The organism is Alkalispirochaeta americana, from assembly GCF_900156105.1.
Lineage (GTDB): Bacteria > Spirochaetota > Spirochaetia > DSM-27196 > Alkalispirochaetaceae > Alkalispirochaeta > Alkalispirochaeta americana.
Map to the genome: position 1 here is coordinate 57488 of NZ_FTMS01000007.1, position 57671 is coordinate 115158.

Annotated in this window: 45 protein-coding genes and 1 pseudogene (2 of these 46 running past the window's edge); 26 read left to right on the forward strand and 20 right to left on the reverse strand. The window is 60.2% G+C overall.

What is annotated here, in order from left to right:
* From BW950_RS06515 to BW950_RS06530, 4 genes are all read right to left on the reverse strand, one after another.
* Nucleotides 1–2446: the 5' portion of an alpha-amylase family glycosyl hydrolase gene (locus BW950_RS06515; protein WP_076488570.1), read on the reverse strand. Its footprint begins 1277 nt before the window's first position; 2446 of the gene's 3723 nt are visible here — the first part of the coding sequence; the start codon lies at nucleotides 2444–2446; the stop codon falls past the left edge of the window.
* Nucleotides 2447–2615: 169 nt separating this feature from the next.
* A complete protein-coding gene (locus tag BW950_RS06520) occupies nucleotides 2616–4613 on the reverse strand; it encodes a 4-alpha-glucanotransferase (protein WP_076488490.1) in 1998 nt (665 codons plus the stop codon).
* A 75-nt stretch (nucleotides 4614–4688) separates the two neighbouring features.
* Complete coding sequence (locus tag BW950_RS06525) at nucleotides 4689–5261, reverse strand: bifunctional nuclease family protein (RefSeq protein WP_076488491.1); 573 nt, start codon at nucleotides 5259–5261, stop codon at nucleotides 4689–4691.
* A gap of 187 nt (nucleotides 5262–5448) precedes the next feature.
* Complete coding sequence (locus tag BW950_RS06530) at nucleotides 5449–7137, reverse strand: NAD+ synthase (protein WP_076488492.1); 1689 nt, start codon at nucleotides 7135–7137, stop codon at nucleotides 5449–5451.
* Between the two features lie 41 nt (nucleotides 7138–7178).
* On the opposite strand from BW950_RS06530, the gene BW950_RS06535 reads away from it, so the two are divergent.
* Both BW950_RS06535 and BW950_RS06540 read left to right on the forward strand, forming a co-directional pair.
* The gene (locus tag BW950_RS06535; RefSeq protein WP_076488493.1) at nucleotides 7179–7838 is read left to right on the forward strand and encodes a hypothetical protein; all 660 of its coding nucleotides are present in this window, start codon (nucleotides 7179–7181) and stop codon (nucleotides 7836–7838) included.
* 4 nt (nucleotides 7839–7842) lie between these two features.
* Nucleotides 7843–9060, forward strand: a complete 1218-nt coding sequence (locus BW950_RS06540; RefSeq protein ID WP_076488494.1) for a cation:dicarboxylate symporter family transporter — start codon at nucleotides 7843–7845, stop codon at nucleotides 9058–9060.
* Here BW950_RS06540 and BW950_RS06545 read toward each other — a convergent pair.
* The 3 genes from BW950_RS06545 to BW950_RS06555 all read right to left on the reverse strand — a co-directional run bounded on the left by BW950_RS06545 (nucleotide 9039) and on the right by BW950_RS06555 (nucleotide 12113).
* Nucleotides 9039–9776: a hypothetical protein gene (locus tag BW950_RS06545; protein ID WP_076488495.1), complete on the reverse strand. Its 738-nt coding sequence runs from the start codon at nucleotides 9774–9776 to the stop codon at nucleotides 9039–9041. The genes BW950_RS06540 and BW950_RS06545 overlap by 22 nt on opposite strands.
* A gap of 100 nt (nucleotides 9777–9876) precedes the next feature.
* Nucleotides 9877–11334, reverse strand: coding sequence for a proline--tRNA ligase (gene proS / locus BW950_RS06550; RefSeq protein ID WP_076488496.1), 1458 nt, complete (start codon nucleotides 11332–11334; stop codon nucleotides 9877–9879).
* An 86-nt stretch (nucleotides 11335–11420) separates the two neighbouring features.
* On the reverse strand, nucleotides 11421–12113 hold the full coding sequence (locus BW950_RS06555) for a DUF2259 domain-containing protein (RefSeq protein WP_076488571.1): 693 nt from the start codon (nucleotides 12111–12113) through the stop codon (nucleotides 11421–11423).
* A 122-nt stretch (nucleotides 12114–12235) separates the two neighbouring features.
* Between BW950_RS06555 and BW950_RS06560 the strand changes: the two genes are divergently transcribed.
* Complete coding sequence (locus BW950_RS06560; protein ID WP_076488497.1) at nucleotides 12236–13021, forward strand: hypothetical protein; 786 nt, start codon at nucleotides 12236–12238, stop codon at nucleotides 13019–13021.
* Nucleotides 13022–13055: 34 nt separating this feature from the next.
* Here BW950_RS06560 and BW950_RS06565 read toward each other — a convergent pair whose 3' ends face one another.
* Nucleotides 13056–13673 (reverse strand): diacylglycerol/polyprenol kinase family protein, encoded by a 618-nt coding sequence (locus BW950_RS06565; protein ID WP_076488498.1) that lies wholly within the window; start codon nucleotides 13671–13673, stop codon nucleotides 13056–13058.
* A 98-nt stretch (nucleotides 13674–13771) separates the two neighbouring features.
* Between BW950_RS06565 and BW950_RS06570 the strand changes: the two genes are divergently transcribed.
* The gene (locus tag BW950_RS06570; protein ID WP_076488499.1) at nucleotides 13772–15211 is read left to right on the forward strand and encodes a glycoside hydrolase family 3 protein; all 1440 of its coding nucleotides are present in this window, start codon (nucleotides 13772–13774) and stop codon (nucleotides 15209–15211) included.
* Here BW950_RS06570 and BW950_RS06575 read toward each other — a convergent pair.
* Nucleotides 15193–16380: an ROK family transcriptional regulator gene (locus BW950_RS06575; protein ID WP_076488500.1), complete on the reverse strand. Its 1188-nt coding sequence runs from the start codon at nucleotides 16378–16380 to the stop codon at nucleotides 15193–15195. The two genes, BW950_RS06570 and BW950_RS06575, sit on opposite strands and share 19 nt — an antisense overlap.
* A 271-nt stretch (nucleotides 16381–16651) precedes the next feature.
* Between BW950_RS06575 and BW950_RS06580 the strand changes: the two genes are divergently transcribed.
* From BW950_RS06580 to BW950_RS06595, 4 genes are all read left to right on the forward strand, one after another.
* The gene (locus tag BW950_RS06580; protein WP_076488501.1) at nucleotides 16652–17992 is read left to right on the forward strand and encodes an ABC transporter substrate-binding protein; all 1341 of its coding nucleotides are present in this window, start codon (nucleotides 16652–16654) and stop codon (nucleotides 17990–17992) included.
* 93 nt (nucleotides 17993–18085) lie between these two features.
* The gene (locus BW950_RS06585; protein WP_200796797.1) at nucleotides 18086–19165 is read left to right on the forward strand and encodes a carbohydrate ABC transporter permease; all 1080 of its coding nucleotides are present in this window, start codon (nucleotides 18086–18088) and stop codon (nucleotides 19163–19165) included.
* Nucleotides 19166–19174: 9 nt separating this feature from the next.
* A complete protein-coding gene (locus tag BW950_RS06590; protein WP_234969041.1) occupies nucleotides 19175–20062 on the forward strand; it encodes a carbohydrate ABC transporter permease in 888 nt (295 codons plus the stop codon).
* Nucleotides 20063–20085: 23 nt separating this feature from the next.
* Entirely contained in the window at nucleotides 20086–22491 is a 2406-nt protein-coding gene (locus BW950_RS06595) for a glycoside hydrolase family 65 protein (protein ID WP_234969042.1), read from the forward strand.
* A gap of 15 nt (nucleotides 22492–22506) precedes the next feature.
* On the opposite strand, the gene BW950_RS06600 is transcribed toward BW950_RS06595, so the two are convergent.
* Nucleotides 22507–23799 (reverse strand): GAF and HD-GYP domain-containing protein, encoded by a 1293-nt coding sequence (locus BW950_RS06600; RefSeq protein WP_499697520.1) that lies wholly within the window; start codon nucleotides 23797–23799, stop codon nucleotides 22507–22509.
* Nucleotides 23800–23836: 37 nt separating this feature from the next.
* On the opposite strand from BW950_RS06600, the gene yidD reads away from it, so the two are divergent.
* Nucleotides 23837–24094, forward strand: coding sequence for a membrane protein insertion efficiency factor YidD (gene yidD / locus BW950_RS06605; protein WP_234969047.1), 258 nt, complete (start codon nucleotides 23837–23839; stop codon nucleotides 24092–24094).
* A gap of 73 nt (nucleotides 24095–24167) precedes the next feature.
* Here yidD and rpmB read toward each other — a convergent pair whose 3' ends face one another.
* On the reverse strand, nucleotides 24168–24407 hold the full coding sequence (gene rpmB / locus BW950_RS06610) for a 50S ribosomal protein L28 (RefSeq protein ID WP_026244931.1): 240 nt from the start codon (nucleotides 24405–24407) through the stop codon (nucleotides 24168–24170).
* A gap of 13 nt (nucleotides 24408–24420) precedes the next feature.
* A complete protein-coding gene (rpmG, locus tag BW950_RS06615) occupies nucleotides 24421–24594 on the reverse strand; it encodes a 50S ribosomal protein L33 (RefSeq protein WP_076488505.1) in 174 nt (57 codons plus the stop codon).
* Between the two features lie 110 nt (nucleotides 24595–24704).
* Between rpmG and lnt the strand changes: the two genes are divergently transcribed.
* The gene (gene lnt / locus BW950_RS06620) at nucleotides 24705–26822 is read left to right on the forward strand and encodes an apolipoprotein N-acyltransferase (RefSeq protein WP_159438748.1); all 2118 of its coding nucleotides are present in this window, start codon (nucleotides 24705–24707) and stop codon (nucleotides 26820–26822) included.
* Here lnt and lgt read toward each other — a convergent pair.
* The 3 genes from lgt to BW950_RS06635 all read right to left on the reverse strand — a co-directional run bounded on the left by lgt (nucleotide 26809) and on the right by BW950_RS06635 (nucleotide 32111).
* The gene (gene lgt / locus BW950_RS06625) at nucleotides 26809–27846 is read right to left on the reverse strand and encodes a prolipoprotein diacylglyceryl transferase (protein WP_076488507.1); all 1038 of its coding nucleotides are present in this window, start codon (nucleotides 27844–27846) and stop codon (nucleotides 26809–26811) included. The genes lnt and lgt overlap by 14 nt on opposite strands.
* Before the next feature lie 4 nt (nucleotides 27847–27850).
* Complete coding sequence (locus BW950_RS06630; RefSeq protein ID WP_076488508.1) at nucleotides 27851–30880, reverse strand: flagellar assembly protein A; 3030 nt, start codon at nucleotides 30878–30880, stop codon at nucleotides 27851–27853.
* 85 nt (nucleotides 30881–30965) lie between these two features.
* Nucleotides 30966–32111: a P-loop NTPase gene (locus tag BW950_RS06635; RefSeq protein WP_076488509.1), complete on the reverse strand. Its 1146-nt coding sequence runs from the start codon at nucleotides 32109–32111 to the stop codon at nucleotides 30966–30968.
* Between the two features lie 254 nt (nucleotides 32112–32365).
* Here BW950_RS06635 and BW950_RS06640 point away from each other — a divergent pair, with 254 nt between their 5' ends.
* The 3 genes from BW950_RS06640 to BW950_RS06650 are packed head-to-tail and all read left to right on the forward strand — an operon-like array spanning nucleotide 32366 to nucleotide 35274.
* The gene (locus tag BW950_RS06640) at nucleotides 32366–33700 is read left to right on the forward strand and encodes a S41 family peptidase (RefSeq protein WP_234969043.1); all 1335 of its coding nucleotides are present in this window, start codon (nucleotides 32366–32368) and stop codon (nucleotides 33698–33700) included.
* A 57-nt stretch (nucleotides 33701–33757) separates the two neighbouring features.
* A complete protein-coding gene (locus BW950_RS06645; protein WP_076488511.1) occupies nucleotides 33758–34546 on the forward strand; it encodes an RsmE family RNA methyltransferase in 789 nt (262 codons plus the stop codon).
* 26 nt (nucleotides 34547–34572) lie between these two features.
* Nucleotides 34573–35274: a WecB/TagA/CpsF family glycosyltransferase gene (locus tag BW950_RS06650; protein ID WP_076488512.1), complete on the forward strand. Its 702-nt coding sequence runs from the start codon at nucleotides 34573–34575 to the stop codon at nucleotides 35272–35274.
* A gap of 58 nt (nucleotides 35275–35332) precedes the next feature.
* On the opposite strand, the pseudogene BW950_RS15325 reads toward BW950_RS06650, so the two are convergent.
* Nucleotides 35333–35689: pseudogene (locus BW950_RS15325) on the reverse strand (FxsA family protein); the annotation flags it as partial.
* A 195-nt stretch (nucleotides 35690–35884) separates the two neighbouring features.
* Here BW950_RS15325 and BW950_RS06660 point away from each other — a divergent pair.
* The 8 genes from BW950_RS06660 (at nucleotide 35885) to BW950_RS06695 (ending at nucleotide 47310) form a co-directional block, all read left to right on the forward strand.
* Nucleotides 35885–37180, forward strand: a complete 1296-nt coding sequence (locus tag BW950_RS06660; RefSeq protein WP_076488514.1) for a sigma 54-interacting transcriptional regulator — start codon at nucleotides 35885–35887, stop codon at nucleotides 37178–37180.
* Nucleotides 37149–37466, forward strand: a complete 318-nt coding sequence (locus tag BW950_RS06665; protein WP_234969044.1) for a ribbon-helix-helix domain-containing protein — start codon at nucleotides 37149–37151, stop codon at nucleotides 37464–37466. The genes BW950_RS06660 and BW950_RS06665 overlap by 32 nt, the downstream gene beginning before the upstream one ends.
* Nucleotides 37467–37481: 15 nt before the next feature.
* Nucleotides 37482–40265 carry a PEP/pyruvate-binding domain-containing protein gene (locus tag BW950_RS06670; RefSeq protein ID WP_076488516.1) on the forward strand — a complete coding sequence of 928 codons (2784 nt, stop codon included), beginning with the start codon at nucleotides 37482–37484 and terminating at the stop codon, nucleotides 40263–40265.
* A gap of 50 nt (nucleotides 40266–40315) precedes the next feature.
* On the forward strand, nucleotides 40316–41308 hold the full coding sequence (locus tag BW950_RS06675) for a M23 family metallopeptidase (RefSeq protein ID WP_076488517.1): 993 nt from the start codon (nucleotides 40316–40318) through the stop codon (nucleotides 41306–41308).
* A gap of 61 nt (nucleotides 41309–41369) precedes the next feature.
* Nucleotides 41370–42572: a vWA domain-containing protein gene (locus BW950_RS15100; RefSeq protein ID WP_076488518.1), complete on the forward strand. Its 1203-nt coding sequence runs from the start codon at nucleotides 41370–41372 to the stop codon at nucleotides 42570–42572.
* 145 nt (nucleotides 42573–42717) lie between these two features.
* Nucleotides 42718–43692, forward strand: coding sequence for an Rpn family recombination-promoting nuclease/putative transposase (locus BW950_RS06685; protein ID WP_143559155.1), 975 nt, complete (start codon nucleotides 42718–42720; stop codon nucleotides 43690–43692).
* 359 nt (nucleotides 43693–44051) lie between these two features.
* Nucleotides 44052–46253 carry an ATP cone domain-containing protein gene (locus BW950_RS06690; RefSeq protein WP_234969045.1) on the forward strand — a complete coding sequence of 734 codons (2202 nt, stop codon included), beginning with the start codon at nucleotides 44052–44054 and terminating at the stop codon, nucleotides 46251–46253.
* Between the two features lie 205 nt (nucleotides 46254–46458).
* Nucleotides 46459–47310 carry a nickel/cobalt transporter gene (locus BW950_RS06695; protein ID WP_076488521.1) on the forward strand — a complete coding sequence of 284 codons (852 nt, stop codon included), beginning with the start codon at nucleotides 46459–46461 and terminating at the stop codon, nucleotides 47308–47310.
* Here the strand turns inward: BW950_RS06695 and BW950_RS06700 are convergent.
* Nucleotides 47281–48438 (reverse strand): FAD:protein FMN transferase, encoded by a 1158-nt coding sequence (locus BW950_RS06700; RefSeq protein ID WP_076488522.1) that lies wholly within the window; start codon nucleotides 48436–48438, stop codon nucleotides 47281–47283. The two genes, BW950_RS06695 and BW950_RS06700, sit on opposite strands and share 30 nt — an antisense overlap.
* Nucleotides 48439–48613: 175 nt before the next feature.
* Here BW950_RS06700 and BW950_RS06705 point away from each other — a divergent pair, with 175 nt between their 5' ends.
* Nucleotides 48614–49411, forward strand: a complete 798-nt coding sequence (locus tag BW950_RS06705) for an undecaprenyl-diphosphate phosphatase (RefSeq protein ID WP_076488523.1) — start codon at nucleotides 48614–48616, stop codon at nucleotides 49409–49411.
* Between the two features lie 42 nt (nucleotides 49412–49453).
* Here the strand turns inward: BW950_RS06705 and fabF are convergent, their stop codons facing one another.
* A complete protein-coding gene (gene fabF, locus BW950_RS06710; protein ID WP_076488524.1) occupies nucleotides 49454–50710 on the reverse strand; it encodes a beta-ketoacyl-ACP synthase II in 1257 nt (418 codons plus the stop codon).
* A 101-nt stretch (nucleotides 50711–50811) separates the two neighbouring features.
* On the opposite strand from fabF, the gene BW950_RS06715 reads away from it, so the two are divergent.
* From BW950_RS06715 to BW950_RS06730, 4 genes are all read left to right on the forward strand, one after another.
* Nucleotides 50812–51639, forward strand: a complete 828-nt coding sequence (locus BW950_RS06715; protein WP_076488525.1) for a helix-turn-helix domain-containing protein — start codon at nucleotides 50812–50814, stop codon at nucleotides 51637–51639.
* An 85-nt stretch (nucleotides 51640–51724) separates the two neighbouring features.
* Nucleotides 51725–52906 (forward strand): FIST signal transduction protein, encoded by a 1182-nt coding sequence (locus tag BW950_RS06720; RefSeq protein ID WP_076488526.1) that lies wholly within the window; start codon nucleotides 51725–51727, stop codon nucleotides 52904–52906.
* Nucleotides 52903–54390, forward strand: coding sequence for a sensor histidine kinase (locus tag BW950_RS14915; protein ID WP_076488527.1), 1488 nt, complete (start codon nucleotides 52903–52905; stop codon nucleotides 54388–54390). Before BW950_RS06720 ends, BW950_RS14915 begins: the two co-directional genes overlap by 4 nt.
* Nucleotides 54391–54399: 9 nt before the next feature.
* Nucleotides 54400–56220, forward strand: a complete 1821-nt coding sequence (locus BW950_RS06730) for a sensor histidine kinase (protein WP_076488528.1) — start codon at nucleotides 54400–54402, stop codon at nucleotides 56218–56220.
* Between the two features lie 52 nt (nucleotides 56221–56272).
* Here the strand turns inward: BW950_RS06730 and BW950_RS06735 are convergent, their stop codons facing one another.
* The gene (locus BW950_RS06735; RefSeq protein WP_076488529.1) at nucleotides 56273–56635 is read right to left on the reverse strand and encodes an RpnC/YadD family protein; all 363 of its coding nucleotides are present in this window, start codon (nucleotides 56633–56635) and stop codon (nucleotides 56273–56275) included.
* 109 nt (nucleotides 56636–56744) lie between these two features.
* On the reverse strand, nucleotides 56745–57671 hold the 3' portion of the coding sequence (locus BW950_RS06740) for an Rpn family recombination-promoting nuclease/putative transposase (RefSeq protein ID WP_083943813.1). 24 nt of this gene lie beyond the right edge of the window; the window shows 927 of its 951 coding nt (coding positions 25–951); its start codon lies off the right edge, out of view; the stop codon is at nucleotides 56745–56747.

Sequence of the window (57671 nt, forward strand, 5' to 3'; positions counted from 1 at the left end):
GGATGAGCTGCTCCGTCATGCGTGCCCGCGATTCATCGCCGTGGATCACGTAGGGGGCCGAGGTATGGATCCACCCGGAGGCTTCCTGGTAGCTGTTGTTGTACATCACCAGGGTTCGTCCCTCCTGGTTGCCCTGGGAGTGGTTGTCCTGGGATGCCTGGCGGTTGGAATAGACAAAGACATGGGGATTCACGTCGCCGTTGGCGGCGTAGACATCGTAGAGACGAAAATGGGTAGCATCGGCAAAGAGATGGCGCTGGTGCATGAGGGGGAAGATCTCCCGCTGGTGCCGCTCGATGAGACCCTGATTGGGGGTCTCGTCCCAATAGGCCTTGCGGTATTCCATGCCGTATTTCTCGGCGAACCCCTCGATCTGGCCATGGCCGAACATGGGAAGCCCCGGCATGGTCACCATCATGGTGGCAACCCCGAAATATTTGTCTCCCGAGCCGAACTGGGCCACGGCGGTGTCCTCGTCGGGGTTGTTCATGAAGTTTACAAACCGCTTGAGAACCTCCGGATCGTACTCCAGGGTATTCTTGATGGTGGTTCGGTAGTTCTCGTTCTCCTCGTTTTTGAGCATATTCATGAAGGCGCTGTTATAAACCCGGTGCATCCCCAGGTTTCGAACAAAGTAGCCCTCCATCATCCAGAAGGCTTCGGCCAGGAGAAGCGTGTCGGGCACCTCCTGGGCCACCCGGTCTACCACCTCTCGCCAGAATTCCAGGGGAATAGCCTTTTCGAAATCGGCCCGGGAGAGGCCGTGATCGCTTCGGGAGGGGATATCACCACCCTGACCCGGCGCGGGGAACCAGAGGCGCTGAATGTGCTTCTTTGCCAGGGTCATAGCGGCATCGAAACGGATGATGGGGAAGTTTTTTGCCACGGTGATGATTGTCTGAATTACCGCCTCGCGGGCCTCGGAGTTGAGATAGTTCAGCTGGGCCGTGTCGTTCCAGGGCATGCTGGTGCCATCGTTCCCGTGGTAGATATAACGAACCTCGCCGCTGGAGCTGTTTACCCGTTTGAAGACCACCGCTGCGTCGCTGCGGTTGTAGTAGTGGTCTTCCAGGTAGATCTCCACCCCTTCGCGGGTGCTGAGGTTTTCTCCCTGAAAGGTATATCCCGGGAAGGGGCTGTCGGGGAGGGATATGAACCACTCCGGGTGTTCGTGAACCCATCGGGAATCTATTCCCGTGTGGTTGGGAACCATATCGCTGGCGATACGGATTCCCCGCTGCCAGAGGCGACGTCGCAGGGTGTCCAGAGCCTCCCAGCCCCCCAGCTCCCGGGCAATATCGTAGTCGTAGAGCGAATAGGCGCTTGCCTCGGCCTCGGGGTTTCCGCAGAGGTTCTTGATCCGCCTGGAGGCCTGGGAGCGCTGCCACAGTCCGATGAGCCAGAGGCCGGTGAAGCCCTGCCGTGCAAGGAGATCGAGTTCGGCGTCCGGGATCGCATCCAGGGTGGTGATCTCCCGCTGATACTTTTTGGAGAGTTGGTCCAGCCAGACCAGGGTGCTTTTGGCAAGAATCACCGCTCGGGGCATCCACTCCCGGTCAGGGCTGAACCGGGCGTAGTCGGCATCCTCTCCCGGGAAATTGCCCCCGTGGGGGAACTCCAGGACGGAGCTTTCTCCGGGACCAAAGAACCGGGCCTTGTGCTCCTCGGCCAGAACATCCAGGGAGCGCAGTATCCGGTCCAGAAAGGACCCCACCAGGCTGTCCCAGCGACGGCGGATGTAATCGAGCTGGGCGTGAAGATCATCGGGGTGGGCCCGGGCCGGGGCCAGGAGAAGCTCGATCAGGGTCTGATCGTCGGGCCCGAAGGAGGGCTGGGTCTCGAAGAAATCCCCGATGGCCGTCATGGCCCGGTCGTAACAGGTATCCAGAGCCAGGAGCTGCTCGTCAAACAGTTCCAGCAGGGGATAGAAGCCCAGGTTCCGGTTTCCGGTCCAGAGCAGGATCATCTCTTCCAGGGCTATCTCGCGGCCCGAGAGGCCCTCCTGGGTGCGGTCCAGACTTTCCCGGGGGCTTTCCTTGCCCTGATAGCAGGCAACCGTGGGAAAACGCTCCGAGAAGAGCATCAGGAGCCGGTCAACCTCGGCGGTTCCCAGGGTGCTTTCCAGGTGCGCCTCCAGGCGCCGAAGCATATCCTGGCCGTACTGCTGGAGGTAGAGGGAGATCACGTAATGAAAAATCTCGTCGATCAGCCCCATGGCCAGGATATCCCCGGCGCGTACCGCCCGTTCGGGATGAAGGGCGCTTTTGCGCACAGTGTTTATGCGCATGGCAAAGTCCCGGGCCTGACGGGTTTCGGCAAAGAGAACGTGGCCCTGGATGGAGAAGATTCCCTGGGAGAAGTGGTAGGTATCACGGGCGCTGCGGGATATATGAAACTCCCGGAGCGGTCCCGGTACAAACGAATCTGTCCTGTAGATGGTTTTCATTGCTTCACTCTCCCTCTTTGGTTCTCTCTCGTTCTTTATCATGACGCGAATCATCCTGTGAATCATCCTGTGAATCATCCTGTGAAACACAGTGAGAAACACAGTGAGAAACACGCCACTGAATACTACACTGAAACCGTGCAGGCAGCTTGTCAGCCTGCAGGTCGGTTCAGCTTCGGGCTGCAAGATCCCGGAGCACTTCCTGCAACCGGGGATGATCCTGGAGCGCTTCCATGGTCAGGGGCATCCGCCAGGTCCAGTTAAAACTGTTGGCGGTGCCGGGTACGTTGATTCTGTCCTGGCGGGATTCCTTCCGGGGAAGGTCCGGTGTCAGGGCGAACAGATCCTGGAGCTGAAAGACCACGATTCTGCTGCTGCACGCCAGGATGCCCCGGTATACCTCCAGGGCCACCTCGGGGGTGAACTGTTCCGGGCAGGGGCGGTCCTCGCCGGAGGTGATCTCTCTCCAGAGAGCTTCCCGGCCCGACTCGTCTTCCCACCAGCCCCGGAGGGTGGAGGTGTCATGGACGCTGGGGGCGCAGACGCTGGCCTCGGGATACTCTCCCAGGGGAATGAGGGGTTCTCCCGGCTGGTCCCAGTAGTGGCTCCAGCGGGGTATGAGCAGGCTCAGGATCCCCAGTTCTCCCAGAACGCGGGGAACTGCCTCGGGGACGACCCCCAGATCCTCGGCACAGGTGAGCATATCCGTGGTGTTCTGCATGAACTTCAGGAGTGTGCGACCCTGTTCGGCCCAGAGCTCGTTGTTTTCTGCGCCCCGGCGGTCAAGGAGTTCCTCAATACGGGCCCGCTCCTCGGGGGAGAGGGTCTGGTAACGGCTGCAGTCCCGGAAGAACCAGCTTGGTGCAAAGGTTCCGTCGGGCAGCTCCAGGAGGGCCCGGTCCCGATAGCGCTCCAGGAGCCACTCCTGCTGCCCGGCGGGCAGGCCCAGGGCAATGATGTCGGCTTCTCCCCTGATTGCTGGGGAAAACAGGAAGAGATCCTCCTGATCGATCTGTTCGAAGAGAGTGGTGATCAGGCCGGGCAGATCCTCGCCCAATCCCTGATGGAGCTCTTCTCCCCGCAGGTGGGGCTCGCTGAGCCAGCGCAGGCGGCCTGCATCAAGACCAACCTGACCCAAATCATCGCGGGTGAGCCCTTTCTGGGGCCAGAAAAATCCCAGGGTACCCGAGACGTTTCGTTCCGGGATGGACCAGATGCGGAAAAATCCCAGAACGTGATCGATCCGGTAGGCCTGGTAATATTGAGCTGCCTGCCGGAGCCGCTCGCGCCACCAGGCGTAATCCTGGCTCTCCAGATAGTCCCAGTTGTAAATGGGAAATCCCCAGTTCTGGCCCAGGTCGCTGAACATATCCGGGGGAGCTCCGGCGCGGAGGTCGGGACGGAAGACCTCCCTGTTGAACCAGGCGTCCACGCTGTCCTGGTTCATCAGAATGGGGATATCCCCCTTCAGGGCAACTCCCAGGCGAGCCACCTCCCGGGAGGCCTCCCTGAACTGCCGGGCGAGCCGCATCTGGACCCAGGCGTAAAAACGGGTTTCCCTCTTGAGCGATGCCCGCCGCCAGAGCTTGTCCACCAGGGCTTGATCCCCCTGGCGGTGTTCCTCCCAGGTGGTCCAGGCGCGCCCCTGGTGGGCGTCCTTGAGGGCGCGAAACACGCTGTAGGGTTTGACCCAGGGGTTGGCCCGGACAAAAGCGGTGAGGTCTTTTCCCGCCGGGGTGGTGTCCGTTCCTTCCGGTCCCTCGGGGGCTGCTTCGGTAAAAATCTGCCGCAGCAGGGCGGTTTTCTCCGCCAGAACCCGGCCGTGATCGAAGCGTTCCGGGCCGTCCAGCTCCTGGTGCAGTTTTTTCAGCTGGCTCTCCAGGGCGGCCCGGACCTTCGGGGAAAGCTCCTGCAGTTCCGGCAGATCCTGGATGCGGATATAGACGGGGTGCAGGGCGTAGGCGCTGAGGGCGCTATAGGGAGAACTCTCTCCGCCTGTGTCGTTTACCGGCAGAAGCTGGATAAGATTGAGCCCCGTTGCAGAACACCACCGGGCCAGATCGGGAAGATCGGCAAACTCGCCGCAACCGATGCTGGTGGTACTGCGAAGCGCCGCCAGAGGAACCAGGACGCCCGTGATGCGGGCGGTGCCGTGGGGATATTTCACCGAGTAACCTCCATAATGGGTACTCTGATTATAGGGTAGAAAAACTCCGCCTGCAATGACGAGAGCAGGGAGGGATTACAATTCGTTGAGCTGATCGCGGATACGCGCAGCCTCCTCGTAGTTTTCTGTCTCCACGGCCTGCTCCAGAGCTTTCTCCAGCTCTTCCCTGTTGGCCTGGTCGCCGGGGTCTTCCAGGAAGGGCTCGTCCGGTTCCAGTTGAGCCTCGTTCTCGGAGATGAGGTTCACCGCTACGCTGGCCTCGTCCACAATTGTCTCGGCGATGAAGACCGGACAGTGAACACGGGAAGCGATTCCCAGGCTGTCCGAGGGGCGCGCGTCCAGGGTGACCCGTTTCATGCCGTGTTTGAGAAGAAGCCGGGAATAGAAGGTGCGGTCCTTGAGTTCCGTGATTTCCACGCGTTCCACGGAGACGTTGGTTTTCTCCAGGACCGAGAGGAAGAGATCATGGGTCATGGGGCGCGGCACAGGAACCCCGGCGAGACCGAAGAGAATCGACTGAGCCTCCAGCTGGCCGATGAAAATAGGAACGGCCCGATCGCTACCCACGGGCTTGATCAGTACGGCGTTTCCTTTTTCTGTTCGGGCCACTGTCCAGATTTCTGCTTCAATAAGCATAGTTCTTCTCATACGCTCCTTCACGGGTTCTCCGTTCCGCAGACCCGGTAAGACCCGGCATAGAGGAGGCACAGGTCCCGTCGTGCCCTGCAACCCGACGGCCCTGGTCCGGCCTGCGCTGGTTTCTCCTGCTTCTACAGGTAATGATAACGCTGCCCCGCCGGATAATCAATGTTGCCGGCCCTATCCGCAGAGATTCCTAACGGGAGGTTTCGTAGATATGGCGGGCGATGGGAATCCTGCGTCCCGTGCCGAAGGCTCTGGGGCTTACCTTCAGAACCGGCGGGGCCTGGCGCCGTTTGTACTCGCTGCGCGCCACCAGGCCCAGGACGTGCTCCACCGTGGCCGGATCGTGTCCCCGGGAGACAATTTCCTGGAAGGTCCGGTTTTCCAGAAGGTATTCCTCCAGAATGGTGTCCAGCAGGGGGTACGGAGGGAGGCTGTCCTCGTCCTTCTGATCGGGCCGCAATTCGGCCGAAGGCGGTTTCACGATGGTGTTCTCCGGTATGATCTCCCTCTCGCGGTTCATAAACCGGGCCAGGGCGAAGACTTCCGTTTTCAGGACGTCCCCAAGTACCGCCAGAGCACCGGCCATATCGCCGTAGAGAGTGCAGTAGCCCACGGCAAGTTCGCTCTTGTTGCCTGTGGTAAGGGTCAGGGACCCGAACTTGTTGGACCAGGACATCATCAGAAGACCCCTCAACCGGGCCTGGATGTTTTCTTCGGCCAAACCCGGGGCGGTTCCGGCAAACTGGTCTTCCAGGCAGGCCGTCACGGCCTGGTAGAGGGGATCGATGGGGAGGATCTCCCGCTGGATACCCAGGTTATCGGCCAGAGCTTCGGCATCGGTGATGCTCCCCGGGCTTGAATATCGGGAGGGCATAAGAAACCCCGTGACCCGTTCCGGTCCCAGGGCCTTCACGGCCAGAGCTGCCACCACGGCCGAATCGATCCCGCCCGAAAGCCCCAGGTGCACCCGGGAGAAGCCTGTTTTCTCCAGGTAGTCTCGCAGTCCCAGCACGAGAGCCGCCTCGATCTCGCTTATTTCATCGGTCGGTTCATTCGATGGCGGAAGATGGCGCGGGGCTGCCCGCTCTGCTTCCGTCGGACTTTCCGGAAGGGGGGTGAGATCGACCAGGGTCAGATCTTCCCGGAAGCGGGCGCTCTCCTCCAGGACCTCCCCGGATCCACGGGTGGCGAAGGAGCCGCCGTCGAAGATCAGGCTGTCGTTGCCGCCCACGGCGTTCACATAGATCAGGGGAAGTGATGCCTGGCGGCCGATTCGCTCGGCCAGCTCCCGGCGGAACGAGGCTTTTCCCTTGTAAAAGGGGCTGGCCGCCGGGGAGAGCAGTACCGTCGCGCCCTGGTCCAGAAGATCCCGTACAGGGTTGTTTTGGTACCGCACCCCCGGGGCCGGTTCTGTTCCCGCCCAGAGATCTTCGCAGATGGCGATCCCCAGACGCTCTCCCTGAAAGAGCCAGATTCCCGACGATGTGGCTGGTTCAAAATAACGGGCCTCGTCAAAGACATCGTAGGTAGGTAAAAGCCGCTTGGCCTGGCGGAATACCACCTGGCCCTGGTGGATCACTGCAGCCGTGTTCTGGATTGCCCTGCCCGGTGTTTCGTGGTTCCAGTCCACCAGCCCCACCACGGCGGCGATCTCCCGGGGCAGCTCCTTCTGAAGCTGTCGCAGGGAACGGTTGTTCTCTTCCACAAAGGTGGCGTGGTCCAGAAGGTCCATGGGGGGGTACCCGCAGACACAGAGTTCGGGAAAGACGATCACCCGGGCACCCTGACCCAGGGCGGTGGTGGCGGCGTCCAGGATTCGCCTCCGGTTGCCGGAAAAATCTCCGATGGTGCTGTTAATCTGTCCGATAGCAATCTTCATGGCGTTGACCTCACGTGAAGCGGTTACTACTATACCGTACCATGCAAGAGCCAGTCCTGATAACGGGTAAACAGTCGGCCTTTACAGACGATATGATCCAGGAGTTCCTCAATCGACAGCACCAGGTCTTCGCCACCGTCGATTCTGCCGGCGAACACCCCCAGGTTCCCGATTCGGTAGGGTCGGGGCTCTGCTATCTGCCCTGGTCGCGACGGTCGCTTCTCTCGGCACGGTCGGTGGTGCTGGCCCTGGAGGGAGAGACCCGCGAGGCGTCCCGGGCTGTGGTGGTCTGCGCTCCCGAAGGTATTCACACTCCCCTGCATCAGACCGAGTCTGCCCTGATCGAGCAGGGGGTAGATGCTGCGCTGAAGGGGTACCTCTTTATTCTCAAGGAGGTGCTGGGATACTTTTTACGTCGCGGCTCGGGCGATATCACCGTTGTCTGGTACGATGGCGGTGCCGAGGTTCTTCCTCCTTTCGAGGCTGCGCTCTGCGGGGCCGTCCAGGGGCTGGTGCGTTCCCTCTTCGCCTACTACGAGGGGGAATCCGTGACAATTCGTGGCCTCCAGGCCTCGGAGAGCGACAGCAGGGCCGTGGCCCGGTGGGCGGCGGAGCAGATTATAGACAAGGCAGAGAAGTCTGCGGGGCGGTGGCAGAAATACGGCCAGCGCTCGGGACTCCTCTCCTTCAAGAGAGCGTAACGGTATGAATATTTCTTTTCGCTATGCCCTGGGGGCTTCCGCCGGGGTTCTTCTGGGGATGGTTCTGCCCCTGGCCGGGGGAGACACGGCGGCTCTTCTGACGGAGTTGTCGCAGCTGGTTATTCTGGCGGGGCGGTTTCTGCTCTTTCCGCTGGTCTTTTTTGCCATGATCGCTGCTGTGGACGAGCTCCACACCAAGGGTGCTCTGGGAAAAGCGGGGATGCTCAGCGCGGTGGTGCTTTTTCTGTGTACAGTGGTCTCCACCCTTCTGGGAGGGCTGGCCATTCTGGCTTTCTCTCCCCAGCGGATTCCTCCCATGGTCCAGGAGGGGCGTATTACGGCGCCGCCCTCGCTGATCGCCTCCTTCCTGGAGGCGATTCCTGCCAACGCCTTCAGGGTCTTTGTTCTGGACGATGGTGCCCTGGCGGGAATCCTCCTTATGGCCCTTCTGGTGGGGGTCTCGTTCAAACACGACCGGAGCGTGAGCTCTCCCCTTTCCCTGGTGGTCGATTCGGCCAACCGCATTTTCTACCGCATGAACCGCCTTCTGGTGGGTATCCTGGGAGTCCTGGTGCTTTTGCCCGTGGCGGCTCTGACGGTGCTTCTGCGCGACGGGGCTGACCTGGGGCTGTTCAGCCAGTTCTTGCTGGTCCTGATTGTGGCGGTCCTGGTAATGGCGGTTCTGGTATATCCGGCAATTCTCTACCTCTTTGACCGCCGCCGAACCCATCCCCTGCGCTGGCTTTCGGCGATGATCCCTGTGGCGGTGGCCGCCCTGGGGTCGGGTGATTCCTTCTTTTCCCTGGCCACGCTGACGCGGGTGAACAGGGATTCCCTGGAGATCCCCCGCGCGGTGGGGGCCTCGGTTTCTCCCTGGGTTGCTCTCTACGGCCGGGCTGGCACCGCTCTGGTGAGCATGGCCGGGTTTCTCCTGGTGATCCGCTCCTATACCGCCCTGGATATCGGACTGGGCGATCTGATGCTTCTGACCGTTTCCACGGTGCTCTATTCCTTCTTTCTTGCCCGGACGCCGGCAGGGGGCGTCCTGCTGATGCTCTCCTTTCTGGCCTCCCGCTATGGCCGGGGGATGGAGGAGTCCTATCTCATTCTTTTGCCGGTTATGCCCCTGCTGGAACGGATCGGGGCTTTTCTGGATATGATGACCGCCGGTTTTGTGACCCAGATCGCGGCCACTCGGGGTCAGGGAGAACCCAGGCGATGACGAAGGCGCAGGCCAAAGCGTAGCATCGTCTCGTCCAGGAAGGGGGTGTCCTCCCTGTTGTCCACCCAGAGGTTGTAGGCCGGGATATACCATTCCAGACCTGCGCCAACTTCCAGTGTGTCCGTGAGCCTGTAATCGGCGGCTGCCTGGAGATGGGGGTAGAAAAAGCGCCCGGCGATCCAGTATTCGGTCACGGGGCTTGCGTCGGAGCCGTCGATCGCTTCCAGGGGGATCCGGAAGATCAGGGTGATTCCGCCCCCGGCCGAGAGGCGCCAGGCCTCGTGGTCGGGCCAGGGCAGGGTGTAGAGCCAGGGAAGGCTCAGAGCTATCCCCAGGGTGTTGGCGATATCCCCCACGGAAGACCCCGTCTCGATCTGGGTTGGTACGGTTTTGTCGTGATCCCGCAGGGCGGCGTATTCCTGGGTGTACACCCAGAGGTTCGGCTCCAGGCGGTTCTTCTCTCCCAGGGAAAGTTCCAGGCCGATGCCGAAGGTCATGCGCAGGGGGCTGGTATCGCTTCCCTGAACGCTTTCGCCGTCGCTGTCGGTGGTGAAGCCGTTATAGATCCAGGTGGGCATCGCCGAGATATAAAGAGCTGTGATCTCACGGGCCAGAGGGGCCTGGGGGGAGGGAACCATCCCTGCCAGGGCGCAGGCCATAATCATCGCCCGGAGCCGGACCGGGCGGAGCGTTCCGCAGCAGGTGATCGTCTTCACTCCCCAAACTATAGCACAGAATCACCGGGCTTTCGCGATCAACCCGGCTGATCACCGCCCGGATAATCCTCTGGCCCGATAATCATCGGGGCCCGTGCATTTAATAGGACTTGGCAAAGACCGCCATGTGCCGGGCCGGTTTCCCGCTGATAACGCAGGTTTTCCCCCGGGCTTCCTCCTCGTTTCCGAAAGGCAGGACCCGGATCGTTGCTTTTGTCTCTTCCTTTACCAGCGCCTCTGTTGCGGGATCACCGTCCCAGGGAACCAGGGCAAACCCTCCCGGTGCTGCCTGGTCATCGGAACCGGTGCCGTTGAAGAGAGCCTTCATGTCTTCCCAGGTCTCGGGGCGGTGGGTGTTCTCCTCGCGGAAGGCCAGGGCCCGGTCAAAGAGATTCTTCTGGATCTCCTCCAGAAGGGAGCGTATTCGCCCTGCCACGGCTGTGATTGATACGGACTCCTTCTCGCCGGTGTCTCTCCGCACCAGGGTGACCTGGTTGTTTTCCAGGTCCCGGGGGCCCAGCTCAACCCTGATCGGGACGCCCCGCATCTCCCACTCGGCAAACTTCCACCCCGGCGAAGAGTTCTCGTCGGTATCCAGCTCCAGGCGGAACTCCTGGCGGAGCTCCCTGGCCAGGGTCCGGGCCGCCTCCAGGACAGCCTCTTTTGTTTTGTTGCGGAAAATGGGGATCAGCACCACCTCGGTTGGGGCCAGGCGCGGAGGAATGACCAACCCGCTATCGTCGGAGTGAGCCATAATGAGTGCGCCGATCAGACGGGTAGAGACTCCCCAGCTGGTGGCCCAGACGTATTCCAGGGAACCCTCCCGGGTTTGGTACTGCACATCGAAGGCCTTGGCGAAGTTCTGCCCCAGGAAGTGGGATGTCCCGGCCTGGAGCGCCCGTCGGTCCTGCATGAGCGCCTCGATCGCGTAGGTGTCCACCGCTCCGGCAAACTTCTCGCTCTCGGTTTTGACCCCCGTGCGCACGGGCATTGCCATGTATTCCTCGGCAAAACGCTTGTAGACATCGAGCATCTGCAGAGTTTCGTCCCGGGCTTCCTGTTCCGTCTCGTGGGCCGTGTGGCCCTCTTGCCAGAGAAACTCCGTGGAGCGCAAAAAGAGGCGGGTCCGCTTCTCCCAGCGCACCACGTTGGCCCACTGGTTGATCAGCAGCGGCAGGTCCCGGTAGGACTGAATCCACTTTTTGTACATGCTCCAGATGATCGTCTCCGAGGTGGGCCGAATCACCAGAGGTTCTTCCAGCTCTTGCCCGCCGCCGTGGGTTACCACGGCCAGCTCCGGTGCAAAGCCCTCCACGTGTTCCGCTTCCTTTTTCAGGAAGCTTTCGGGAATGAGCAGGGGGAAATAGGCGTTGCTGTGGCCCGTCTCCTTGAACATCCTGTCCAGGGCCTGTTGCATTCGCTCCCACAGGGCGTATCCCCGGGGGCGGATCACCATGGACCCTTTTACGGGGCTGTAGTCTGCAAGCTGTGCCCGCAGGACTATATCTACGTACCAGTCTGAGTAGCTGGTGGACCGTTTTGTTATCTGTTCTGCCATGATATTTCGGCGAGAGTGTATGGGCAAAACCCCCGGGCGTCAAGATTTTCCTTGTATCCCGGGGGAATCTCGGGGGAATGGGGCGGTTAGCGCAGGCGAACGGTCTCCACCATGTAACGGATCCGCCGTCCTCCGGCAATGTCGGTGATTCGCTCCATCACCACCACCAGGGAGGTGTTGTCGGGGGAGACGATCACCCGGCCAATGCGGTAGCGGTTTACCCCCTCGCGGAAGAGAGTGGGGCGTCCTACCTGTTGCTCCAGGGTGGTGCCGTCACTGTAGCGAGCCTGCAGATTCAGATGAAAGGCTGCGCTTCCGTCAGCCCCCCGGCCCCGAGCTTCCTGGACAAGATCCAGGGTATAGCTGGTGCCGGTGCGAAAATCCCGAAATGATACCCGGGGTTGGGGATCGCTTTCGCCATCGATGAAGAGGTAGATGATCCGGCCCTGTGAGAGATGGTCGATCTGATGCTGCCCTATGAGGGGCTGGAAGAGGGGCAACAACGTATAGAGAGCGCCGCTTCCGTCCTGGCCCCCCGAAAGGGTGCGCGAGAAAGTGCGACTCTGTACCCCCTTGGGAAGAAACACATTATCCGGCACATTGACGGCGTAGATTTCGGCAAAAGGGTTTCCTTCGGGGTGAGTGATTCCGTACTGGCCAAAGAGGAAAACCCGGGAATCGGGAGAGAAGCCAAGATTTGCAAAGCGGGCGATATCTCCGGCGCTGGTTGTTGCCACCGCCAGGGTGAGCAGAAGGACAACTGGGCCTAAGCGTTTCATGTTTTTCTCCATGGAATCAGAACTCCTCATCCCTTGTTATCGTCCCGACAGGGGAGAATCATTACCCCGGGGCGGCGGGAGATGCAGTTTTTTGACGGAAAAAACGGTATAGTAGAGGGGAAATGACACGAACGGCACGAATACACACCCTGGCGGCACTGATGGTGCTCGTTTTTCTGGCTGGCGGATTCTTTCTGGTTGCCCTGGTCCGGAATCTGGCAATCTTTCCCCTGGGGGGCGAACTTGAGATTTCCCCGTCCCGGGGGCAGGCCCTTCTTGGAGCTCTGGTAACGTGGGGTATTTTTTGCAGCGCCGCTGCGGCGTATATGCGCACGTTCCGGCGAAGTCCCTCGGTGACAGTGTTCTTTGTGATGCTCTTCTTTCTCTTTTCCTGCCTGGATGTCACCAAAGCGGGGCAAATCATGATCCCCGCCACATCGTGGAGGCATTTTTCGCCGATTCTCTCGCGGGTGACCTCCTTTGGCTGGATTGCAGGAACGCTGGCGCTCTTTACGGGAGCGCTCTGCGCGGGGGGTGGTGCCCTGCAGCGCCATGGCATGTCACTGCTGGCGGTTCTTGCCGTTTCTCTGGGATTAAGCTGGACAATTCCCCTGGACAGTCTGGTTCTTCCCGACAACCTGGTCTATGCCATGGGCCTGCGCCTGTCGGTGGATACGGTGATGCTGGTGGTGCTCTTTCTGGCGGTGGTGAGTTTTTTCCAGGCCGCCCTGGTGGTCCGGGAGCGCCGGCCGCTTTTCACGGCTCTGGCGGCGGCGTTTCTGGCGCTGGGTCGGGGGCTTCTTTTTTACCGGGCCGAGATATCCCTGATTATTGTGGGAGCAGGATTGACCGTTCTGGGCGCAACGGTCTTTGCCGTGGAAAACTACCGGGACTATCTCCTGGAGTAGCCTCGCGAGCCCGATGGCCGCACGGGGCCGGTTGCTACAGGATCAGCGTTGCCGCCAGCCCCACCCCCACAGGAAGGAGGAGGTTATCGGCGTCGCGGGTGGGAAGCGCCTCCAGCAGAGCTGCTGCAACACCCAGGGTCAGGGCAGTGAACACCCGGCCCTGGAGCATCACGGCTACGGTAAGGGCCACCGCTACGGTGCAGGCCAGACTCCCCGCCAGGGTCTTCCCCCCCGTCAGGGGAATTGTGAGGGTCCCCAGGAACTTGCCTGCCACGCTGGCGGCGCTGTCGCCAAAGGCCAGGGCGTAGACGGCAATCGAGGCCGCCGGGTGGGGGTAGAGCATGATCGCCAGCATGGCTCCGATTCCCAGCGTGACCGGGCCCAGGACAAAGTGATCGACCTCCCGGGATCGTGACGAAACCTGGGTGATATGTGTTATGATCGGCACGAATCGGCCGCATTGGCGCAGGGCCTCTGCTGTTGTGTAGAGCAGGATGCCCGTTGCCAGGATGCCCAGCGTTACAGCCGTGCCAAAAAAAGCCGTCATGGAGGGAACTGCGGCTATGAGGATGTGTACTGACTTGCGGATCAACTCCGTCCGGAGCTCATCCGGGAGGGGCTTTTGGTTTTTCACCAGTGCTGTCCGTTCCATTCAAAGGATTATGAGCAAGAACCGTGCCACTGGCCGTGGCCGCTCTTTGAGTTTCTAACTGTCCATATTGCAAAGGATTCCGGATTTTGAAAAGAGGAATGAATCTTTTTTCGCGTAATTGTGTCTTTTTTTGTGTACACCTGTGTACACTCTCCACTATTGTCGCCCTCCTTTCCCTGGGGCTGGTGGCCTGTGCCACGCCGGGGCCGGAAGGCTCTCCCGGTGAGGCCCTCCCGAAAGAACTCCCCCGGGAGTCCCGGGGTGGTCCCCCGGGAGCGGAGGCTGATGACCTGCTTCCCCCCGGGGGGGCAGGGTCTGCCGTGGCCGGCGCCGGATTGCTTCTGGATGATGCCCTCCGGGAACGGGCAGTACAGGATATGCTCTCCCGCATGACTCTGGAAGAACGGGTGGGGCAACTTTTCATGCCGGCCCTGGTGGTCGATTCCCGGGGAGCCCCCCTGGTCGAGCTGGATGAGGCGACACGGGCCATGATCGGCACCGTCCAGCCCGGGGGGGTGATCCTCTTCGGGGCGAATCTTCGGGACCCTGATCAGACCAGACGTCTGGTGGAGGATCTTCAGGAGGCAAGCCCCATCCCCCTCCTGGTGGCGGTTGATCAGGAGGGCGGGATCGTGAGCCGCCTGAACAGCAGCACCCGAATGCCCGCCACGGCGATTCCCTCGGCCTGGAGGATCGGCCTTACAGGAAGCGAGGAGCTGGCCTACGCCATTGCCGGAGCCATGGCTCGGGAACTTCGGAGTCTGGGAATAACCATGAACTTTGCCCCCGTGGCGGATATTCTGACCAACCCCGAAAACCCCGTCATCGGGAGCCGTGCTTTTGGCAGCGACCCCCATCTGGTGGCTCGCATGGTGGCGGCCACGGTGCGGGGACTCCAGGATAACGGTGTAAGCGCCGTGATAAAACACTTCCCCGGCCACGGCGATACCCGGGAGGATACGCATTATCAGTCGGTGATTGTCGATCATGATCTGGAACGCCTCCGTACCCTGGAGTTTATCCCCTTTCGCGAAGGAATCACCGCCGGGGCCGAGGGGGTCATGACAGCCCATATCAGCCTTCCCCGGGTTGTTGGTGACGATACCCCGGCGACGCTCTCCCCGGAAGTGCTCCAGGGAATGCTTCGGAAGGACCTGGGCTACTCCGGCCTGATCGTGACGGACTCGCTTGTCATGAAAGCTCTGGATCGCTTTGCGCCCCCCGACGAGCGCCCCCTGAGGGCCTTCCAGGCGGGGGCCGATCTGCTCCTGTACCCCCTGTCTCCCGAAGGAAGTTTTCGGCGAATCCTCCGTGCTCTGGAGGAGGGCGAGATCCCGGAAGATGCCCTGAATCGGGCGGTTGGGCGAATCCTGCGGGTTAAGTTTGAGCGGGGACTCCTGGGCCCTCCGGGAGATCCCTCGAGGGAATCCCCGGAAGGGAGATTTTCCCGGCCCGTGCGGTTTGTGCCCGAGGCGGTGGAGATGGGAACGCCCGAGCATTTGCAGCTTGTGGAAGAGGTCTACCGCCGGACCAGCTGATTCTGCTGCCCCACCTGGGGCAAGAGGTCGATGCCGACGGCCGCAGTGGCCTCTGTGCCGGTCTCCACCGAAGGGATCCTGATCAGCCGTTCCAGGTACATTCCCGCTGCGCCGTAGGCGACGGCCCGTTCGCCCAGGCGCGAAACCTCCATCTCGAAATCCACCTTCTGGGGGTAGGCCCAGTTCGTCTGGGCGTGGTTCCGTACCGCTTTCTGGATTTGATCAGCCAGAACCTCGATGGGGCCGCCGATCACCACCTTGCGAAGGTTGAGGATGTTCACCAGGAAGGCGATGTGCCGGGCCAGCTCGTCCACGATCATCTCGTTCACCCGGGAATTCTGAAGAAACTGCCGCGCCTGATCATCGGATATGGAGAACTGGTTCACCTGGTCCTCCTTGTAGAGGATGCTTCGGAACTCGCCGGCCGAGAAGGTCTCTCCGTGGTGGACCTGGCCGTTCAGAACCAGCCCCAGCCCCAGGGCCATGATCCGGTGGTTGTCCATGGCGATGGTGTGTTTTCGGTGTTCTCCCAGAACAAAGATAAAGTTCCCCGGCCGGGAGCTGTGACGAAAGGCAAGCTCGCCCCAGCACCCGCAGTTTGCGTCGTTATCCACCAGGACTGGCACCTGGATGCCGAGCCGCTCCCGGGCCTCGCGGACAAAATTGATCTCTTCATACTGTTCAAAGGGCATGGACGCGCAGAGAACGCCCCGGACAGGATCGACAAACCCCGGTAACCCCACGCCGATGCCCAGAATTGGCATGCCCGTGTTTTCCAGACTGGGGCGAAAGCGGTCTACTATTCCGATGAAGGCATCCACCAGGCTGACCGTGCGCAGATCCAGGGGTTCGGTGTGGCTGAAAAAGACCTCACCCTGAAGATTGACCCCCACAACGGTGAAGGCCTCGGTCTGAATCTCCAGGCCCATGACACAACCCCAGTCGGCGCGTATGCGCAGGTGCAGGGGCCGTCTGCCGCCGGTGGGGCCGGCCTCGCCCACGGCCGCGGTTTCCACGATTCCCAGCTCCTCGAGAAAGGAGACGATCTTCGAGACGGTGGACTTGTTTATATCGAGGATTCTGGCGATCTCCACCCGGCTCAACCCGTGGGTGAGATAGATAGTCCGAAGGACGCGGGTGATATTTACCTTACTGACGTATCGTTCCATTGTCGCCGCCGTTTCGTGATTATTTCTGCGCTCTCGGGCCCTGCTCCGAAGGGTTCCGCCCGGAGCCTCCCTCAGGGTCTTGCCACCTGATTTGCGACATCAGTTGGTTTCCGAAACCAACTCTACACGACAATACGGGAGCTGTCAAATTTGCTGCCTTGAAACCCCGGAAAAGGGGCGTTTTTTTCGTTGACAGCGGGAATTCGCCGTGGTACCCTCATGGTTGGTTGCATATCGCAACTAAAAGGACAAGCCGAAAACAGGAGGTGCTATGTTCAAGAAAACAACTGTTTGTTTAATTGCGGGGATATTTCTTTTCTCTGCCGTGACCCTCTTCGCCGGAGGACAGGCCGAAAAGGCTCCCGTCAGCGATGTTGATTACACCGATAACCCCTGGACCGAGGGACAGGATCTCTCGGGAGAGACGGTGCGGATTTTTGGAGCTTTTGTGGACGAGGACGCCCGTCGGTTCAACCGGTCCATGGATATCTTCAAGGAAGCCACGGGGATCAATGTGGTTTACGAGGGATCCGGTGATTTTGAGTCCCTCATCACCGTGCGGGTCGAGGGAGGCAGTCCTCCCGATATGGCCGCCTTTCCCCAGCCCGGTCTTTTGAACGACTTTGTCCAGGGTGGTCAGGTGATAGACCTGAACGAATGGTTCTCCCGGGAGTACCTCTCGCAGCAGTACGACCAGAGCTGGCTGGATATGGCCACCATGGACGGTATCATGTCGGGTTTCTGGCACCGGGCCAACGTCAAGAGCCTGGTCTGGTACCCCAAGAAAGCCTGGGACGCGGCGGGCTACGAGGTTCCCGAAACTTGGGATGAGCTGATTGCCCTCTCGGATCAGATCGTCGCCGACGGCGGTGTCCCCTGGTCCATTGGTATTGAATCAGCCGGTGCCACGGGCTGGCCGGGAACGGACTGGATCGAGGATATCCTGCTCCGCATCGCTCCTGTTGAGGTATACGACAACTGGGTAGAGGGAAAACATCCCTTCAACAGCCCCGAAGTCAAGCGGGCCTTCGATATTATGAGTGATATCTGGTTCAACGAGGACTACGTTCTGGGCGGAACCGACGGTATCGTTCTGACCCCCTTCGGGGATGCGCCGAACGCGTTGTTCACCAATCCTCCCTCGGCGTGGATGCACCGCCAGGCCAGCTTTATCCCTGCTTTCTTCCCTCGCGGGGTAGAGGTTGGAGTGGATGCCGACTTCTTCTACCTGCCTCCGATCGACGAGGAGTTCGGGCGGCCCGTACTTGGTGCAGGCGACATCTACGGTGTCTTTAACGACCGTCCCGAGGTCCGTGCTCTGGCGCGCTACATGACCCAGGGAATCTCCACCAAAGCCTGGGTCGAGGCCGGAGGGTTTGTCTCTCCCCACGCCGATGCAGACCTGAGCTGGTATCCCACCGAGGCAGACCGGCGCTACGCCGAGATCATCGCCAACGCTGATACCTTCCGGTTTGACGGTTCCGACCTGATGCCCGGCCCGGTTGGAGCGGGATCGTTCTGGACCGAGATCACCGATTATGTGAATAACTACCCCAACGTGAATCTCGAACGGACCCTGCAGAACATCGACAACAGCTGGCCCCGCCGATAAGGCAGGGGGCTGTTTCGCCTTTTTCCCGGTAGCGACGCGTCCGCATGGAGCGGGCGCGTCGCCCGGATGGACCACCTTCCACGGGGGGATTGAATGAGTGACAGGGTGAGCGAGCACAGCAGACATACCCGAATTCTGATGGCGGTGCTGGGGGCGGTCGCGTTGGTGGCGATCTTCTCCTGGAGTTTTCTTTTTATGCGGGATAGTTCTGCTCCCCGTCCGGTGATCGCCCTGGTGGCGTTGCTGGTTGGCGTGGGCGGTATCTGGGGGCTTTTTCTCACGGCGGATCATCTGGTGGGGCTCCTGCCTGCAAGGACGCGTGATCTTCTGCGTCCCTATGTTTTCATTACGCCTGCGTTTTTGATTCTTCTGGTATACATCATCTATCCCACGGTGCGGACGATATATATCAGTTTCTTTGATTTTCAGCGGGGGGGAACTCCCATAAACTTTGGATTCCAGAACTACCTGAGGGCCTTTACGGACCCGGCTCTGCGAATCGCCCTGCGGAACAACGCCCTCTGGCTGGTCTTTGTTCCTCTCTTTGCGGTTTCCCTGGGACTGGTCATCGCTGTTCTGGTGGACCGGATCAAGTGGGAGCGTTTTGCCAAGTCCCTCATCTTTTTGCCCATGGCAATTTCCTTTGTTGGTGCTTCGGTTATCTGGCGCTTTATCTATTACCGGGCAAGCTTTGGAACCCAGATCGGCCTTCTGAACGCCCTCAGGGTTGCCTTGGGAGAGGATCCTCTGGGATGGCTTCGCCTTGAGCCGTGGAACAATTTTTTCCTTATCATAATCATGATCTGGCTCCAGACGGGCTTTGCCATGGTTATTCTCTCGTCAGCGGTAAAAGGAGTTCCTTCGAGTTTGCTCGAGGCGGCCCGGATCGATGGTGCGGGGGAGTTTCGTATCTTTTTTCAGGTAATTATTCCCTTTGTGAGCGGTGCAATTCTTACGGTGACAACCACCATCGTTATTCTCGTTCTCAAGGTTTTTGATGTGGTCTATGTCATGACCAGTGGGCGTTTCAACACCGAGGTTGTGGCAAACATGATGTACAACCAGATGTTTGTCCAGGGCGCCTACGGGCGCGGGGCGGCCCTGGCGGTGATCATCTTTATCGCCGTGACGCCGGTGATGATCTACAACATTCGCAGAATGAATCAGGTCTAGGAGGATTCCGTGGAACATACTCTCGTACTACAGAAGCGAAAGAAAACTCCGCAGGAAATCTCCCGGCGGGTGATGCTGAACCTGGCCGTGGCGGTTATCGTTATCATATGGACGATTCCCACCTTCGGGCTGCTGATAAGTTCTTTCAGAGAGCCCGAGGCCATAGACGCTACGGGGTGGTGGATGGCTGTCTTTCAGCCCTTTACCCATGGTCACTGGACGCTGGGAAACTATATCTCGGTTCTCACGGAAGACGCCATGGGCAACGCCTTTCTCAACAGTTTGCTTGTGACCATTCCTGCTACGGTTATCCCCATAACGATAGCGGCCTTTGCCGCCTATGCCCTGGCCTGGATGAAGTTTGCGGGCCGTCGGCTCCTGTTTATCCTGGTGGTGGGACTCATGGTGGTGCCTCTGCAGACCTCGCTGTTGCCGCTCTTCCGCCTCTATAACGATGTGGGGTTGGCGGGAACCTATCTGGGGATCTGGCTCGCCCACACCGGGTTCGGGTTGCCTCTGGCTACCTATCTGCTCTATGGCTACATCTCGCAGATCCCCCGGGACTTGATCGAGGCTGCCGAGGTGGACGGAACCACGCCCATGACAAAGTTTATCTTTCTCGTGTTGCCTGTCTCGGTTCCTGCCGTGGCGTCCTTTGCGATCTTTCAGTTCCTCTGGGTCTGGAACGATCTGCTGGTGGCTCTGATCTTCCTGGGAACAAGCGTGGATGTAGCCGTGGTGACAACCCGTCTCTCGGAGCTGGTGGGGTCCCGGGGGCAAACCTGGTACGTTCTCACGTCGGGGGCGTTTCTTACCATGATCATGCCCTTGATCGTCTTCTTCGGGCTTCAACGGTTTTTTGTGCGGGGCATGATGGCGGGCTCCGTGAAGGGTTAGGTCAGGCTGGTACAGTGAGCATAGTGAGTACAGTGAACACAGAGATGGAAGAGAAGGTAAAGCTCTCGGAAGAGCTCTGGAGTGAGACCTGCTGGGAGATCGGGGAGAGCCGGTTTGACCCCGACCAGGCCATAACAGCGGGCAGCAACTTCATGATTGGCAACGGCTACATGGGCTATCGGGGGACCTTTGCCGACGATCGGGCCGGGCAGTATCCGGCCCTGGTGGTGACCGACACCTACGATAACGCCGACGGAACCTGGAAGGAGCTGGTAACAGCCCCCAACGGACTCTTTACCACTATTTCCTGCCAGGGGAAGGATATTCTGTGGCGGCAGGGAGGGTTCCGGGAGTACGAGCGAAGGCTGGCCATGCGCTGGGGGGAGTGGAGCGCCCGGGCTCAATGGGATACCCCGGGGATTCTGGTGGAGGAGGAGCGCTTCTGCAGCTACGACGACCTTCACCTGCTCACAAGCCGCACCAGGATAACCGCTCTCGGCGAGGTGGCCCTTGAAATCACCACGGGGATCGATGGAACGGTCTGGAGCCTGAACGGCGACCATTTCTCCTCGCTCTCCCTGGAGGAGGGCCCGGACTGTCTGGAAGCGTCCTGTGTAACGGGAGAGCAGGGGTATCACCTGGTGCTCCGGGAAGACGCTCGCCTTCGGTCGGGGCCGGAGGGGGAAATTGAGCCCTGTCGAAGGACCGCCCTCGATGGAACCCTCTGTCGGGTTTTCCAGGTTTCCCTCCGGGAGGGGCAGGAGGTGGTGCTGGAAAAACGGGTGGTCCTCTACTCCTCCAACGATCTGCGGGATACCACAAAAATTACCAGCGACGCTGCCCGGGGGCCTCTGCCCTCTTTGGCGGAGGTGCGCCAGGCCGTTGCTGCGGGCCTTTCCCGGGCGGTGGCCCGTGATTGGAACCTTCTGCGGGAGGCCCACCGAAGGGTCTGGCAGGAGCGTTGGGCTTCCGCCGATATCATGATCGGTGGCGATCCGGTGGCGCAGACCTTGATCCGCTATAACCTCTATCACAACGTGATCGCGGCGCCTGCCCATGCTGATCACCTGCCACTGGGGGCCCGGGGGCTCTCCTGCCAGGCCTACCAGGGGGCTGCTTTCTGGGACCAGGAAGTGTTCAACCTTCCCATGTTTCTCTTTACCGAACCCGAAACGGCCCGACGACTTCTGGTGTACCGCTATCGCACGCTCGACGGAGCGCGAAAGAAAGCACGTGATCTGGGGTATCGGGGAGCGTTCTACGCCTGGGTGAGCGGCGACACCGGCGAGGAGATCTGTCCCTCCTATTTCTTCCGCGACGTTCTCTCGGGGCGTCGGATTCGGAACCACTTCAACGATTGGCAGATTCATGTTTCTCCCGATATCGCCTACACCGTCTGGAAATACGTTGCCGCCACGGGAGATCAGGAGTTCCTTTATCGCTACGGGGCAGAGATCCTCTTTGAGGTGGCTCGCTTTCTCGCCTCGCGGGTTCACTACCGGCCCGGGCTGGAGCGCTACGAGATTATCCGTGTCCTGGGGCCCGACGAGTATCACGAGAACGTGGATAATAATTATTTCACCAACTTTCAGGCGCAGTTTGTCTGTCGCTATGCGGTGGAGACCTACGATACCCTGGCGGAAGAACATCCCCAGACCGTTCGGGGGCTGGAGGAGCGGATCGGGCTCGAAAAGAGCGAGCGCGATGCCTGGGATGACATTGCCCGGCGCATCTATATTCCCGCACCGGATAGTGAAACGGGGCTGATCGAGCAGTTCCAGGGGTTTTTCGAGCTGGAAGACACGCGCCCCGAGGTGATCAAGAAACGCCTGCTGGACCCCGGTGAGTACTGGGGCTGGCCCAACGGGATCGCCGTGGAGACTCAGGTCTCAAAACAGGCTGATGTAACCCAGCTCTTCATGCTGCACCCCCAGGCGTGCAGTCGGGAGGTGATGAAAGCCAACTGGGAGTATTACGAGCCTCGGACCCAACACGGCTCTTCCCTGAGCTACGCCGTCTACGCCATATGCGCTGCCTGGATCGGTCACGGTGAGGAGGCCTATCGCTATTTTCTGCGGTCCTGCACGGTGGATCTTTTGAATACCGGGAAGGCTGTCAGCGGGGGGACCTTCATCGGTGGCATCCACACCGCAGCGTGCGGCGTGGCCTGGCAGATTGTGGTAAGCGGCTTTGCCGGGATGTACCTGACCCGGGATGGTTTCGGCTTTGCGCCCCATCTTCCGCCGGAATGGGAGTCCCTCTCGTTTCGCCTGAAACGCTGGGGTGGCACCCTGGAGATTACGCTCCACCGGCGGGCCATGACGGTGAAGGCCCTCCCGGAAAATCCCCGGGATATTCAGATCACCCTGGGCTCCGCCGAGGTATCGGTTGCTCCGGGAGGACAGGTGGCGTTGCCCCTCGAAGGGTGAATTCCCCGGGCAGCCTTAGTTCTCCCGGGCGTAGCGCTCGGTGATGGTCTGGATATTGGGAAGAACCTGGAAGAAGATATCGATCAGGTCCGGGTCAAACTTGCTGCCCCGCAGACGTTTCAGCTCTTCCAGGGCGTCTTCCTCGGTCCAGGCATCTTTGTAGACCCGGTTCGAAAGGAGTGCGTCGTAGACATCGGCTACGGCCACGATTCGCCCGAAGAGGGGAATCTCTGTTCCGGCCTTTCCCCGGGGTGAACCATCGGGGTTTGGGTCGATCGCCTCGCCGGTCTGAATATCCACGTGTCCCGGATAGCCCGAGCCGTCCCAGTTTTCATGGTGGTTCAGGGCCACCTCCTGGGCGAGTTCGTCAAACTTCGATTGCTTATCCAGAAAGAGTCTCGCCCCTTGCCAGGTGTGGGTTTTCATGATGTTGTACTCGTCGTCGGTGAAGCGACCCGGTTTCTTCAGGATCGTATCGGAGATCGCCACCTTTCCCACGTCGTGGAGCATGGCCGCCATGCGAAGGTTGTCCCGGGTTCGTTCAAGCTCCGCCCGGGCAATTCCGGCCTGGCGAGCCCAGGCCTCGTAGATTTCCACGCTGTAGCCTGCTACACGGTTGACGTGTGGCCCCGTTTCCTTGGGATCCCGCAACTCGGCCATGCGGATCATCCGCAGAAGGATGGCCCGGGTCATGCGCGCCCGCTGGAGCGTCACCGTGGCGTTGGCGGCAAAGTGTGTTACCAGAAGCTCGTCGTCCCGGTTAAAGGCTGTCACCTCACCCCGGGGTGTCAGTTTGTTGATGATCTGGATGACCCCCAGGATTTCTCCTGTGTTGGTCTTCAGGGGGACCGCCAGCATGGAGGTGCTGCGGTAGCCCGCCCGGGTGTCGTAGGAGGGATCAAAACCATACGGCGCCGATGAGGGGATCTGGTATACGTCGGGCACGTTCAGGGCCGTTCCTGTGGCTGCGGCGTAGCCCGAGATGGTGTTTGTCGTGACAGGTACGGTGAAAATGTTGTAGATGAGTTTTTTTCCGGCGGGGAGGTTCTTTTGCAGTGTATCGTTCTGAGCGTAGTTGATGACCAGGTGATCTCCGTTTACGGCGTAGATCGAGCCTGCATCGGCGCTCACCACCCGGCGAGCCTCCAGCAGAATCCGCTCCAGAAGGATATCCTCGTCCTGAATCTTGTTTAATTCAGAGTCGAGGGAGATAATACTGTGTAGTTTCTCCGTATCTTGAACCATGGCGATGAGGCATTTTACACTATTCAGGCCTGTCGTGGAGAGGGAATATATGAAAATTGTCAAAAAAATTGTGCTAATTCCTGTTTTAATGTATCAAAAGATGATATCTCCCTTTTTCCCTGCCACGTGCAATTATTATCCTTCCTGTTCGGAGTATATGCGCCAGGCCATTGAGGCTCATGGAGTTCTGCGGGGGTGCTCTATGGGGTTCTTGCGGATAGGGCGGTGTTCGGCCTTCTTTTTTGGCGGCTACGACCCCGTTCCGTCGGAGTGGACTTTCAGGAAGCTTGTGCAGGAATACCGAAAACGATCGGTGCGACGATGGAGACGATCAAGGGGAAAGGGATCAGGGGAATAGCTGGACGAAACGAATCAAGCGGGAACCAGACGGAAAAAGCGGAACCCGGGACACTGTCCCGGGTGCAGCTGGATCAGGTAACGTCCTTCAGAGAGAGGTTCTCCTTGCGGAGGTAGGACATCAGCCCGATCTTGTTGATGGTGCGGAGTGCTCGAGTACTCAATTTGATGCGTACAAACCGGTTGAGTTCGGGGACGAACAGCCGCTTGTTCTGGACATTGGGGCGCTGCCAGCGGCGCGTTTTGTTGTGAGCGTGGGAAACGTTATTCCCCGCCATCGGTTTTTTACCCGATATGGAACATCGACGACTCATGAGGCGCTCCTTCTCAGACCTTGCCCGATTCCTTGAAGAGGACGTGCTTCCGCACAAACGGGTCGTACTTCATAAACTCCATCTTGTTGGGAGTGTTCTTCTTGTTCTTTACCGTGTAGTAGCAGAAGCCACTCTCGGTGCTCTTGAGGCGAACCCGTGTCAGGTTACCCTTTTTTGCTTTAGCCACTGTCTAACTCCTGTCTTCAGTTCGGGAGGGCTATGTTTAGCATGAAAATCGTCCTGGGGTCAACCGTTTTCCTGTTGTGATGTGCCAAGGGGATTGCTATGATGCCCGCTATGAAGATTGCTGATCACCATCAGGGCTTTCTGGTGCTGCTGGGGCTTTTCCTGGCGGTGGTTCTTACGGGAGTATTTCTCTTTGCCCTTCCTGCCACGGCGGTTACACCCCTGGGTGGGGGAGATGCCCTGCTTCTGGCCTGGTTCTGCTTGCACTGTCTGTGGCTGGGAGTGCTTGCCAGCCGTCTCAGACGGGGGCCGCTGTTCTGGGATCTTCTGGGGCCTGCCGCCGAGGGGCTTTTTTTCTACGGCTTCTTTCTCTTCCTTTTCTCCTATATTTTCGCCCTGAATGCCAATATGGATTACGTGCAGCGTTTTATTGAGAGCGGCGGGAACCTCCGGCTGGCTCTGGATTCGCGCACGGAACGGCTCATCTCGGTGGCGCGCTTCGCGCCTCTTTTGCTGGTCGATCTGGCCCTCTGGTTCCTGGCGGGGCTCCGTCGCTGGGACGAAGGGCGTGAGGGGGAGCGGTGGCTCTTTTTCTCTCCCCTCCTGGTTTTTCTCTCGGTGGGGCTCTCGGTGCTGGCTGCGCCGTCGGCGATCTTTCTGGAAGGGATTCCTCTTCTGGGGTGGGTCGCTCTGGTGCCGCTCTTCCTGGTGTTGCGGGGGCAGACCAGCGCAGCCCGGACGGGCCGGGCCGTGTGGTACGGGCTGCTCTACGGAGTGCTCTTCACGCTTTTGGGAAACTTCTGGCTGGGCACGTTCAACCTGATCTCGCTTCAGGCTGTGGGAGTGATCTTTCTCGGATTCTACGGGATCTTCATGCCCTTGGTGGCGGGAGCGCTTCGCCGGGCCCGGCGCGAGCCCTGGTGCGTGGTGGTCCTTCCCCTGGCCTGGACTGCTTTTGAACTTGCCCGAAGCAGCGGGTTCCTGGGCTATCCCTGGTTGCTGGTTGCTCACAGTCAGTACCGCATTCTGCCTCTTATCCAGCTTGCCGAGTTGGGCGGGGTCTGGCTGGTGAGTTTCGTGGTGCTCCTGGTAAACAGTCTGGGTGCCGAGATGGTGATCCTCCTGTTGCGAGGGGATTGTTCCTCGGCGGCCAGGGTTCGGGGGCTCCGGAGGCTTGCTTTGGCAGCGGTGGGGGTTCTGGTTCTCTCCCTGGGGGTGGGGGCTGCTTTGCTGGCGCGGCCCCTTCCCTCGCGGGGAGAGGTTCGGCTGGCTCTGATTCAGCAAAACAGCGATCCCCGCAAGCATGAGTATCGCAGAACGCTGGATTCCCTGATCGAGCTGACCGATGCGAGTCTTGCCTACGAGCCCGACCTGGTGGTCTGGTCCGAGACCGCCTTTGTCCCCAACATTCGTCGTTGGTCCGAGGAAGATCCCCGGCGGTACGGGCTGGCCCGGTTGGTGAAAGAGTTCCTGGCCTATCAGGAAACGATGGGGACCTGGCTTGTCACGGGAAACGATGATTACCGCCAGGTGCTGGACCAGGATGGGCAGGAGGTGGAGCGGCACAACTTCAACGCGGCGGTGCTCTTTTCTCCCTCGGGTGAGCGGCGCGAGACCTATCACAAGATCAAGCTGGTTCCCTTTACGGAGTACTTCCCCTACGAAAGGCAGCTTCCCTGGGTGTACCAGATGCTTCTGGATTTTGACGTTGCCTTCTGGACTCCCGGCGTTGAGCGGACCCTGTTTCATCATCCCGATTTTCGGTTTGCCACGCCCATTTGTTTCGAGGATGTCTTCCCGGGACAGGTCAGGGAGTTTGCCCGGGCGGGCATGGAGGTGGTGGTGAACCTGACCAACGATTACTGGTCGCTTCAGGAGGTGGCCGCCCAGCAGCATTTTGTGGCGGCTCTCTTCCGGACGGTGGAGTTGCGCCGCCCCATGGTTCGCTCAACCGCCAGCGGGGTCACCTCCCATATCGATGCTGCCGGGAGGATTGTCGCTACCGTTCCCCAGTACTCCGAGCAGTATATGATCGCCCAGGTGGATATCCCCGACGGATCCCGGATTACCCTTTACGAGCGTTGGGGTGACTGGGTACCCTGGAGTTCCGCCGTGGTGCTTCTGCTCTTGCTGGGGTGGCAGGGTCTGACAGACCTGCGGCAAGGCAGGTCTGCGGACAGGGACGACGAAGGAAAGCCTCGCGACGGATCCGCTTCTAGCGGCGATTGAGCTTTCTGCGCAACTGCCGCCGGGCGTTCCGGCGGTGCTCCGGTGCTTCCTGGAAGGTCTGCACCCGGGGGGCCCGGCGGCCAATACCCCAGAGAAGAAGCAGGAGCGCCACTCCAGCCAGGGCCATGAGGATGCTCAGGACCTGGCCGGTGGTTATGTTCAGCGGCGAGAGAAAGAGCCAGCCCGGGTTGTTTTCCGGTCCTGCCTGAATCACGAACCCCAGATCACTATCGGGTACGCGAAAATACTCCGCCACGAATCGTGCCAGGGCGTAGCCGATCAGGTACAGCCCGATCATGAAACCCTTGAAGGGTTTCCGGTGACGGAAGACAAACCACAGGATTGCCCAGAGCACCACCCCTTCCAGGGCCGCCTCGTAGAGCTGCGACGGGTGACGGGGGAGGTTCACAAAGTCCAGCCCCTGCAGATCGATCTGCAGGCGGGCGGCTATCTCCTGCACCGCCGGATGCCGGGCCGGGACCTCCTGAGCCTGGGGAAACCGCACCCCCCAGGGGCGGGCGGTAACGCGGCCGTAGAGCTCTCCGTTGATAAAGTTGCCGATTCTTCCAAAGGTGTACCCCAGGGGAATGGCCGTGACGAGAAGATCGCCCATCTCCAGGACGTCGATCTTGCGCAGCTTTGCGTAGGTGACAAACCCCGCCACAGCTCCCAGAAGCCCGCCGTGGTAGCTCATGCCCTGGAGCCCCGTAAAGACTCCCCGCTCGTTGAAGGGCCAGAAGATCAGCCAGGGGCGGGAGAGATACCGTCCCGAGGTATCGTAGACCAGGGCGGCGAAGATCCGGGCCCCCACGAGAAGCCCCAGGATTGTCCAGAAGAAGAGGTTCACCAGGTCGTCCTGGCTGACGGTGCTGCTCACACCGAACCGCTGATCCCGCAGTTGCACCCGCGTGAGCAGGTAGGCCAGAGAGAAGGCGACCAGGTACATCAGTCCGTACCACCGCAGGGGAAGGCCCGGGATTATTTCCGGTGAAAGCCAGTGAGGGTATTCAAAAAAAAGGGGCATCGTCTTAACTCCCGTTCAGTTCGCTGATATCGATGTTACCGGTGTGAGGGTTGAACTCCACGGCAATCGCCTTGCGGGGTGAGGTGACCTCAAAGGTCCGGCCGTGGCTCTCGAAGATCGTGCCACTGTGGACCTCGCCGCTGATGACAACCTTGCTGGGAAAATGCTGCTCAAAGCGTTCCCGCAGGGTGAAGAGCCGCAATCCCCGCTTTTCCATGAGCTTCAGGAGCTTGATTTTCTCCGAGCGCAGCGTTTCCAGCGCCTCCGTGGCTCCTGTTTTCTCGTTCTTGCGCATCTCCAGGTCCACCTGGGTGATGCGGCGTTTTACTTTCTCGATCTCCTTTTCTTCCTTCTCGATCAGGTCGGCCACCAGGTAGTCCTGGCCAAAGGAGAGTTTTGTTTTTATTCCCCGGGGCGAGCCCACGCAGGCCACCTCGAAGCCGTTTCGGGCCCGGAGGGTGCCGCCCACGATTCGGCCCTTGTCCCCCTTGAAGGAGATCTTGCCGTTGCACTTGATACGGGAGCGCACCAGGGCGGTCTTGAGAATGACATCGCCCACGGCGAGCACCGTGGCAAGCTCCACGAAGGGGCTCAAGATGTTTCGTTTGCTCCGGAGAACCGCCTTCCCTCCGCCCTTGACGCCCTGTTTGATCATGATGTCTCCGTCGGAGGAGATCAGGGCGCCCTCAACCCCGCCACCGATTTTGACGTCTCCCGTGGAGACCACGTAGAAACCGCTCCTGACGGTGCCTCCTATGGTGACGGCGCCGGGAAAGCGGATGTTGCCCACCGACATGTCTACATCGCCCTTGACGGTGTGGGACGAGAGCACCTCGATTCGTTTGGCCGTAGCCAGGAGTTCGCCCCGTATCTCGGAGCAGAGGGTGACGGAGCCGTCGGTTTCTTCCCGGCGTGAGACGTTGGGGCCTATCTCCAGTTCGAAGCCTCCCAGTTTTCGTGCGGGAACGGAGGAACCTGTCACATCGGTGCCATCGATGGCGCTTTGCTGCGAGGGAAGAAGGCGGCAGAGCTCCTGCCCCTCCTCGACGGTGATGATATCGCTCCGGCTGCGGTAGTCGGCGGTGCCGTCTTTGCGTATCCGCACGGGAGCCGCCGAGGGGCCCCCCACCAGGTGTTCCACCCGGTTCTCGCTCTGATGGGTCGGGGGTGTTCCCCGGGCCACGGTGATCTGTGTTACGGGAGCCCCCGCCTTTGAGGCCCGGGCGGCCCGCAGGGCCGTGGCGATCGCCTCGTGATCCAGACCGTGGGTCACGCGGGCCTGGGCAAGAGCCTGATCAATCGCCTCCCGGGTGAGGAGTTTTCCCGTGCCGGCGCCCTCTTCCAGGGAGAGCCAGGCCTCCATGCGGTCCTCTGCCAGGGTAACGTCGATCTTTGCATCCTGGTGGGGCCGCAGGCGGAGCGAGACCACGCCGTCGGACTCGCGGTAATCCAGGACACCGGCCCGGGTTGTGGCGATCACCGCCTTTTGCCGGGTGATGTTCTCGTGAAGGATTATTTCTGCCACCGGGCCCGGCTCGGCGGGTATTATCGCCCCGTAGACATCCATTCCCGGTTCTCCCGGGGTGGGGGGATCGATCGAACAGAGAAGCTGTTCGGCCTTCACAAAGGCTGTTTTCTGGATCTCGTCGGCAGGGAATTCCTTCAGCGAGTCCAGGCGGATTTCTTCGGGGTCAACCCGGGGAGGGGCGTCCGGGGTCTCGGGATCTTCGGTGCCTCCCGTGGCCTCCCGGAGGAGTTCCTCCAGGCGGGAGGTGATCTTCTCTGTGGTTTCGGGCGGGTTGAAGGTGATGGAGTACTCCACCTGTCGTTCCGGCCCCGGCACGGGAGCTGTTCCCTCGCAGAGCAGGTAGCTGGTGAGGTCCATCTCGTTGCTTTCATAAAAGGCGAGAATGTCTTTCTTGATTGTCTCGAAGTTCAGTTTCTTGAGGCCGCTTTGCTTGATCGCTGTTCCCACATCGCGCAGGTTCAGGGGTTTTCCCCGGCCCTTGCCCTTGTGGATGTTCAGGTAGGCCGCGAGCTTGTCCTCGGGAACGTAAATATCAAAGGAGGCATCGCGGGAACTGGAGATGACCAGCCGCTCTTCCGTTCCTGTTTCGGCCTGATCGGTCAGAAGCTGGAGGAGCTCCCGGGCGTTCATGAGAGATTCCTCCGGGTAGGGGAGTTCCCGGGCTGCCTGGAGTATCTCCTCCGGATCCGGCAGGGGGAGTGCCCGGTGTCCCGGAGAGAAGATCAGAAAGGCCGTGGCCTTGTCGGGGCTGAGTTCTACCGACCAGGAATGGTTTGAAAAGGGAATGAGATCGGCCCAGTTGGGCCCCACCCGGACAAAACCCGAAGCACCGGCACGGATGTCATCGCGAACTTTCTGGAGGTTGGGGCCGCAGTAAAACGCGGGATCGGCGAGTCTTCTGATGGGGATGGCCCGTCCGAAGACATCCCGGCCGGGGATTCCCTCGGATCTGGGGGTGATGCGCCCCACCAGGGCTCCCTGGTGGACAAAGAAGAGGTCCTGCACCGTGGGGTCTATGTAGACGCGCTCCTGGCGTTCCACGGTGTCACGGACTATCTTTGTCTCCACCCGTTCCTTTCCGAAGGGGAAGCCGCTCTTTTGTTTTACCGTGGTCTCCCGCTCCACGGGCTCGCGAAGGGTTCGTTCTATGACCGGCGGAGGCGTCTGGTCAAGGACATCCGAGCTGATCTGCTTGAGTTCCTCCGGAACTGGCAGATCCTCCCAGAGGGGGGTGTCCGGGGCCGGCTGGACCGGGGCGATGCCTGTGACAACCTCAGCGGAAACGGGGCCTTTTCCGGCCGATGCGGCGGCTTTTTTGAGAAACTCCGACAGGACACTGTGGTCTGGCCTTTTCTCCAGGCCCCGTTCGGCCAGCGCTGCGGCAAGCGTCTCGGGAGTCCATTCGTCGCCGTCGTTGCTGGCCTCAAAGGTGAGTACGACCTTCAGCGCGGGGTCGGCAATATCAATCTTTAATATCCCCGAAAGGGGTTTTCCTGCCTCAGCCATGGGATCTTCTGTGTACCCTTTGTTGTCTAGCCGTTCCCGGTTTTTCGTTCAACCCTTCGCTCATCATCGGTCTGGCCTGTGCGGGTCAGACGGTGAAGCCCTGATTGATCGCCCGAACCACCTTGGAGCGGTAGAGATTAACCTGCTTCTTCAACTGAACCAGTTCGTGGTGCTGACTTTTGATTGTCTCCACCAGGTCCCCCGTCGACAACGCGCCGGTGTTCAGTAGTTCTTCAATATAGTTCATTCTGTTCTCAAAATCACTCTCTGCTTCCGTTTCAGCGGCTTCAAAGGAGTCGTTGATCGTCTCCAGATCAAGGACGCTTCCGTCGGTATCGGCCTCGAGCTGGATCATCTTGTCGGCGATGCGGTAGATCGCCTGGGAGAGGATAGAGCTGGGTTTGTATCGGATGATGGGAAGCCGCGCCGAGAGGGCTGTGTCCTGGAGATCGTCCCGGAAGATGACTCCCAGGTGCAATAGATCGAGATCCAGGTATTGCTGGGCGCTCCGGCGGAGGCGGTTGATTTTCTCTGCGTCCTTGGGGTTTTCCAGCATATTCATGATCAGCCGGGGGCTGAAGCGCCGCATGGCGTGGCGGAATTTCTGGCCCGCTTCGGGATCCCGGATATCCAGCTCCCGGGCTATATCGGGAAAATAGACCTGGCGAAGGGTGCTCTTATCCTGGAAGAGCTCCTTCAGGTAGTCTGCTCCGGCTCCTGTTTTTCCCACTGTTCCCTGGAGCACCCGAAAGACGGCGTTTTTCAGGAAAAGGTAGGCGCTCACCGTGGCTGTGGGGGTGGGGGTGGTGCAGATGATTCCGTGGCTGGAGGTGAGGAAGAAATCCAGAGTGGTCTGGCCGGTGCCCGCTCCCAGGTCCATGATGAGGTAATCCGCTTCCAGGGAGGTGAGTTTTCGCACGAGCATCCGTTTCTGGCTTGCCGTGAGGTTTGCCAGGCCGGGGATCTCGGAATCACCGGGGATGAACTGCAGATTGGGAATTCCCGTATCGTTCAGGATAGAGGTGATCTTTTCCCGGGAATTGTTCAGGAGGGTGCCGATCGAACCGTTTATCGAGTTCATGCCCAGGATAAGATGGAGGTTTGATCCCCCCAGATCGAGATCGGCCAAAATGACACGCTTCCCGGCCTGAGCCAGGGCGATTGCCAGGTTTGCCGAGACGAGGGATTTTCCTACTCCGCCTTTTCCGCTTGCTACGGGTACAATATACATTCCGGAACCTCCAGGTTTGAGCCACTATGATAACAGGAAACCGGGAATAACAAAAACTGGAATCAGATGGTACGCACCAGTCCTTGCTGTGGTCAACCTGCCATGACTATTATTATGCTACTGAGTATTATGCTACTACATATTATGCTGTCGGTTGTGCACACCAGTTATGCTGTCAAGAGGAGTCGCCCATGTTAAAAAGAAGTTCGTCGCCGCGGTCTGCCCTTTGGTTCCTTTGTGCCGCGGTGGGAACCGTGTTGGTTTTGGGTGTCCTTGCGGCACCTGCTCTTGCTGCGCAAGGCGGCTCCCGTTCTCCTGACCAGTCCCTGGCGCTCTTTGAACAGGTCTATCGGTTCATCCAGCGAAATTACGTGGACGAGGTTGATCCCGACGTTCTCATTGAGGGAGCGCTGAAAGGAATGTTCGAGAGTCTCGATGATCCTCACTCGGCGTACCTTTTTCCGGATCAGATGCGGAGTCTCACCGATACCACCAGTGGCCAGTTCGGTGGTGTGGGTCTCTATATCAATAAACCCTTCTCGTCCCGCGATGGGGGGCCGGTATATATTGAGGTGGTCTCGCCCATCGAGGGCACCCCCGCCGACCGGGCAGGGCTCGAGGCGGGAGACAGGATCAAGGCGATCGAAGGTGAGTCTACGGCTGATCTTGCTGTGGACGAGGTGGTGGATCGTCTGCGGGGAGCCCCCGGGTCCTCCGTGGAGGTGACGATCCTGCGGGGCCGGGACCTGGAGTTTCCCGTCACACTATCCCGGGCGATCATCCAGATTCCCACGGTACGTTGGGGAATGATCGATTCTTCCACGGCTTTTTTGCGAATTATCCAGTTTACCCCCCACACCCGGGACCGGGTGGCCGAGGCGCTCGAGGAGTTTCGCCAGGAGGGGTATACATCGATGGTGATCGATCTCCGCTCCAACCCCGGCGGGCTTCTTGAGTCTGTTGTTGACGTGGCGGATCTCTTTTTCGATGGCGGACTGGTGGTGGAGACCCGGGGCCGTGTTGCCAGCGAAAACAAGCGCTTCCAGGCGCGGTCCGGGCGGGCTGTGGCCAGCGATATTGCCCTGGCGGTGCTGATAAACGATGGTTCTGCCTCGGCCTCGGAGATCCTGGCAGCGGCGCTGAAAGATCGGGATCGGGCTCGTCTCTTCGGTTCCACCACCTACGGGAAGGGGTCGGTGCAGCAGGTCCGGGGACTGGGCGATGGTGGCTTTCGCCTTACCATGTCCCGTTACTATACCCCGGCCGGAACGGACATCGATAAAAAGGGTATCTCTCCTCACGAAGAGGTGAAGGAAGCGCGGCTTTCCGAGGAGGAACAGCGGGCCTACATCGATCTTCGCCGGGAAAACCGCTTTGTCGATTTTGTCGATCAGGTGGGGGATCCCTCCCCGGCCGACATCGACCGTTTTGTGCAGGACCTCCTTCAGGAAGGGGTGGAGATCGAGGCTGACAATCTGCGCCGCCTCGTTCGTGCCGAGGTGAACCGCGTGTTGCACCGGGATATTCTCTTTGACCTGGAAAACGATCGGGTTCTTCGGCGGGCCCTTGAGTACCTGCAGCAGTTGTGATGACCGGAGAGAGCTGGGAGCTGCCGTCTTGGGCGAGGCCCTTTTGAGCGAGGAACGATGAAGCACCTGGTGGTTTCTTCCATTCCCCCTCCAGGGGGCGAAATACATCTTTCCGGGCGGGATGCCCATTACCTGGGGCAGGTTCGGCGGCTTCGCCCGGGCGATTCTCTGGATTGTACCGATGGAAACGGCGGGGTGTGCCGGGCCCTGGTTTCTGTTGGTCCAGGGGGCGATCTGGTCCTGGTGGTTCAGAAGATCCTCGGGGAAGATCCTCAACAACCGGCCTCCCTGGAGCTGCCTCGGGGAGAGGTGTCCCTTGAGGTGTTCCTGCCTCTGCTGAAGGGTAAGCTCTTTGACAAGGCGCTGCGCCAGGTGACGGAGCTGGGGGCCGACCGGATCGTCCCTGTAGTAACCCGGCACTGCGTGAAGCGACCGCCCCGGGAGGAGGCGGAGTTGCGCAAGAAAAATCAGCGTTGGGAGGTGATCCTGCGGGAGGCCTGTCAGCAGAGCGGCCGCAGTCGCCTCCCCGAGCTGACCCCGGTACAGGATCTCCCGGCTCTTGTCGATGGCACGCCGGGGATCGTCTTTCACGAGCGGGCAACCCGGGGGCTCACTCGGGAGAAGGCGGCAGAGCTCTGGGTCGGGGGTGGCTCCCGGAGGGTTCTGACCGGTCCCGAAGGAGGGCTGGCTCCGGAGGAGGTGGCCTGTCTGGCTGAAGCGGGCTGGCTGGTCTGTTCTTTGCCTACACCGGTTTTACGGGCAGAAACGGCGGCAGTGGCGGCTCTGGCTATTGTCTTGCATCTGGGAAGCGAACTACACTGTTCCTCCCGCTCGGTGATCCCCTGAATAATATAAATTGAGGTTGTAGAAGCATGTCTTGTACGTTTCGACAGTTTTTTGGTTTGCCCCTGATTGAGGATGCCCCGCCTGACCTGGCTCCGGTGTGGGGTGCAACCCGGACGGCCCCGGGGATTCTCTTCTTTGCCGGTCGCTCTTTTTTGTGGCGCCTGGTGCGTTCCCGACGGGTGCGAACCGGCCTCGCGGGCAAAAACGCCGCCGTCGTGCCCGCAGGCGGTGGTGCCCGCTGGCAAACCCGCCTGGCCTGCGGGTGTGATATCGGTAAGTACAGCGCCTTTCAGGGGCTGATTCGCCTTCTCTCCCGAGCTGAGGAGGATCAGGCGGCGATTTTTATCGTGGACAGCGATCCCAAAGCGGTGAGGCGCATCGAGGAGAACCTGCGGATTACCTTTCCCGGGTTGCGGATTGTGGGCCGAGCGGCCTTCACTCCCGCCATTGCGACCTCGGTCACCACAGCTATCAGAAAAGCCGAGCCCCGAATCGTTTTGATAGGGTGCGCCAGAAAACCGGTTCTTCGCTGGATGATCGGGCAATACGACCAGGTGGGAAATGCCCTGGCTATTGTGGCGTCCCAGGCGGTGGATCGCATGGCGGGGCGCCGTCGCGGAATCTCTCCGGGGGATCTCCTGGGGGCTCCCCTGCAGCTTCTGGTGCCGCTGCTTCTGGTGGGCCACCGGCTGGTTTTGATCCATCGCTGGAAAAAGCTGCAAGCGTGACATATTCGTGGACCGCCGGGAGCACCTCCCGGTGGCAGCGGAGAAAGATTGCTGAGAAGATGAACCGCCCCGGCGGATAATACAAGAGAAGCCCCAGAAAATCACTGACAAATCCCGGAAGAACCAGGAGCACCCCTGCCGTGATCACCGCTGCCAGGCGGGCGTACCGGAAGGGGCGGAAGATTCCCCGGCGGGCCTCGCTGCGGATAATTCGTATCCTGTGGTGAATTGAGTTCCCCAGGACAATCGCTGCCGCCAGCGCCACCGCCCCCTGGGCGGCCAGAGCTGCGTAGAGGCCGATCTCCCGCGAGACCAGCACCAGGACCCACCCGTCGGCCAGGAGCAGTGTGGCCAGAAGCAACAACTGTGAGAAAAGGGCCGCCACGTGGCGACGATTCACGAAGAGCAGGAGCATTTCCGGGTCCACGCCTGTATTGTGGCGTGAGGAAGCACGGGAGCGCAACCTTTCGGCTCGGGTCTTGCCGTCTCCTTCGTGATTGAAACAATCGGGCAACGGCAATAAAGCGCAAGAATTCGAGAAAATAAATAAATAAATTTTTATGTAATTATATTTGCATTTTTTATGGTATTATTTTATAAATATTCCGAAATGTTTATTACAGTAACATCCAGGGCTGATCTGGCACGAGCGGTTACCCAGGCGGCCCGAGGGCTGGGGCGGGTCTGGCACGCCTCGGGGGTGCAGGAGTTGCAGGACCATTCCCGGGGGAACTTGTCCTGTTGGAAGGGTCTTATCATCGACTTCCGGGACTATCCCCGGGAGCGCTTTCGCCTGGTTGATCAACCCTCCTGGTTAAGTGGTGCCGTGCTGGTTGTGGCCGTTGTGGAGGAGAGCCAGGGAGAGTTGCTGTTTGATCTGGCTCGGCGAGGTGTTCGAACCTGGCTTCCGGGGGTTCCCGACGGGGCTTTTCTGAGAGAAACTCTGGAGGGTCTCCTTCGGGAGGGCCAGGAGCGTCCCGGCGGGGCGTTCCTGGCAAGGAAGTTTGCCAACGATAATGCCCGGAAGCAACCCCGGCATGAACCGTCCTGTCACGAGGAGGATGGTGTTCTCCACGCCCTGGGAGGGGTCAGTGCAGCGGGGCGTGCGCTTCAGGATGCCGTACGGGGAGCCTCCGCAAGCGGCTTGCCCGTGGTGCTCACCGGGGAGTCCGGTGCAGGCAAACAGGTGGTGGCCCAGGCGATTCATGCCCTCTCTCCCCGCCGGGACAAACCCTTTGTAGATGTCAATATCTGTGGTGTTCCCGAGGGCCTTTTCGAATCGGAGTTCTTTGGAACCGTCCCGGGAGCCTACACCGGAGCGGTGCGCCGGAAAGGATATTTCCACTCGGCCCGGGGAGGGACCCTCTTTCTGGACGAGATAGGAGACCTGCCTGGGACGCTTCAGCCCAAACTGCTGAAAGCGATCGAGCAGGGATCGGTTTATTCTGTGGGGAGCGACGAGTCTCGCCGGGTGGAGACCAGGCTTATCTGCGCCACCAACAGAAACATCGAGAACATGGTGCGCACGGGGCGGTTCAGGGAAGATCTCTGGTACCGGATCGCCTCGATCATCATAGAAATCCCCCCCTTGCGGGATCGTCTGGAGGACATTCCGTTGCTGGCCTCGAAGATACTGCAGGCCCTGGGAAAAGCCGAGGTTATTCTGGCGCCCGATGCCCTGGCGGCATTGCAGCACCGGCGGTGGCCGGGAAACGTGCGCGAGCTGAAATCGGTCCTGGAGCGGTCGGTTTTGATTCCCGATGCTCCCGGCCGGGTCAGGGAGATTCTCCGTTCCCGGGATTTGGTCTTCTCGCCGAAGATAACGAGCCGCGTCTGGACCGAAGCTGCCGAGGGGGACTACACTGGCGATCTCTATGAATATGAAAGACGAGGTGATCACCTTTAAGGTGGATGGTGCCCTGGCGGAACAGCTCCGCTCGCTCCCCAACCGCTCCGAGTTTATCCGACAGGCCGTTCTTCAGGCGCTGGAAATGGAGTGTCCCCTTTGTCATGGCACGGGAACGCTCTCGGTGAATCAGATGGCTCATTGGCGGGCCTTCCGCGAGCATCACCGTCTGGTAACGTGCGATGTGTGCGGGGAGCCCCATCTTGCCTGCGAGGATCAGGATGATGTCCACGCTCCCGAATCTCACCCTGCAGAAGCGCCCGGCACGAACCAGGGTGAGGGTTGATCAGGGAGGGACAGGGTGACTTCGGAGAAGGTGCAACGAAACCGGCGATCCACAGGCATCGAAGGCCTTGACCGGCTGATCCGGGGGCCTCGGCCGGGGGACAACGTGGTGCTCCAGGTGGATTGTCTCTCCCTGTACCGGGATTTTTGCCGCAGGGCGGCCTTGCGGGGAGGGGGCCCCGGCGACCGCCTGGCGTATTTCCGCTTTGCCCGCCACGAGTCGCTGCTGACCGAAGAAGAGTGCACCCACCTGGGAGTAGAGATCCGGAGGCTTCCTCTGGATCAGGGGTTCGAGCATTTTATCACCACTGCCCACAGCCACATTCTGGAGTTGGGCCAGGGGGCGGTTCTCTTTTTTGATTCCCTTTCGGAGCTGAGCGATTGCGCCTATTCGGACCGCATGATCGGAAACTTCTTTCAACTCACCTGTCCTCTGGTGTTGCGCACAGGAAGCCTGGCCTGGTTTGCCCTGGTGCGGAACGTCCATTCCTACCATGCCGTGACTCCTCTCCAGGAGACCACCCAGATATTCCTTGATCTCTATGGTTCTCCCGAAGCACCTGCCCGACCCGAAACACCTTCCCGGGATACCCGGGATACCCGGGATACCCGGGATAAACCAGCTTCCCGGGATAACTGTAAAGAGGATCACCCTGAAGATCAGGACGGTGAGGTTCTGTATCTCCGGCCGGTGAAAACCGACGGCCGCAACGACGACGCCGAGGGAACGCTCTTCTGCTGGAATCCTCGCCAGGACTCGCCCCGGGATTTCAGGGCCGTGAGCGATAGCGACGGAATCACCACGGTCCTGAACCAGCTCCCCTGGCCGGGGCTTCCCAGCGCAGGGTACCGGCAGCCCGGGGTGTGGGATCGAACCTTTCTCCAGGCCCGGGAGTGTTCTCGGGATCAATCCCTCCTTTTGCGACTCATCGTGGCCCGGGAGGGGCCTGTTTTCGAGCTGGCCCGGCGTTTCTTCTCTGTGGCCGATCTGCAACAGATCTGGCGCCGGATGATTGGAACGGGATTTATCGGAGGAAAAGCCGTGGGAATGCTCCTGGCGCGGGCAATCCTCCTCAAGAAACGGTCCCGGTGGGAGCGTATCCTGGAGCCCCACGATTCGTTTTTTGTGGGTTCCGATGTGTATTACACCTTTCTGGTGATCAACAACTGCTGGTGGGACCGGCAGCGCCAGAAAGATCCCGAAACCTTCCTGGAGGGCAGCCAGGGGGTCCGGCACCGCATGCTCCAGGGGCGGTTTCCCCGATACATCATGACCCGCTTTGCCGAGATGCTCGATTATTTCGGCACCTCGCCGATCATCGTCCGTTCCTCAAGTCTTCTGGAGGACAACTTCGGCAACGCCTTCGCCGGAACCTACGAGAGTGTGTTCTGCACCATGCAGGGAAACCGGGAAGAACGGCTCCAGGAGTTTCTGGCAGCGGTGCTGCAGATTTACGCCAGTACCATCAGTGATACAGCTTTGCGCTACCGCCGGGACCGGGGAATCCTTGATCAGGACGAGCAAATGGCGCTCCTGGTTCAGCGGGTTTCAGGATCTGCCGAGGGTGGATCTGCAGAGAGCGGGGCACCGGGGCTGCACTGCCGGGGCCGCTGGTTTTTCCCCCATCTGGCGGGAGTGGCCTTTTCCTTCAACCCCTACGCCTGGCACCCCGAGATAGACCCTCGGGCGGGAGTGCTGCGACTGGTTTTCGGCCTGGGAACCCGGGCGGTGGATCGCTCCGACGACGATTATACCCGGGTGGTTGCCCTGAACGCCCCCGAGCGTCGTCCCGAGGCGGGCGGCGAGGAAATCCGGCGGCACACCCAGCGCAGGGTGGATCTGCTGGATCTTCAGGAGGGCCGGGAGACCAGCCGCTACTTCTCCGATTTGATCCCTGATCTGACGGTTCAGCTGGATCAGACGGGAACAGCAAGGGTTCTCCCCCGTGTGGCCCGGCGGGAGCGGCGCACGGCCAGGCCCGTCTGGACCCTCACTTTCGACCCTTTTTTCCGGGAGACCTCCTTTGTAGCGGACATGAGGGACCTCCTGGAGACACTTCGCGAGGCCTATGGAACCGATGTGGACGTGGAGTTCACGGTTCAACTTGGCGAATCCGGAGGATACCGGGTAAATCTGGTACAGTGCCGTCCCCTGCAAATCCAGGTTCAGAAAAGCGGATCTCTTCCGGAGCCCTTTCCTGAGCCGCATCCCCGGCAGGTTCTGCTGAGAACCTCGGGAGGCGTGGTGGGGTGTGGCGGGGGCTTCCCGGTGAGCAGAATTCTCCTGGTGAGTCCCCGGGCATACGCCGAACTCTCCACGCAGGATCGGTACGAGTTGCCGGGAGTTCTCCGGGCCGTCACCAAAGAGGATCCTTCTTCCGGGCCGGGAGCGCTGGTGCTTCTTGGTCCGGGTCGATGGGGAACGACCATGCCTTCTCTGGGTGTTCCCGTTCAGGTCTCCGATCTGGGTACAGCGGCGGTGCTGTGCGAGATAGACCAGATGCACCAGGGGTTGATCGCCGACATGTCCCTGGGAACACATTTCTTTCATGAACTGGTGGAGCGGAACCTTCTGTATCTGGCGGTGCGCTTGGGGCAGGAGGGAACGGTCCTGGATCTGGATTGGCTGGAAAGTCAGGAGAACTGTCTGGACCAGTATGTGCCGCCCGAAACAGCTCTCCGCTGGGGAGCTGTTCTTCGGGTGCTTCACTTTGGAGCGGGGTTGAAGCTGGTTGCCGAGAGCAGCAGTCAGCGGGCGCTTCTTTATTTTAAGGAAGGAGCCGCCGATACTTACGATTGACGGATGGCAGTATCTGAACTATCATGCGGTAGGATGTGGACAGGAGTCTTATGACAGCGCTGGTGAGGGTGGTGCGGGGTGCCGCAAAAGCGGTTCTCTCGCAACATGTTACAGTAAAGATAATCCCCGAATCGGCACAGGAGGCGGTGAGCTTCCGTGTCAGTGTTCTGGTGCTCCTCTTCGCCGGCCTGATGACCTGTGGCCTGGCGGGCGGTGTGGTCTATCTGCATCTCTCTTCCCAGGACGGAACAGCCCACATCCAGGATCAGCGCTCCGATCTCCAGGTACTTCAGGCAAACCTGGACGAGGCCCTTACGGAGCTTCAGGGGTTGTTGCGCAGCGTTCGTCCCCTGGATGAAGAGCTGGAGGGAACCTTCACGCGTTTTGGTGGTGCCGCATCCCACGAGAGCGCTCCTGCCGCCATGAGCAGATCCCAGTTTACCGATTTTTTTCGGGGAACCGCCGGTGTTCCCGAGGACCGCCCTGTGGCGTTGCGGGAGGTGGAAGAGCTCCGCTCTTTCGTGGATACCCTGGGCAGTTCTCTGGCAGGGCTCTCCCAGACCAGGGAAGTTCTGTCGTCTCTCGAGTCTCACCTGCGTCATGTGCCTCACCATTGGCCCGTGGCCAACGGTGGCGGCGTGGTCACCATGGAGTTTGGACCCAACCTGCATCCCTTCACCGGGCAGTGGTATCTCCACAAGGGCTTTGATGTGGCCGGACCGGTGGGGTTGCCCCTGGTTGCTGCGGCTGACGGAGTGGTGGTGGACAGCTCCTACGATCTTGGCTACGGCAACAACGTGATCATTCGCCATCGCTACGGATTCTATACCCGTTACGCGCACCTCCACACAATCCATGTCCGTGAGGGGCAACGTGTTTCCCAGGGCCAGCAGATCGGAACCCTCGGTTCCAGTGGAATGTCCTCGGGCCCCCATGTCCACATGGAGGTTATTGTGGGCGGCGAGGTTCTGGATCCTGCTCCCTTCCTGAAGATCAGCAACACCTTTCCTCGGGGTGGCACCGGCTCTGTTCGTCGCCGTTAGGCCGGTCTCTCTTCATCCTGCAGTCTTAATATTACATCCTCCTGTGCCGATAGAATTTCCTATGGAGCGACGATTAGTTCTGAGGTGGTGTCTTGCTGTTGGGCTCTTCTGCGCGGTTCCTTCCCTGTGGGCAGAGTTGCGTCTCGCTCCCGAAGATATTCGTATAGATCAAACCACCCAGGGCGGGTATATCCTGACGATCCGTGCCACCGGGATCGGTTCGGTGCTGCTCACGGAATCAACGGAGCGGCCCGATAATCTGGCCGCCACCTACGCCTTTCGCAACCCCGAGTACCATCCCATGAACGGGGATGAGCGGCGCATTCTGGACGGTCAGTTTCTCCCTCGTGACGAGGGCCAGTATTTTATCATCGATAGTACGCCTGAGCAGGACGACGAGTTCGGGGCAGCTTTCAAGCTCTTTATTCCATATGTGGTGGAATACGGATACCCCTGGACTCGTCATGGTCAGGTCATGATTCTGGATGGTTCTTATTTGAGCATCCGGGCCTTCGAACTTCCCTATGCCGATTATCGGGGGGCCTATCAGGATAATCCCTTTATTCTCAGGGTGACCCAACCCGTGCCGCCCGAACCGGAGCCCGAACCCGAACCGGAACCCGAGCCGGAGCCCGAGCCGGAACCCGAACTCGAACCGGAACCGGAGCAGGAACCGGAGCAGGATCTCTCGATCTACATGGAAATGACCCTGGAGAGCTTTTCAGAAATTGCCCGGGAAACCGGGGCCTCTCTGGTTCCCATCGAATCGGCAGCGCTTTTGCCGAAACGGATTGCCGGAATTGTGGATGAGGCCCGGGGGCCGGAACTGGACCTGGTGATCGTTCTTGACACCACGCAAAGCATGACCCACTCCATCCGCGTGGCCCAGGAAGAACTGGTTCCCACGCTCCTGGAGAAGGCCGCCCGGTTTGATCAATTTCGGGTGGGGGTCGTCTTCTTCCGGGACTACTTCGAAGAGTACCTGACCCGGCCATTCCCTTTTCAGGAGGATCTGGCCCAGGTTCAGCGGGTCGTGGATCGCGCCGTGGCCCGGGGAGGAAGGGATATCCCCGAAGCCGTCTACGAGGGCCTTTATACCGGGCTCATGCGCTTCGACTGGGAGGCTCCCGAACGAAAGATCATTCTTATCGGTGATGCCCCTCCCCACCCTCTGCCCCGGGGTGCTGTGACAAAAGACATGGTCTTTGACAAGGCCCGGGAACTGTCCGTCCGGATCCACGCCATCATGCTTCCTCACCCCTGATCTCCCGGCGGTCAAACCTGATGGATCGGACGGAAGCCATGAGAAGCGGTGCCAGGCTCTCACGGCCGATGAAGAACTCCAGGACCGCCTGGAAGCATGGGTGCTCTTTGCAAGCACCAGGCCCCTCCAGTCTGTCCTGGAGGGTATGAGTGCAACAGAAGAGCCTGACCGGACCACCGGCGCAACACCCGGGCGCATCCGACCCGCCGTTCCCCTCACGTCAGACTTCGTCTTCAAATACGTCTTCGGGGCAGAACACAGTACAGAATGCCTGCGCAGTCTCCTCTCGGCCGTCCAGGAAGATGCCGGCTATCCGGCCGTTGCCTCGGTGAAGATCACCAATCCCTTCAACCTGAAAGAATCGGAAGAGGACAAGCTCTCGGTGGTCGATGTGAAGGCCACGGATATCACAGGGGCAACCTACACCATGGAGGCCCAGGCGACCTACCACGCAGCCTTTGCCTCGCGAGCTCTCTACTACTGGGCGCGGGCCTACGGCAGGCAACTCCCGGAGTCAGAGATCTACAGTCGGCTGCAACCGGTGGTCGGGATCAACATTCTGGAATTTCACCTCTTTCCCCAGAGCGCAGGGGCTCCCCTGCATACCAGCTTCCGGCCCTATTGCAGAGAGGCACCCCAGCTGGACCCCCTGGGGGATTTTGTGATCCATTTCATCGAGCTGCCCCGGTTCGATCACCAGGGGCTCCTTCCCTCGACGGCCCTCGACAGATGGATGTATTATATAAAGTATCGGGGCAAGGGGGTCGTTATGGAAGATCCGATCATGAAGGCGATTCTTGAGGAGACGTCCGAAATCAGGGAGGCCGAGAAGCGCTACCAGGCTTTCACCGCCGATGAGGAACTCCAGGACCGCCTGGAGGCACGGGACAAGTTTCGCCGCACCCACCTGCAGCTCCTCCACGATGCAGAGCAGAAGGGGCTTCAGCAGGGTATAGAGCGGGGACGCGAAGAAGGACTCGAGGAAGGACGAGAAGAGGGACGCGAAGAGGAACGGGTAAAACGCCTCGAATCCGCGCGCAGACTCAAGGACCGAAAGATGTCCCTGGAAGAAATTGCCGAAATCACAAACCTGACTCTGGAAGAAATTCAGCAACTCTGATCATTTCCCCACGCCCCACGCCCCACGCCCGGCGCCCGGCGCACCGGAAGGCCGATCTCCGGGTCGCGAGGAAGAACGGGCAGAGCGTCTCGAATCCGCCCGCAGGATGAAAGCAGCCGGTTTGTCTCCTGAGGATATTGCCCGGTGCACTGGCCTGACGGAAGAAGAACTCCGGGGAGTGTGAATCGCCTCTTCCGTCCCCGAGTCGTAATTTTCAAAAAAGGGTGTTTTTTTCTCAGTATTTCTGTACATTGACACCATATATGGTGTATAACATGGCGACCCATGAGAGGAAGACAATGAAAGATAAACAACCAAACCCGGATGTTATAGCAAGTTCTCGGCAGGATCAACTTCCTGTGCGTGTCACAAAGCGGGACGGTCGGCAGGTCGATTTTGATGCTGACCGGATTCTCCGGGCCCTGGAGCGGTGTTTCGAGGGGGTTCACCGCCAGTCCCGCACCCCCCTGACGGAACTTACCAGTCAGGTGGTAAACGTGGTGGCTGCCAAGTTTTCCGAACCCTCGGTGGAGCAGATTCAGGACGTGGTGGAGATGGTACTCCAGGCTGCCGGAGAGTACGAAGCAGCCAAAGCCTATATCCTCTATCGTGCAGAGCACGAAAAACTGCGCCGCCAGCGCCCCGTTCCCCAGGAGGTACAGGACGCTGTGGCCGCCTCGGATGCCTACTTTCCCACAGCGATCCAGAAGTTTCAGTTCTACGACAAGTATTCCCGGTATAACTACGATCTTGGTCGCCGGGAAACCTGGATTGAGACGGTGGACCGGGCCGTGGAGTACCTGAAAACGCTCTCGCAGGAGCGCCTGGAGCAGAAGGACTACGACCGTCTGCGTCAGGGAATCCTGGAAATGAAAGTCATGCCCTCCATGAGACTGCTGGCCATGGCAGGAGCTCCAGCCGAGCGGAACAACATTGCCATTTACAACTGCTCCTACCTGCCTGTGGACGCCCTGGACTCCTTTGTAGAGGCGCTCATTATCAGCATGAACGGCTGCGGTGTGGGATACAGCGTGGAGAGGCGCTACATTGAGTGTCTGCCCCGGGTCTTGCGCCAAACCGGGGTACACCGGGGTGCGCTGGTTGTGCAGGACACCTCCGAGGGGTGGGCCGATGCGCTTCGCAGTGGTCTGGATGCCTGGTTTGCCGGTGAGGATATCACCTTTGATTTTTCCCGGGTGCGCCCAGCCGGAGCTCCTCTTCGGATAAAAGGAGGAAGCGCCTCGGGACCTGAGCCGTTGCGGGTGATGCTTAACTTTGCCCGTGAACGTATCCTTGCCCGTCAGGGCGGGTTCATCACCTCCGTGGACGCCCACGATATCATGTGTGCCGTGGGTGGCGCCGCCGTCTCCGGCGGGGTGCGTCGCACCGCCATGATCTCCCTCTTTGATTACGATGATCAGGAGATGCGCCACTGCAAGGATGGTGATTTCTGGCATCACAATTCCCAGCGATGGAACGCCAACAATTCTGCCGTATGGCCCAACCGGGAGCTCTCCCAGGAGGAAGTGGCCACCTTTGTGCTGGATATGGTTCGCTCCGGCCGGGGCGAGCCAGGGATCTTCAACCGCCGGGCTGCTCTGGAAAGCCGTCCGCCCCGTCGGAAGGAGGCCGAGTTTGGTACCAACCCCTGCGGCGAGATTGTCCTGCGGCCCTTCCAGTTCTGCAACCTCTCCAGCGCGATTGCCCGGGAAGAGGACACCTTCGAGACCCTGAAAGAAAAGGTCGAACTGGCCACAATCATAGGAACGATCCAGTCCATGGCCACCAACTTTCCGGGACTGCGTCCCCAGTGGCAGGAAAACTGCCAGGAGGAACGTCTTCTGGGGGTAGATCTGAATGGTCAGATGGATAGCCCCGCCTGTCAGGACCCGGATGTCCAAAGCCGTCTGCGCTACGTAGCGGTGGAGACAAACCGACGATACGCAAAAAAGCTTGGCATCAACCAGTCCGTGGCAGTAACCACGGTGAAGCCCTCGGGAAACTCGAGCCAGCTCATGAACAGCGCCTCGGGAATCCACGCCCGGTGGGCCTCCTACTACATCCGGAATGTCCGAGTTGGGGCCCACACCCCAATTTTCCACGCCCTGCGCGACGAGGGGGTCCCCATGGATCCTGAGAACGGTCAGACCGTGGATAACGCCACCACCTGGGTGGCGCATTTTCCGGTGAAAAGCCCCGATTCGGCGGTAACGCGTCACAGCAGCACCGCCCTGGAGCAGTGCGCATACTGGTTGCAAAACAAAGTTCACTACACCGAACACAATCCCTCCGTGACAATCACCTACCGGCCCGATGAGGTGATCGACATTATCAAGTGGATCTGGGAACATCAGGACAAGCTGGGGGGGATGGCCTTTCTTCCCGCCAGTGATGCACAATACGAGCAAATGCCCTACGTGGAGATCACCCAAGAGGAGTACGAGCGCCTTGAACGGACCTTTCCAGATATCGATTTTTCCCGGATCTACCGCTACGAAGACCGGGACTACACCACGGCGGCGCAGGAACTGGCCTGCCTGGCTGGCTCCTGCGAGATATAAGGCCCTCCAGGGGCTTGTAGCTGGTTTTCTCCTGGTGGGGGCGCTGGCCCCTTCCGGGGTACTGGCTCAGGCGAATCCTTTTGTAGGAACGGGTGGGGGGCGTGGCCCTGCCCCCGCCGAGGCCTCAAAAGAGGGGCCAGAAGCAAGGCCAGAAGCGAGGCCAGAAGAGGGGCCAGGAACGGAGCCGGAAAGGGCTTCTCCTGAAGTGTCCCGGCAGATCACCTTTACCGAGTATGGCCCTCCCCGAACCGCCCTGGGAGCGTGGTTGCGCACCACCCAGCGCGATCTCAGTCGCTCCCTGGCCCAAACCTTGCGGGCTGTACGTCGTGGCGAGACCTCGGGAGCTTTCTGGCTCATCCTCTCCCTGGCTTTTGCCTACGGCGTGATCCACTCGCTTTTGCCGGGACACCGGAAGGTCTTGCTGGTCTCCTACTTTATGGCTGAGACAGCGCGTCCTTTGACGGGTCTTATCGCCGGGTTCTCCCTGGCGGCAGTTCACGCCGGGGCGGCTGTGCTGGTTGTGTTGGGAGCCTACTTCCTGGTGGAGACCTCCTTGAGCGCCACCGTGGCCCAGGCAAGCATGGCGATCCACCTTACCACGTCGGTACTGGTGCTCCTGGTGGGTCTGGTGATGCTGGTCCTCAAGATCAGGGAGGCCCGCCATGGCCACGGAGAGGATCACGGCCACGAAGAAGACCACGGTTCGGGGTGTGGTTGCCAGGGAACTGCTCAGGGCGATCGCCCTGATTCCTCCCGGAAACTCCTGCCGGTGATCGTTCTCTCGGGGTTGGTCCCCTGTCCCGGCTCGTCGATGATCATGATCTTTGCGCTCTCCGTGGGAGTACTGGCTCTGGGGTTAATTGCCGTGGGAGCCTTTGCCGTGGGTATGGCCCTGTCTCTCTCGGGGGTGTGTATCGCCACCATCTTTGTTAAGGAGCGCATACATCTCCTCCTGGAGAGTCGGAGGGGCCACTCCCTTCACCACGGGATCGAGATCGGCAGCGCTGCCGCGATGGTTCTTTTCGGGCTATTCCTGGTAGCCCCCTTTGTGCTGTAGCGCTTTGGGGGAGCCCAGGGGGTGTTCGTTCCCGCAGGAGCAGGCTACAAAGAGGGAATATTCCGGGGCTGTCCGCTCAAAGCGGTCGGCCACACCGGGGGTCAGGATAATCCGGTTGTCCTCGGTGGCTATGATCGCCTCGTAGCCGGGCAGTTCCTCCATGAGATCCAGTCCTGTCTCAAGACCCATGACAAAGATGGCCGTCGAGAGGGCATCGGTGATGATTGCCCGGGGCCCCACCACGGTGACGCTGGTCAGGCCCGAATCGCTGGGGTAGCCTGTGGAGGGATCAAAAATGTGGTGGTATCGAAGGCCCTCTTCCTCGAAGAACCGTTCATAGGCCCCGGAGCTGACCACGCTCTCGTCACGGGAGGAGAGGACTCCCAGGTATTGGTCCCGCTGTCCTCCCGGGTGCTGGAGGCCGATGCGCCAGGGGGTTCCCCGGGGGTGTTCTCCCACCGTTACAATATCGCCACCGTAGTCCAGAAGGGCATGCTTTACCCCGGCTTCTCTCAAAAGGCGAGCTCCCTCGTCGGCGGCATACCCCTTGGCGATTCCTCCCACATCGAGCGCCATCCCGGAGCGAGGCAGAAAAACCGTTTCCGCCTTCGTGTCCAGCACGACGTCGCTGAAACCGATAGCTGGCTGAACCCGGAGAACCTCTTCCTTGGGTGGCACCGAGGCCGCTTCGGTTCCCATGCCCCAGAGCGCTATCAGCGGGGCAATGGTGATATCGAAGGCGCCTCCGGTGAGCTCTCCCACCTTGAGCCCCTCCCGGATCACCAGAAAGGTATCGGGCGAGACCGCCACAGGACGATGACCGGCGTGACGGTTCACCTCCATGATTTCCGTGGTATCGTACTCTGCCTGGTTGATACTCATCCGATTCTGAATCTCCCGGGTTCGTTCAAAGGCCTCGTCCAGGGCCTGACGAGGATTCGGGGCCTCGAAGATGGTGATCGTCACAGCCGTTCCCAGAAGAAATTCCGTCTGGGAGCGCCTGGCCGAGGCCGCAGGAGAGCAACTCCACAGGAGCGGAGTTGCCAAAAGAAGGATTGCCAGAAGAGGTGTGTTCCGAAGACAGGGTGCCTGGAATAGAGAAAAAGCTCGGAGGTCGGATACTCGCATTCCTCTGGTATACGCCAAAACAGGAGAATTGTCACCCGGAGTATTCTGGGCTACACTCGGTGCCCGGTGCCCGGTGCCCGGTGCCCGGTGCCCGGTGCCCGGTGCCCGGTGCCCTCCGGTATGTCCGGTCCGGGCGTTCCGATATGTGCTCATGATAAGGAGAACCTGACAACATATGAACTTCTGGCAATCGATACTGCTTGGAATTGTCCAAGGAATCAGCGAGTTTATCCCCATCAGCAGCTCGGGCCACCTGGTGGTGATGCGCGCTGTTTTGGGAATAGGGGAAATCCCCCTGGTCTATGACGTGGTTTTGCACATCGCCACCCTTATTGTGGTGCTGGTCTTTTTCCGGGAACGGATCATGCGCATGACAGCGGCCCTTCTGCGGTGGTGCGCCAGACGATCCCGTCAGGAGGATGCCCAGGAACTGAAGCTGACCTTCCTGGTGGTTCTTGCCACGATGGTTACTGTGGCGATCGCCCTGGTGATACGCCCCCTGGAGCTGCATAACGAACCCCGGATCACGGCGGGAGCCTTCCTGGTAACGGCGGCACTCCTGGCGGTAGCTCACCTGGCAAAGGGACGAACCGGTTTCGATGGAATCGGCCGGCGTCACGCCCTGGTGGTGGGGGCCGTTCAGGGGCTCGCGGTTATTCCCGGCATATCCCGCTCGGGGAGCACCATCACCGCAGCGTTGCATTCAGGGATTTCCCGCGAGCAGGCGGGGGAGTTCTCCTTTCTGCTCTCGATCCCCGCCATTCTGGGAGCGATGGTGCTGGAGATGCGCCATCTGGGAGAGCTGGGAGAAATGGTCAGTCCCATGGCGATGGCCGGGGGCTTTCTGGCCTCCCTGGTCTTCGGATTCCTCTCGCTCTCGCTTCTGGTCCGCCTGATCCAGGGAGGCAAACTCTGGGTTTTCAGCCTCTATCTGGTGCCGTTGGGCCTTTGGGGGCTCTTTGCCCTGACCTGACCTGACCTGACCTGACCTGACCTGATCTGGACCGGGCCCTGGCTAGATGTCCTCCGGTGCCGTGCCCAGAAGCAGGCTCGAGTTGTGTCCCCCAAAGCCGAAGGAGTTTGACAGAGCCCTGGAAAAGGAGGTCTTCACGGTCTCCCGGGGCAGGTTCAGGGTTGGCAGCTCCGGGTCGGGGTTCATCAGGTTCAGGTTGGCCGGAATTGTTTGCTCCCGCAAAGCCTGGGTGATGATCACCGCCTCAAGCCCGGCAGCGGCTCCCAGAAGGTGGCCGTGGTAGGACTTGGTGGACCCCACCAGAGGCGTGTGGGCCGCATCGCCCAGGGCAGCAGCGATTCCCTTCAACTCCGCGATATCTCCCACGGGGGTCGAGGTTCCGTGGGTGTTGATGTAGCCCAGCTCCCCGGGCGTAACCCCGGCCTGGTTCAAGGCCATCTTCATGGAGAGAGCCGCTCCTCTTCCTTCGGGGTCCGGGGCCACCACATCGTAGGCGTCGCCCGACATCCCGCAGGAGAGAACTTCTGCCAGAATGGGTGCGCCCCTGCGCCGGGCGTGGTCGTAGTTTTCCAGAATCAGGGTTGCTCCGCCCTCGCTCAGGACAAAGCCGTCCCGATCCGTGTCGTAGGGACGCGATGCTGTTTCGGGAGAATCGTTGCGGGTGGAGAGGGCCTGCATATTCCCGAAGCCGGCAATGGACATCTCGATCAGGGCTCCTTCGCTACCGCCGGCGATCATCACCTCGGCCATGCCGCTGCGGAGCACCATGAAGGCCATGGCAATAGCGTGGTTCGCCGAGGCACAGGCCGTCTGGAGAGAGAGGTTCGGTCCCGTAGCTCCCCAGAGCATGCTCAACGTCCCCGCTGCAATATTGCCAATGGACATGGGGACGTAGAAGGGGCTCACCCTGCGGTGGCCGCGTTCTTTCAGGGCCAGGGAGTTTTCGTGCTGGATTCCCAGACCACCCACACCGCTCCCGTAGGAGATGCCGATTGTGCTTTTGTCCTTGATAGTTTCCAGTCCTGCTTGCAGACCCGCCTCATGGGTGGCCGCTGCAGCGTAGTGGCAGAAGGGAGCCATCCGTTTTGCTTTCTTTGCCAGATCACCGGAGAAGTAGTCCCGGTAATCGAAATCCTTCACCTCCCCGGCAATCTGCGTAGGCAGGTGCGAGGCGTCAAAACGCGTGATGGGGCCGATCCCTGAACGGCCTGCCAGGAGGGCCTCCCAGGTTTTTTCAACAGAATTTCCCAGGGGATTCACTGTCCCCATACCGGTAATAACGACTCTTCTCTGGTTCATCAAATCCTCCCGTGAGGTTATCATGATGATTTGCTGGTGCTTTGTCCTTCGGGATAATCGCTTTTTGTTGTGCTATTGTCTGATTAGAGAGGATGCCGATCGTGAAATTGCTCTTTTTCATTCGCTCCATGGAAATCACCTCGCGAATTCTGGGATCGGGAACAGAGAACGATCCTGGCACCCATGAGCTGATTTTCTGCAAGCGGGGCAGGGGAACCCTGATCCATCGAAGTAATTCCGTAGAGATCCAGGAAGGGAGCCTCCTTTTTAACCCCCGGGGACGTCTTGTGGCCAGTGAGGGGCTGCTCACGGTGGTGCAGATTCTCTTTGCCGAGGAACTCTTTTCTCCCCAGGTGAACATGGACCGGGAAGCCCTCTACGTTCTGGGGATCGTGAAGATCCACGCCCGAAGGCAGAATCACATCGCCCTCTCGCGCATCGGCAGCGAGCGCATGAACTCCCTCATGGCGGGAATGCTCTGGGAATACCAGAACCGCTACCGGGGCTACTCCTGGGCGATCCGGTTAAAACTCATTGGACTGCTGATCACGCTCATGCGGGACACCCGGTTCGACGTCTCCATCAAGGGGCTCAAACCCTGGTCAAGCACCCGCATTCAGGATGCTGTGCTTTATCTCAACACGGACTACATGAACCCCATCAGCGTAGAGGATGTGCTGGAATCCTGCGGCCTCAGCCGAAGTCACTTTCATGCGCTTTTCAAGCGGGAGACGGGCCAGACCTTTGTGGAGTATCTCTCGGCACTGCGCTGCACCCGGGCAGCGGAACTCCTGGTGACCACGGAAAAAACGGTTCTCCAGATCGCTACGGAATCGGGGTTCAACAATCTGAGCCACTTCTATCACGTCTTCCGCCGGCGCTACGGCATGAGCCCGGGGCAGTATCGCCACCGCCAGCACCTGGCGTAAAATACTCCGAATGTTCCCGTGAAAAGAGCGGAGAAATCAACTATCATGTGAAGAGAAGGCATCGGAAGAATAAGGAGATACCTCTGTGATCATTGAAACAGACCGAAGCGGCGGGGTGAAGGAGCTGGAAGAGCTCCTGGAACGAGTTTCCTCCAGACCGGGCGTAGAGGGTCTCCTGGTTCTTGCCTGCGGCGAGAATGGCTTCACCCCGGAGGATCTGAACCCTCTGCTTTGGCGCCAGAACCTGCCCCTGGCGGGGGGAATCTTTCCGGCCATCCTCCGGGGGGCAGAGAAGCTGGAACGCGGTACCATCGTGGCTGGCCTGGGGGCACCCCTGCGAACCCTGGTTGTCCCCGGGTTGAGCGACCCCGATATTGATTTTACCCGCCACCTGGAGGAAGCCCTGGAGATTGAGGGGCCCTCGCCCCCGGGGCTCGATGCTCCCACGGTACTGGTTCTGCTGGACGGCCTGGCCCGACGCATAGAGCCCTTTGTGGAGGCTCTTTACGGACTTCTGGGGATAGGCCGGACCTACCTGGGAGGTGGCGCTGGCACCCTGGCGATGGATCGATCGCCCATGATCATCTGCAACCAGGGGCTTTTGGCCGATGCTGCCCTGGTGGGCTTTCTGGACGTACCATCATCCCTGGGGGTGAGCCACGGCTGGAACCCCGTGGCAGGGCCTTTCCGGGTAACTTCCTCCCGGGGTACTACCGTGGAAACCCTGGACTGGAAACCGGCCTTCCAGGTCTACCGTCAGGTTCTTGAGCGGCTGGGTGTCCACAGCATAGACCCGGAGGATTTCTTTGCCGCCTCCCGTTCCTATCCTTTCGGAATTGCCCGGGTGGGGGCCGAGCGGGTGGTGCGGGATCCCTACCAGCTTCACCCCGACGGATCTCTTACCTGCGTGGGCGCGGTACGGCAAGGCTCCTTTGTTCACATTCTCCATGGTGACCGGCACTCTCTTGTCTCGGCTGCCGCCGAAGCGCGTCGGATCAGTCAGCGTTTCCAGCCCGGCCCCGGTGGAACCCGTCTCTTCTTTGATTGTATCTCCCGGGTGCTCTTTCTCAAGGAGTGCTATGCCGAAGAACTCTCGGCGGTTCACGATCCCTTGCAACCCCTGGTTGGAGCGTGCAGCATCGGAGAAATAGCCAACAACGGTCACAGCTATCTGGAATTCTACAACATGACCTCCGTGGTGGCCGATCTGGCAGCCGATCTGGCAGAGGTTCAGCCGATCCCAGACAGGCAGGAGCACGAGCCGTGAAAGAACCCCACGAGCCCGTTTCAGGACAACAGCTGCCCCTGGAAGTCCTCTACGAACTGGCCCTTTCCATCGGCAATTCCCTGGATTTGAAGGAAAATCTGGAACAATCGCTGGCGGCCTATCTGCGAAAACTCAACTGCTGCGGTGGCGCAATCTTTTCGGAGCACTCCCTGCCCGATCCGGAGGTGGCCATTCCCCGGCCGCGGGTCATAGCCAGCCACGAGGGATATCGGGCTGCTCTGGCGCATCCAGGCTGGTTCGCTGATCGAGATCCTGCCATTCCCTGCCAGGGCCAGGCCCCGGGGGGCTTTCACTACCACTGGTTTCCCCTGCCCCGCTTTGGCTGGCTTCTGCTCCTGCGCTCGCCCGAAGCCCTGACGGAAGACCTCCAAAAGGCATTGCAGGAGATCAACGAAAAGCTTGCCCGCTCGGCCAGGGGGTGCCGTGAGAACGCAGCGAATCTCTGGGAATCACGGCAGCTCCTGCTCAACGTTTTGGACACCATTCCCGTGCGGGTCTTCTGGAAAGATCAGCACCTGCGCTACAGCGGTTGCAATACCGCCTTTGCCAAGGACGCCGGTTGTGCCACTCCGCGGGACCTGGTGGGGCGCCAGGACAGCTCCCTTGCCTGGTCAGGCCAGGCCGAGCAGTATCGTCGGGATGACGAGGCTGTTCTGACCTACGGCATTCCCCGCCTGCGCTACGAGGAGGAACAGCAACGGCCCGATGGAACCACGGGGTGGCTCCGGACCAGCAAGATTCCCCTGCGCGATGAAGAGGGAGAGATCATCGGCCTCCTGGGAGTCTACGAGGACATTACCCGGGAAAAACGAACCCGGGAACGATTGCAGAATCAGCTGCGCGAACGGGAAATCCTTCTGGCCGAGGTGCACCATCGGGTCTTTAACAGCCTCTCGGTGATAGCCAGTCTCCTGAGGCTTCAGGCCCAGGAAGAGGCTGACCCGGCTCAGGCCTTCGCCACCATGCAGCTGCGCATAGAGACCATGGCCATGGTCTATCAGCACCTCTATTGCATGGACGACCACGCCGCTCTGGATATGGACGTATACCTCCGCGAAGCGTCCGAGAAAATCAGAATCGCTCATCCCCAGGGGGGGAAGGTGCGATTCTGTCTGGAGGTGGCCCCCCTGGCCATGGGACTGGACCAGGCCGTGCCCTGCGCGCTCATCCTGAACGAGCTTCTTTCCAACGCCCTGATCCATGGCTACAGCCAGGGTAAACCCGGCCAGGTTCTGATCAGTCTTGCTGTGACAGGCCAGGATCTGGTGCTCCGTGTAGAGAACGATGGAGAACCCCTGCCCGAGACCTTCTCTTTGGAGGAGTCCTGCAAACTGGGGCTCACCCTGGTGCGGATTCTTGCGGATCAGCTTGAGGGAGAGCTTCTGCCCCTGGAAGAGAGTCCTCCCGTGGCTTTTTCCGTTCGCTTTCCTCTTCGCGATGTTGCGCGATATAACGATGGGTAGGCGTAACTCATGGATACCAGAGGTTCCTTGATTGCCCGATTTCGTCGGGCACCCTTCCAGAGGGTCTTTACCATGATCACCGCGGTGGCTCTGGTGCCGCCCCTGGCGATTATTATCGCCACGGGGGTTGAGTATGGCGCCACCCTGGAGCAGGCCGCCCGGGACCAGGCAAAACGCCATCTCACCACCCTGGCGTTGATCCAGAACACCGTCACTGCCGGGGTTCGCCAAACCCTCACCACCCTGGCAACGCTGCCGGCTTTTCAGGACAACCAGAAAGAGGAACAGCTGGAAATTCTCCGGGAGGTGCTCTGGCGCAATCCCGAGTACCTCCACATGAGTCGTGTCGATACCAAGGGCATCACCCGGGTCGCACCCAGCCTTGAAGACCCCCGGGACCTCTCGAGCCGGCTTCACGTGGGCCGGGCCCTGGCGGGTGAGGGCTTTGTGGCTGGTGAATATGTTCGTGCTTTGGTGGAGGGGAAAGCGGTCTTTCCCTACGCGGTGACCCTGCGGGACCGTCAGGGCCAGGTCTCGGGCGCTCTCACCCTGACCTACCGCCTTGATGCCTACCAGGATGTCCTGGATATGCTGGATCTCCCCCGGGAGATTCGGCTTTGTCTTGCCGATCACCGGGGCGTCACGCTCTTCTCAAGCAACCCCGAATGCCTGGAAGCGGGCTTTGCCCGATCCCTCCTCTTTTCTCCCGACAGTCCTCTCTGTATTCGGGATGAGTCCTTTCCGCAAGCCGATGGAATCACCACAGGCCTCCACCGGGACAAGGGAGGGAACCGGATCTTTGTGGCCTCCCGGGCGTTGCGTCTTTCGCCCCTGGATCCGCCCTTTCTGTATCTGCTCCTGGCTCTACCGGAAGAAGAAGTTCTTCGTCCGGCCCGGCGAATCCTCTTGAGAAACCTTGTGATCATGGCTACTGCCGGAGCGGTGAGTCTGGCGCTCGCTCTCTTCTTTTCCCGCCGTATGCTCCAGTCCAAGCTGGTCTATCTTATGGAGGCTGTCTCCCGGATCAGCAAAAGCGATCTCACGGCCCGGGTTTCCCTGGACAACGCCCCCCGGGAGCTTCTTCATCTGGCTCGTGCTGTCGATCACATGGCGGAATCTCTGGAAACGCGCAGTCGCGAGCGGGACAGAACCGAGCGGGACCTCGCGGCATCCCTGGAGGAGCGGGGAGAGCTTCTGCGAGAGGTCCACCATCGCGTGAAAAACAATATGCAGCTCATATTGAGTATTCTCCACCTGGAAGCGGACTACCGACAGGATATGGAACACTTTGTGGTGCAGCTGGAGAGCCGTCTCAGGGCGATTGCCTCGGTTCACGAGAGCCTCTACGGAGGGAGTTCCTTCGCCTCGATCCACCTGGCGGAACTCCTGGAGCACCTGGCCGTGGTGAGTCGGGGAATCTACAGCGATGTACCCGATATAACTGTGGATGTTCAGGTGCATCCGGAAAACATCAGGATTCATCTGGATCAGGCCGTGCCCCTGGCTCTGATTGTGAACGAGCTTCTGGCCAACTGTGCCCTCCACGGGGCCTGTCCTGACGGTTCTGTGCGGATCCTGATTTGTGTGCGGACGGCCTCTGCCGAGGACCCTTCGGACGCCCTTCCGGCCGAGGGGTTCTGCCTGGAGGTCCACGACCAGGGGCCGGGTTTCGGCGCTGACTTCGGGGGTGCGCAGGCTCTCTCCATGGGGATGATCCTTCTCCATGCCCTGGCCACGCAACTGGGTGCCACTCTGACGTTCTCCTCCAGCCCGTCTCATGGAGGAGGCCGGGTGGTGCTCCAGGTTCCTGCACAGAAGGAGCGGTCTTGAAGATCCCCGACTTGTGAGTGCACGGGCGGGATTATCGGGTTGGATGGCCTCGTCAGAGCTCCTGGATTTCTTCGGGGGTCAGGTTTGTGATTTCGGCAATCTCTTCCAGGGGCATCTTTCGGTCCTTGAGTCTGCGCGCGGATTCGAGGCGCTTTGCCCGTTCTTCCTCGCGTCCTTCCTCGCGTCCCTGCTCTATACCCTGCTCTATACCCTGCTGAAGCCCTTCCTCTTTGCCTTCGGCTTTCCCCTTCTGCTCTGCATCGTGGAGGAGTTGCAGGTGGGTGCGGCGAAACTTGTCCCGTGCCTCCAGGCGGTCCTGGAGTTCTTCATCGGCGGTGAAAGCCTGGTAGCGCTTCTCGGCCTCCCTGATCTCCGAGGTGTCCTCGAGAATCGCCTTCATGATCGGATCTTCCATGGCGTCCTCCTTGCTCCGGTACCTTATATAATACATCCACCGCGCGAAGGCGCCCCGGAGATCGGCCTTCCGGTGCGCCGGGCGCCGGGCGCCGGGCGTGGGGAAATGATCAGAGTTGCTGAATTTCTTCCAGAGTCAGGTTTGTGATTTCGGCAATCTCTTCCAGGGACATCTTTCGGTCCTTGAGTCTGCGTGCGGATTCGAGGCGCTTTGCCCGTTCCTCTTCGCGCCCCTCTTCTCGTCCCCGCTCTATACCCTGCTGAAGCCCCTTCTGCTCTGCATCGTGGAGGAGTTGCAGGTGGGTGCGGCGAAACTTGTCCCGTGCCTCCAGGCGGTCCTGGAGCTCTTCATCGGCGGTGAAGGCCTGGTAGCGCTTCTCGGCCTCCCTGATCTCCGAGGTGTCCTCAAGAATCGCCTTCATGATCGGATCTTCCATGGCGTCCTCCTTGCTCCGGTACTTTATATAATACATCCACCGCGCGAAGGCCGTCGAGGGCATACGGCCCGGAGGGTCAAAGCGGGGCAGCTCGATGAAATGGATCATGAGATCCCCCAGGGGGTCCAGGTGGGGAGCCTCCCTGCAATAGGGCCGGAAGCTGGTGTGCATGGGAGCCCCTGCGCTCTGGGGAAAGAGGAGGAAGTCCAGCAGATTGACCCCCACCACGGGCTGGAGGCGGCTGTAGAACTCCGACTCCTGGAGCTGCTTGCCGTAGGCTCTGGCCCAGTAGTAGAGAGCCCGCGAGGGGAAAGCGGCGTGGTAGGTGGCCTGGGCCTCGACGGTGAAGGTGGTCCCCCGGATATCGGTGGCCCTGACATCCACCACCGAGAGCTTGTCCTCTTCCGATTCCTTGAGGTTGAAGGGGTTGGTGACCTGCACCGAGGCGAGGGCGGGGCAGCCTGCGTCTTCCTGGATCGCCGAGAGGAGGCTGCGCAGGCATTCTGTGCTCTGGTCTGCCCCGAAGACGTATTTGAAGACGAAATCTGACGTGAGGGGCACGGCGGGCCGGATGCGCCCGGGTGTTGCGCCGGTGGTCCG

What these genes read in the sequence shown, in the direction of transcription:
- BW950_RS06525 (WP_076488491.1), bottom strand. Translation starts at nt 5,261, where the DNA reads ATGAGAAGAACTATGCTTATTGAAGCAGAAATCTGGACAGTGGCCCGA.
- BW950_RS06530 (WP_076488492.1), bottom strand. Translation starts at nt 7,137, where the DNA reads ATGAAGATTGCTATCGGACAGATTAACAGCACCATCGGAGATTTTTCC.
- BW950_RS06535 (WP_076488493.1), top strand. Translation starts at nt 7,179, where the DNA reads ATGCAAGAGCCAGTCCTGATAACGGGTAAACAGTCGGCCTTTACAGAC.
- BW950_RS06540 (WP_076488494.1), top strand. Translation starts at nt 7,843, where the DNA reads ATGAATATTTCTTTTCGCTATGCCCTGGGGGCTTCCGCCGGGGTTCTT.
- proS (WP_076488496.1), bottom strand. Translation starts at nt 11,334, where the DNA reads ATGGCAGAACAGATAACAAAACGGTCCACCAGCTACTCAGACTGGTAC.
- BW950_RS06555 (WP_076488571.1), bottom strand. Translation starts at nt 12,113, where the DNA reads ATGAAACGCTTAGGCCCAGTTGTCCTTCTGCTCACCCTGGCGGTGGCA.
- BW950_RS06560 (WP_076488497.1), top strand. Translation starts at nt 12,236, where the DNA reads ATGACACGAACGGCACGAATACACACCCTGGCGGCACTGATGGTGCTC.
- BW950_RS06565 (WP_076488498.1), bottom strand. Translation starts at nt 13,673, where the DNA reads ATGGAACGGACAGCACTGGTGAAAAACCAAAAGCCCCTCCCGGATGAG.
- BW950_RS06570 (WP_076488499.1), top strand. Translation starts at nt 13,772, where the DNA reads ATGAATCTTTTTTCGCGTAATTGTGTCTTTTTTTGTGTACACCTGTGT.
- BW950_RS06575 (WP_076488500.1), bottom strand. Translation starts at nt 16,380, where the DNA reads ATGGAACGATACGTCAGTAAGGTAAATATCACCCGCGTCCTTCGGACT.
- BW950_RS06580 (WP_076488501.1), top strand. Translation starts at nt 16,652, where the DNA reads ATGTTCAAGAAAACAACTGTTTGTTTAATTGCGGGGATATTTCTTTTC.
- BW950_RS06585 (WP_200796797.1), top strand. Translation starts at nt 18,086, where the DNA reads ATGAGTGACAGGGTGAGCGAGCACAGCAGACATACCCGAATTCTGATG.
- yidD (WP_234969047.1), top strand. Translation starts at nt 23,837, where the DNA reads ATGATATCTCCCTTTTTCCCTGCCACGTGCAATTATTATCCTTCCTGT.
- rpmB (WP_026244931.1), bottom strand. Translation starts at nt 24,407, where the DNA reads ATGAGTCGTCGATGTTCCATATCGGGTAAAAAACCGATGGCGGGGAAT.
- lnt (WP_159438748.1), top strand. Translation starts at nt 24,705, where the DNA reads ATGAAGATTGCTGATCACCATCAGGGCTTTCTGGTGCTGCTGGGGCTT.
- lgt (WP_076488507.1), bottom strand. Translation starts at nt 27,846, where the DNA reads ATGCCCCTTTTTTTTGAATACCCTCACTGGCTTTCACCGGAAATAATC.
- BW950_RS06630 (WP_076488508.1), bottom strand. Translation starts at nt 30,880, where the DNA reads ATGGCTGAGGCAGGAAAACCCCTTTCGGGGATATTAAAGATTGATATT.
- BW950_RS06635 (WP_076488509.1), bottom strand. Translation starts at nt 32,111, where the DNA reads ATGTATATTGTACCCGTAGCAAGCGGAAAAGGCGGAGTAGGAAAATCC.
- BW950_RS06645 (WP_076488511.1), top strand. Translation starts at nt 33,758, where the DNA reads ATGAAGCACCTGGTGGTTTCTTCCATTCCCCCTCCAGGGGGCGAAATA.
- BW950_RS06650 (WP_076488512.1), top strand. Translation starts at nt 34,573, where the DNA reads ATGTCTTGTACGTTTCGACAGTTTTTTGGTTTGCCCCTGATTGAGGAT.
- BW950_RS06660 (WP_076488514.1), top strand. Translation starts at nt 35,885, where the DNA reads ATGTTTATTACAGTAACATCCAGGGCTGATCTGGCACGAGCGGTTACC.
- BW950_RS06665 (WP_234969044.1), top strand. Translation starts at nt 37,149, where the DNA reads ATGAATATGAAAGACGAGGTGATCACCTTTAAGGTGGATGGTGCCCTG.
- BW950_RS06675 (WP_076488517.1), top strand. Translation starts at nt 40,316, where the DNA reads ATGACAGCGCTGGTGAGGGTGGTGCGGGGTGCCGCAAAAGCGGTTCTC.
- BW950_RS15100 (WP_076488518.1), top strand. Translation starts at nt 41,370, where the DNA reads ATGGAGCGACGATTAGTTCTGAGGTGGTGTCTTGCTGTTGGGCTCTTC.
- BW950_RS06685 (WP_143559155.1), top strand. Translation starts at nt 42,718, where the DNA reads ATGAGTGCAACAGAAGAGCCTGACCGGACCACCGGCGCAACACCCGGG.
- BW950_RS06700 (WP_076488522.1), bottom strand. Translation starts at nt 48,438, where the DNA reads ATGCGAGTATCCGACCTCCGAGCTTTTTCTCTATTCCAGGCACCCTGT.
- BW950_RS06705 (WP_076488523.1), top strand. Translation starts at nt 48,614, where the DNA reads ATGAACTTCTGGCAATCGATACTGCTTGGAATTGTCCAAGGAATCAGC.
- fabF (WP_076488524.1), bottom strand. Translation starts at nt 50,710, where the DNA reads ATGAACCAGAGAAGAGTCGTTATTACCGGTATGGGGACAGTGAATCCC.
- BW950_RS06730 (WP_076488528.1), top strand. Translation starts at nt 54,400, where the DNA reads ATGGATACCAGAGGTTCCTTGATTGCCCGATTTCGTCGGGCACCCTTC.
- BW950_RS06735 (WP_076488529.1), bottom strand. Translation starts at nt 56,635, where the DNA reads ATGGAAGATCCGATCATGAAGGCGATTCTCGAGGACACCTCGGAGATC.